The sequence below is a fragment of the Aquaspirillum sp. genome (assembly GCF_055136605.1).
Genome location: NZ_JBSQVP010000010.1, coordinates 1 through 48,404, shown reverse-complemented (window position 1 = coordinate 48,404; position 48,404 = coordinate 1). Strand labels below are relative to the sequence as shown.

Genomic DNA, 48,404 nt, shown 5'->3' with positions numbered 1-48,404 from the left:
AAGCTCGCATCATATTGACTACGTTTTGAATTCATTTCTTCTCCCTCGTTAAGATCTATCATGCCCTATCGAGGTGTCTACGGGTATTAGACCATTACAGATAAGTACGTAGCCAATTGCCATGAGTACATCCTAGGCTACTCAAAAGAGCCTCTACCCAAGGGCGCAACGAACATTCCCAAGGACGACAGTGAGATTGAGGGAAACTACAGGCTCATCGACGAGCGCGGACGATATAGGGAGCTGGAGCTACGTAACACCCATCGCGAATTTGGTAAGCACAACAGAAAGAACTTGTACTACCCATTTTTTGTAACCTCCGACGGCTGCGTCTCTCTGGAGCAAACGGATCATGCCGTAGCGGTGTATCCAGACTGGGATGATGGTTTCGAGGGTTGCTGGACGTGGGGCACCGATAAGGCTCGTCAGCAGATTTCAGAAGTTGTCGCCAAAAAGGTGAACGGGAAATGGAAGATTTATCGCAAGAACTACGCCGAAGACGAGGACGGTGAAGCGACAAAACAAGTGAAGTCCATTTGGACGGACAAAGAGTTTCATACAGAGAAGGGCCAAGCCACGTTCAACGAACTATTCGAGAGCAAGACCAAGCTTTTTCAATCGCCAAAGTCAGTGGACACGATTCGACAGCTATTGCTCATGGGTTCGAGGAAAGACTCCATCGTGATGGACTTTTTTGCCGGATCAGGAACTACGGCCCATGCAGTGCTGGCAATGAATGCTGAGGACGACGGCCAACGGAGGTTCGTGTTGGTTCAAGTTCCAGAAGTGTCAGCAGAGGACTCTGAGGCATTCAAGGCGGGTTATAGAACAATTGCGGAACTGAGCAAAGAGCGAATTCGCCGTGCGGGGACGAAAATAGCCGCTGGTCTTGCCAATGCAAAGCTGGATACAGGTTTTCGCGTGCTGAAGGTCGACACATCCAATATGTCCGACGTGTACTACGCGCCTGATGCGCTGGACAAGGAAAACCTCGACCTGTTCGTCGACAACATCAAGCCCGACCGCACCCCTGAAGACCTGCTGTTCCAGGTAATGCTAGATTGGGGTGTCGACTTGGCCCTGCCCATTACCAAACAGTCGATTCAAGGCAAGGACGTGTTCTTCGTCGATGGCAATGTGCTTGCCGCCTGCTTCGATGCGAGCGGCAGCATTGATGAAGCCTTTGTGAAGGAACTGGCCAAGCAGCAGCCGCTGCGCGTAGTGTTCCGCGATGCAGGCTTTAAGGACAGCGCCGTCAAAATCAACGTCGAGCAAATTTTCAAGCTCTTGTCGCCCAATACCGACATCAAATGCCTCTGAGGAACACGCCATGCAGCCCTATGTTCCTGATGCGTTACCGCTGACCGAGTTGGACTTTCGCCGCTTGCTGCCGCTGGTAGGCCAAGCCAATGCGGCATTGGCGCGTTACGATGGTCTGTTGCAAGGTATTCCTAACCCGGCAGTGATGCTATCGCCATTGACCACCCAAGAAGCGGTGCTCTCTTCCAAAATTGAAGGCACCCAAGCCACGGTGGACGAAGTGTTGGAACAAGAAGCCGGTTTGCTCAAAGAAGGTGAAAAATTTCAGGACATTCAGGAAATCTCCAACTACCGCCAAGCGCTGTTTGCTGCACGCGAGTACCTCAAGGACTACCCGATTCGCCTCGCTTTTGTTCGCGAGTTGCACCGCATCTTGATGAGCAGTGTGCGCGGCCAAGATAAAACACCAGGCGAGTTTCGCAAAGACCAAAACTGGATTGGCAGACACGGCTGCACGATGGAGCAGGCGAGTTTTGTGCCCCCCAACCCCATGCAGTTGCCAGACCACTTGCAGGCTTGGGAGCGCTACATGGACAGCGATGATGCTGATTTTTTGCTGCAAACCGCTGTAGTCCACGCTCAGTTTGAGTTGCTGCACCCATTCAAAGACGGCAATGGGCGCATTGGGCGCATTGGGCGCATTGGGCGCATCCTAATTCCCTTGTTTCTGTACCAGAAGCGAGCACTGTCGCAGCCTATGTTCTATTTGTCGGAATACCTGGAAAACCACCGGGAAGAGTACTACTTGCGACTCAAAGGCATTTCTGCAGAGGGAGACTGGAACAGCTGGATTGCGTTTTTTCTGCAGGCCATCGCCACCCAAGCGGCGCAGAACAGCACGCGAGTGACAGCTATTCAGGCGCTCTATGAAGAAATGAAGCTCGCCATTCATGACATTACCCACTCGCAGTACACGGTGCATGTACTGGATGCAATTTTCAGCCGACCGATTTTTCGCACATCGGACCTGACTTCTCAACTTCAAAAGGAATCAGGCGTGCATGAGAAAACCTCTTTGGGTTTGCTACGTCAGTTACGGCAAGCCGATGTGCTGCGGGAGCTTCAGGCAGGCAGTGGCAGTCGCCCGGCGACGCTGTGCTTTCCGCGTCTAATCAATCTGGCCGAAGGGAGATTGATGTTTTGAAACTTTTGTGGAGCGTGCATCAGCAACAAACGCATTTGTGGAGCGTATTTCGGCTATTGCACTCCACAAAAATATTTGTGGAGCACAGACACTCCACAAAGACAGAGGAAGAACAATGAAACTCAAGTTCAAGACGCAGGCCTACCAGTCTGCGGCGGTGCAAGCCGTGGTGGATTGCTTCAAGGGCCAACCACCCGCATCTGCAGAGGCCATCAGCTATCGCATCGACCCCGGCCAAGTCAAGAAGGGCACGGAAGACCTGTTTTCGGATTCTGGCTTCAAGAACGCAGACCTGGCACTGACTGACCTGGCTTTGCTGGACAACATCCAGCAGGTACAACGCGGCCAGAACCTGCCCATGTCTGAAACGCTGGTGAAGACCAAGGTCGCCCGTGTCAATCTCGACGTGGAGATGGAAACGGGCACGGGCAAGACCTATTGCTACATCAAGACGATCTTTGAGCTGAACCGCCGCTATGGCTGGAGCAAATTCATCATCGTGGTGCCCAGCATCGCCATTCGTGAGGGCGTGGCCAAGTCGCTGGAGATCACCGCCGAGCACTTCCTTGAGACCTACCAAAAGAAGGCGCGTTTCTTCATTTACAACTCCAAGCAGCTGCACCACCTGGAGAGCTTCTCGTCTGACGCGGGCATCAACGTGATGGTGATCAACGTCCAGGCCTTCAATGCGACAGGCAAAGACGCCCGCCGTATCTATGAAGATCTGGACGACTTCCAGTCGCGTAAACCGATTGATGTCATCAGCGCGAATCGCCCAATCCTCATCCTGGACGAACCCCAGAAGATGGAAGGTGGCAAAACGCTGGATTCGCTGGTCAATTTCAAGCCATTGATGGTGCTGCGCTACTCGGCTACCCACAAGACCACGCACAACAAGATTCACCGTCTCGATGCACTGGACGCCTACAACCAGAAGCTGGTGAAGAAGATCGCAGTGCGCGGTATCGCGGTGAAAGGGCTGGCAGGCACGGCGGGCTATCTGTACCTACAGTCCATCGAGATATCGAGTAAGAAGCCACCCGAGGCGCGTGTGGAGTTCGAGCAGAAGCTGGCAGGCGGGAACATCAAGCGGGTGGTGAGGAAGCTTTCTAAAGGCGACAACCTGTTCGATCTGTCGAACGGGCTCGATCAGTATCGGGATGGCTTTGTTGTGGCCGATATCAACGCCAACTCCGACACCCTGAGCTTCACTAATGGGGTCGAACTAACCGTTGGGGAGGCGACCGGTGACGTGACCGAGGCCGTACTACGCCGCATACAGATTCGCGAAGCAATCAAAGCCCACTTCGACAAGGAACAGGCGCTGTTCCAGCAGGACGTGAAGGTGCTCACGCTTTACTTCATCGATGAAGTGGTCAAGTACCGCGACTACTCGCAGCCCGACGAAAAAGGTGAGTACGCCCGCATCTTCGAGGAGGAGTACCAACTCTACCTCAACGAGGTGCTGGAGCTGGATGATGCACCATACGTTAAATACCTCAAAGGGATTTCTGCCGACAAGACTCACAGCGGCTATTTCTCCATTGACAAGAAGAGCAAACGGTTGGCTGACCCCACAGTCGCGGCGCGTGGTGAAAACGCGGGACTCTCCGACGACGTGGACGCTTACGACCTGATTCTGAAGGACAAGGAGCGGCTGCTGTCATTCACCGAGCCGGTGCGCTTTATCTTTTCCCACTCGGCGCTACGTGAAGGCTGGGACAACCCGAACGTTTTTGTGATTTGTGCCCTCAAGCACAGCGACAACACGATTTCACGCCGCCAGGAAGTGGGCCGTGGTCTGCGCTTGTCCGTCAACCAGCAAGGCGACCGCATGGACCATCCAGCCATCGTCCATGACGTGAACGTGCTCACCGTTGTGGCCAGCGAGAGCTACAAGGACTTCGTTGCGGCGCTGCAGAAGGACATCAGCGACTCGCTGTCTGCCCGTCCGAAGGTGGCCGATGCAGCCTTCTTCACTGGCAAAGTGTTGAAGACGGCCACCGGCGACGTGGAAGTCACACCGCAGCTGGCCAAGCAGATCTACAAGTACCTGCTCAAAAACGACTACACCGACGATGCCGACCGCATCACTGGCGCGTATCACGACGCGAAAAAGGCCGAGACATTGGCCGAGCTACCGCCTGAACTGAAGCCCTATGCGGCACAGGTCTACCAGCTGATCGACAGCGTGTTCAGTGCCAGCCAGTTGCCCGAGATCGGCGACGACCGCCGCCCCAAGAAGAACCCGCTCAACGCCAACTTCGACAAGCAAGAGTTCAAAGCCCTGTGGAGCCGTATCAACCGCAAGGCGGCTTACAGTGTCAGCTTTGAAGAGGCAGAACTGGTCCAAAAGGCTGTGGCCGTGCTGAACGACAAAGACGCGGGCCTTCGCGTCACCCCGTTGCAGTACACGATCCAGCGCGGTGAACAGGCCGAGGCCGTCACTTATGACGGCATCAAGTCCGGCGAAGCGTTCAAGCTCAAGGCCACGGAAACCGAAGTCAACCGCTTGTCGGTGCACTCGGCCGTCAAGTACGACCTGATCGGCAAGCTGGCCGAAGGCACGCAACTCACCCGCCGCACGATTGCTGAAATCCTGAAGGGCATGAATGCTGCGGTCTTCGCACAGTTCAAGACCAACCCCGAAAGCTTCATCGCCGAAGCCATCCGCTTGATTAACGAGCAGAAGGCCACAGTCATCATCGAGCACTTGGCCTATGACCCGGTGGAAGACAAGTTCGACCTCGACATCTTCACGGCGGGTCTGACCAAGCAAGACTTCAGCAAGGCCGGGGACAAGCTCCAGCGCCACATCTACGACTACGTGCTGACCGACTCCAATATCGAACGGCAGTTCGTGAAGGAGCTGGACACCAGCAATGAAGTGGTGGTCTACGCCAAGCTGCCACGCGGGTTCCTGATCCCCACGCCAGTAGGCGACTACAACCCCGACTGGGCCATCTCATTCAAGGAAGGTGCCGTCAAGCACGTCTACTTCGTAGCCGAGACCAAGGGGACCATGTCCTCCATGGAGCTGCGCGAAATCGAGAAAACCAAGATCAAGTGCGCCCGCAAGTTCTTCGACGACATCAATCAGAAGTTTGCCCCGGAAAATGTAAAGTACGATGTAGTAAATAATTTTGGTAAGTTGATGGAGTTAGTGAAGTAGTTTGCCAATCTGCCCTAATCCCGACATACGGGGTACAATGCGCGACCTTATCTGTTGGTCTGTCTTGTCCCCATGTCGGATTCTTCCCCTCCTCAAAGTCTGGCTTTATATCGCCGCCTGCTTGGTTATCTCAAAGACTACTGGAAAATTTTCCTGCTTTCGCTTGTTGCCATGTCAGTGGCGGCCAGCACCGAACCTTTATTTGCCCGTTTGATGAAACCACTGATTGACGGAGGGTTTGTCGAGCGTGACCCACAAGCCATGTTATGGACGCCGTTGGCGATTGTCGGATTGTTCTTATTGCGTGGTGTGGCGAGTTATATCAATGACACCACGACGACTTATCTGGCAGGGCATTTAGTGATGCGGCTGCGGGCGGAGATGTTTAGCAAATTGATGAGCCTGCCGGTCAGTTTCTACGATGACAACGCCTCAGGGCGGGTCATTTCGCGGGTGACCAATGATGTCAACCAAGTGACCGATGCCGGCTTTAACGTCATCACGGTGGTGGTCAAAGATGGCGTGACGATCTTTGGTTTGCTGATTTTACTGTTTTGGACCGATTGGCAACTAACCCTCATTTGTTTAGTGATGATTCCGGTGGTGGCGGTGAGTTTGCGCTTGGTCAGTAAACGCTTGCGGCAATTAACACGGCAAAACCAGCGGCAAATTGGTGAAATGACCCAAGTGCTGGGTGAGGTGGTCGACTGTCAGCGGGTGGTGAAAGTATATGGGGGACAGGCCCATGAAACCCAACGCTTTATGCGTGCGGCAGAAGGGTTGCGGCAAAACCAGATCAAGCAAACTTCGATTGGCTCGATGAACACGGGTATCACCCAGTTGGTGGTCTCAATCGCCTTGGCGGTGATTATCTACTTTGCCAGTGTGCGCGCCCAAAGCGGCAACTTTACCGCCGGCGACTTTATGAGTTTCTTGGCAGCCATGATTATGTTGTTCGCCCCCATTAAACGGATCACTGGGGTGAATCAGTCATTGCAACGCGGCTTGGCGGCGGCTGAAAGCGTCTTTCACTTCTTGGACATTGAGCCTGAACCAGATACAGGTCAGACACAACTTGAACGGGCACGGGGTGAAATTCAGTTTGCCGAGGTCAGCTTTGCCTATCCCAACAGCGAACGTAGCGCATTACAACAGATTGATTTAACCATCGCTGCCGGAGAAACGGTGGCGTTGGTTGGGAGTTCCGGCAGTGGTAAAACCACGTTGGTGAATCTGCTGCCGCGTTTTTATGCACCAAGCCAAGGGCACATTTTGTTAGATGGCCTTGCGTTGGATACCCTGACCTTAGCGAGTCTGCGCCAACAAATCGCCCTCGTTAGCCAAGACATTGCTTTGTTTAACGATACGGTGGCGGCGAATATCGCCTATGGCTGTGTGGTACCTCCGTCACCAGAACAATTGCGCGCTGCTGCGAAAGCTGCCAATGCCCTCGAATTTATTGAAGCCATGCCACAGGGGTTTGACACTTTAATTGGTGAAAAAGGCGTGCGCTTATCCGGTGGCCAGCGCCAGCGGTTGGCAATTGCCCGTGCCATCTTGAAAGATGCGCCAATCCTGTTGCTTGATGAAGCAACCAGTGCACTCGATACCCAGTCAGAACGTTTAGTGCAAGCGGCATTAGATAATCTGATGCAACAACGCACCACGCTGGTGGTGGCTCACCGTTTATCCACCATTGAAAACGCAGATCGGATTGTGGTGATGCACCAAGGGCGGATTGCGGAAATGGGAAGCCACGCCGAACTGTTAGCCCGTGGTGGGATGTATGCCACGCTACATCGCTTGCAATTTAAGGAGCCCGTCCATGACTAAAACAACATGGACCATTTTGCACACGGAATGGTCAGACGGTTGGGGCGGACAAGAACGGCGTATTGTGTCCGAGATGGCAGGGATGGCGGCGCGTGGCCATCGTATGATCTTGGCGACACGCGCACAGGCGCAGATTGTTGCCCATGCACAAGCCGTAGGGGTCGAGGTGGTGACGCTTCCCTTTCAAGGGAAATTTGAACTGGCTACTATTCGGCCTTTGATGGCCTTGATTCGGCAACAACAGGTTGATGTTGTGAATACCCACAGTGGTAAAGATAGCTGGTCGGGAGGCTTGGCGGCGTGGCGGGCTGGGTGTTGTTTGGTGCGTACTCGTCATCTCAACATTCCCTTGCGGCGGAGCTGGCACAATTTTATCCACCGCTTACCTGCTGCCATCGTGACTTGCGGCGATACCATGCGCCAACAGCTGATGAGCAATGGTTTTCCGCCGGCACAATTGGTCAATATTCCGACAGGGATTGACTTCACTGCTTTCCAACCACGCCGTGCCCGTGCTGACGTGCGGGCAGCTTTGGGGGTGAGTGACGCTGCGCCAGTTGTGTTGATGACGGGGGTGATCCGCGCAGTCAAGCGACACGAAATTGCCCTGCGTGCTTTTGCCCAAGTGCTGGCACGTTATCCTCAGGCCATGTTGTTATTAGCGGGCGACGGCCCGATGCGCCGTGATATGGAGGCGTTGGTACAACAACTTGGCTTGGGACAACAGGTGCGTTTCTTAGGCCATCGTGAAGATGTACCCGATTTGATGGCGGCGGCAGATTATGCGCTATTGACGTCGCGTTCCGAAGGGGTGCCGCAAGCCGTTACCCAAGGGTTGGGTCTTGCCCTGCCAACGGTCGCCACAGCGGTGGGTGGGGTGCCTGAACTGATCCAACATGAACGCACTGGTTTGTTGGCGACGCCGGAAGATGAAAATGCCGTGGCAGAACAGCTGTTGCGTTTGTTAGCTGACCCTGCTTGGGCGCGTGAGATTGGCCGTGCCGGCCAACAGCATGTGTTACAAGAATTTAGCCTAACGGCGATGTTAGATAAAACCGAAGCCTTATACGCGCGCTTATTGGCGCAGAGGAAATCACGATGAGTGCAAAAGCGCTACCCGTGTTGATGTATCACCATGTCAGCCCCGAGCCGGGGTTGGTCACGATTTCGCCGCAACATTTTCGGGCCCAAATGCACGCCGTGGCGCGTGCTGGTTATCGCACTGTCACCGCCCAACAGCTGCAACAATTTTTAGCCGGTGGCAAGCTACCAGCCAAGTCGGTGCTGATTACTTTCGATGATGGCTATTTAGATAATTGGGTTTATGCCCATCCGGTACTCAAAGAAACCGGCTTGTCTGCCACACTGTTCACGATTACGGGTTGGATTGGCGATGGCCCAATGCGCCCTTATGCTGGTCAGCAAGCCGATCTTCCTATCACACCTTCCCATAAGGTGTGTATGAATGCAGTGCGTGAACAACGTCATGATGATGTGATGATGCGCTGGAGCGAAATTGAAGCGGCACAACGAGCAGGAACGTTTGAGTTTCATAGCCATACCCACACGCACACTCGCTGGGATAAATTATTTCCGGTGGTGGCCGAGCGGCGGCAGCGTTTAGCCGAAGATTTGGCCTTATCGCGTGAAACACTGAATGCCCGTTTGGGGTATGTCTCACGTCATCTGTGTTGGCCACAGGGATATTTTGATACCGACTATATTGCCGAAGCACAAGCCGCTGGTTTTGATCATCTTTATACCACCCAACCCGGTACTGTATTGCCGCAGGGTGATTCACTGCGTTTACCCAGAATCGTGACCAAAGATAAACCGGCACGCTGGTTATTAAACCGTTTATGGCTTTATCGTTCGCCAACCTTGAGCCGTTTATATAGCCAACGTAAAAGGGTATCTGTCTAATGCGTTGGCGTGAGCAATGGCTCTATCACTGGTTACGGTGGCGAGCACGGCATGATGTTGCAACGCCTCCCATCGCAGAATTGGGAACAACCGCAGTGGGGCGTATCTTGGTGTTGTCAAACACAGCGATTGGCGACACCTTGATGTCTTTGCCAGCCCTGCACAGCCTACGCCAAGCGTATCCACAGGCGGAAATCTGCTTGTTGGTCAATCCGCCTTACCAAACCTTGTTCTCGGTGTTAGCGCCTTCGCTAGTCAATCAAGTGGCGGCGTATGACGGGCGCTGGCGCGATTTTCGTCGTCAAGTCCGACAATGGCAGGCATGGCGCCCCGATCTGGTGGCAATTTTGCACAGCAATGAACCGCAGGCCACACCCTTGGCGTATCTGTCTGGTGCCCGCTGGCGCTTTAAATTGCCGAATACCAGTCGTTTCCGTTTTTTACTGTCCAACCGCGAGCCGGTATTAGATTGGGATGCCTTTGATCATGGCATCCAACAGCGGTTGGCCGTGGCGCAGTTAGCCGGTGGGGTACCGGTGGCGGCGCGGATGGATTTACCGTTACATCCAGACAGTGCCGCTGCTGTTGATGCGCTATTACAACAATACAGGTTGCCTTCAACCGCAACGCTCATTGGTTTTCAGCCGGGCGCTTCGACAACCAGCCGCCGGTGGCCAATTTCACGGCATATTGCAGTGGCCAAAGCGTTGTTACAACAACGGCCAGAGGTGTGGATTGCGATTACTGGATCCCCTACAGAACGCGGCTTGGCCGAGGCGATTGTGGCTGGGGTAGCGGATGCGCGGGTGTTTTCTACCGCAGGTGCGTTGTCCCTGCAACATCTACCGACTTTGGTGCAGCGGATGAAGGTGCTGTTAACCCCCGACACCGGCATTATGCATCTTGCTGTTGCTGTTGGAACGCCGGTGGTGGCGCTGTTTGCTGTATCAGATTGGCGGCGCAGTGGGCCTTATCAAGATTTAGCAAAACATCAGGTCATTCAAAAATGGCGCACCTGTCAGCCCTGTTTATCCAAGCGTTGTCCTCATCCTGAGCCGATGTGTATGGATTTGATTGCAGAACAGGAGGTGTTGCAGGCCTTACACCAAGCGCTACAACCTTCGTTGGAGCGCGGTTGATGGCAGCAGCAACACATAAAATTCTTGTGCTCGACACAGGGAAGGAATGGGGGGGCGGTACCAACAGTCTGTTAGAACTGCTTAAACGTCTCGATCGCTCACGTTTTGCCCTGCAGGCCTTGTTCTATCACAACTATCGCCAAGGGCAGGGCGACACCATCCAACAGGTGTTACAACAATGGCAAGTGCCTTGCACCATTTTGCCGCCGCTTTCACAACCGCTGTGGGCGAAATTGGGCAAAGAAATCAGCCGTGGTTTGTTAACGCCCTTCAAAACGCAGCGGCAACACGCGGTGGCCGCGATTGAAAACCGCTGGCGTATCCAACCCCGCGCGCAACAGATTGCGACCCAACTCCGGCAAGGGGGCTTTGCTGCCCTTTATATGAACAATCAGCCAGAGTCTAATTTAGAAGGCTATTTTGCTGCTCGTCTGGCAGGTTGTGCCGTCATTCAACATTGTCGAACACGCCCGATGCTGTCTCCTGCCGCGATTCATGCGGCGAATCATGCTGATGCGATAATTGCAGTTTCGCCCAGTGTGGCAACCCATCTACAGCAATGCGGGGTGCAGGATGTCCCGATGCATGTGGTGATGAACGGGATTGATGTGCAACAGATTCCCCCCGCCTATCAAACAGCGCGCACAGCATTGGGTTTACCACGGGATTTGCCTCTCACGGTGACGGTGGCGTCGCTGCTGCCACGAAAAGGGGTGGCAGAGCTAATTCAGGCCTTAGCACTTGTCCCAGAGATGGTGCTGGCGGTGGTTGGCGATGGTCCACAGAAATCGGAGCTACAGCTGCTAGCAAAACGCAGCGGTGTTGCGGAGCGGGTGTTATGGGTCGGTTTTTCAGCAACCCCATTGCAGTGGATGGCGGCGGCTGACATCGTTGCCTTAGCCAGTGCCAGTGAAGGATTACCACGGGTGTTACTCGAAGCCATGTTATGTGCCCGTCCAGTCTTAGCATCGGCGGTCAGTGGTTCGCGTGATGTTGTTGTAGAAGGTGAAACGGGTTTGTTATTTCCTTATCAAGATACCACGGCACTGGCACACGCATGGCAACGCTTGGCAGAGGATTACCGCTTGCGTCAACAACTTGGCCAAGCTGGCGCGGTGCGCGTACGCCAACAATTTTCAATTGAACAATACGTGCAAGGGGTAGAGCAGGTGTTCGATTCGGTGTTGGGACAAACAACATGATGTATTTGCTTTTGGCTTGGTTGTGGTGGCCACTGTGTCAGTGGTGGACACGCCGCCGCTGCGCCGCCGCTCCACAAAAGATTTTGCTGCTGCAAACTGCCAAAATTGGCGATATGGTCTGTACTCTGCCGTTAATCGCTGCCTTGGCTGAAGCGGGAAAAAACATCACGGTTTGGCACGCCGCGATGAATACGCCGTTATTACAACATGATCCTCGTATTCAACAGCGACAAATACGAGCAACCGCTGATTGGCAAGGTTGGCGCGGTAAATGGAAAATGGTGCGCGCTTTGCGACAACAGCAGTTTGATGCGGTGATTTTAGTCAGCCCGAATTTACCGTGGTTGGTGATCAGTGTGTGGGCCATGATTCCTTGGCGGTTGGCGGTCACACCCGACCGGCCAAGTCGTTCTATGCGTTGGGCGAGTGGTTTGCTTACCCATCGTTTGACGCATCAGATTGGTGCCTTGATTTTAGATGAGTGGGCTCAGCTATTGCGTGTGATAGGGTGTCAGGTACAGCCACAACAGCGGTTGCTTTATCCCGCGCCAAATGCGCGGTCTCTTTTGCCTTCGGCGTTGCAGTTACCCCCCTATATCCCTCATATTGCCTTGGGTATCAGTGCGGCCAATAAATTAAAAGAACTCGGTGCGCCCTTTTTATTACAATTAATTCCTGCCTTACAGCAGCAATATCACGCCAATATCGTCTTAATTGGCAGCGCAGCAGATCAGCCATTGGCACAACAGTTATTACAACAACTGCCTTCACCCGCTGGTGTGATTGATAGCACGGGCGCGGTGGGTTTAGATGTGCTTCCCGCCTTGTTACAACAATGTCGTGTTTATATCGGGGTGGATTCGGGGATCACTTACTTAGCTGATGCGTTGGCAGTGCCGGTGGTGTCGATAGTGGGGCCAACTGATCCTCGTGAACAACGTCCATTAGGGGCTCAGGCATGTTTTGTCATTGAACGGCCACCTTGTTATCCCTGCGCTTTTGTCCATCATACCCCCCATCATTGTCATACTGGCGGCCTTGCCTGTATTCGCCAAGTCACAGTAGAAAAGGTGATTGCAACTGTTAGCGAGGCGTGGGCATGATCCGCAATAGATTGCCAAGTCTATTGGCATTTGGTCTGCTCGCTTTACTGTTGGTGTGGTTTCTTCCCCATACCAGTGGTCTACGTTACGGACTTGTTGTCTTGCTGTTAGCGGGGGCGATTGCTGTGCCGGGGGTGAAATATACCCTCCGTCGCCTGTGGTATTTTCCGCCAGTCTGGGGACTTGTGTTGCTATCTATGTGGTTATTGCTGCAGCTATTTTGGGCGTGGTATCCCCTTGAAACACTTGAAGAACTCAAAGGGCAATGGCTAAAAGGTGGGGTGATTTTATTGACTGGTGCGGCAGTTGCCGCCGCGTTGCAGCAGCGGGGGGCACAGGGCTTTCCTGCCCTACGCCGTCTCAGTGAGGCTTTGACACTGATCATGCTGCTACAACTTGCCGACTATGCGCGACTGTGGTGGACGCAAGGGATTTTACCGCGTGATGCTGTGGGGCTATTTGGCTTCAAAACCGAGTTATCGTATCTCGCCAACTTATTATTTGCCATGTGTTTGGCCGAGGGTTTTTCCCGATTATGTCAGCTGCGCTCGGTGTTGCCGGTGTCACGATTACAATTGGTGATTTCAACCTTGGCCGCCATCACTTTATTGGTAGTTGCCGGTGCCCGCAACGGCATGATTGGCATGGCGTTGTTGTTACTTTCAACCGCTATTTTGGCGTTGTTTGTCTTGCCCCCAGCGATTCGGCAACGGGTCAAGTTTTGGCCGTTGTTGGTGGTTTTGGCGGTGCCGTTGATTGGTTTCTTATCATGGAAACTGGACCCTCGTTGGCAGCGTTTGGCTGAAACACTGCCTTATGCTGTCAATTCTGCCGCACATCCCAGTTGGCTAGACAGTGAGCGTTATCCTTGGCCCCGCTTATCTGACGGCGATCTTGTCGAAATTTCTGCTTATGAACGGGTGGCTTTTCTGACCGAAGGCTTGCGCTTAAGCTGGCAATATCCGGAAGGGATTGGTTTCACCCGCAAAGCATTTTCTCATGCCGTTGAAGCCAAATTTGGCCTGCCATCACGCCATGCCCACAGTGGTATGGTGGAATGGTTGTTGGCGATGGGATGGCTTGGCTTTGCTTTATGGTGTGCTGTGCTGCTGTGGTTAATCCAGCGTGGTTTTCACTTGTTATTGCGCCGTGGCAGTGGTTTGGGATTGTTATTAGTCTGTGTGGTCAGTGGCTTTGCCAGCCGCATGTTGATTGAAAATATCACCCGTGATTTAACGTTTGAATGGTTTATGTTGCAGCTCGGTATTTTGTGGATTTGCGTGCTGCATGAAGAACAAAAGACCTCTTTTTAGTGATTTGGTGTTTAGGAATACAAAATAATGGTGACCATTCCGCGTAAAGTATCAGTGATCGGTTTAGGATATGTTGGCTTGCCTGTGGCAGTGGCTTTTGGTCGCCATGCTCCGGTGATTGGTTTTGATATCAATGTGTTGCGATTAGAAGAACTGACCGCTGGTTATGACCGGACGGGTGAAGTGACGGCAACCGACCTAGCCGCAGCTGATGTGACATATACCAATGATTATGAAGTATTAGCACAAGCCGATTTTCATATTGTGGCTGTTCCCACCCCAGTAGATGATGCTCACCAACCCGATTTGACGCCAGTTGAAAAAGCTTCTGAGTCAGTCGCACGCGCCTTAAAACGTGGTGATATTGTGGTCTATGAATCCACCGTTTATCCCGGTGTCACAGAAGAAATTTGTGTGCCGATTTTAGAGCGCTTATCTGGCTTACGCTGTGGGGAAGACTTTACCGTTGGCTATAGCCCAGAGCGGATTAACCCCGGTGATAAAGAACACACTTTTACCAAAATCCGTAAAGTTGTTTCGGGGCAAGATGCTGCAACCTTAGAGGTGGTTGCTGCGGTGTATGGTGCGGTGGTGGAAGCTGGCGTGTTCAAAGCCAGCAGTATTAAAGTGGCTGAGGCAGCGAAAGTCATTGAAAACACGCAGCGTGATTTGAATATCGCCTTGATGAATGAACTGGCCCTGCTGTTTGAAAAAATGGGGATTGATACCCTCGATGTGCTGCAAGCCGCTGGGACAAAATGGAATTTTCTGCCATTTAAGCCCGGTCTGGTTGGGGGGCATTGCATTGGTGTTGACCCTTACTATCTGACCTACAAAGCAGAACAACTCGGTTATAGCCCACAAGTGATTTTAGCTGGCCGCCGGATTAACGATGGCATGGGGCGTTTTATTGCCCAGCGTACGATTAAAGAGATGATTCACGCTGGCGTGAACATTTTGGGCAGTCAAGTCACGGTGTTAGGTTTGACCTTTAAAGAAAATTGTCCTGATTTGCGTAATTCACGAGTGATTGATGTGATTCAGGAGTTGCGTGAATTTGGGATTGAAGTGCAAGTCTGCGACCCACAAGCGGATGTGGCAGAGGCATTAGAAGAATACGGCATCTCGTTGGTACCGTTTGTTGAATTGAAACCAGCCGATGCGGTGATCGTCACCGTTGCACACCAACAATTCACCTCGCTGAGTATTGCGGATTATCAAAGCTTATTGCGTAGCTCACCGCCGGTGTTAATTGATGTAAAAGGCGTGGTAAATCGTGATGCCGCCCTGAGGGCAGGTATGCGTTTTTGGCGTTTATAAGCGTTTTGCCCTGCTCGTTACGCAGTGAATATGTCATCATTACCGATTCGCGCAACAGGGTGAATCGGTATGACTGCTTTCCAACAATTACAACAACAGCTACAACAACATCCTCGCCATTGGTTAGTGACCGGATGTGCGGGGTTTATTGGTAGCAATCTTTTAGAAGCCTTACTGCGGCTAGGGCAGCGTGTCACAGGGCTCGATAATTTCTCCACTGGCTATCAAACCAACCTCGATGAGGTGCGTACGCTAGTTGGCGAAGCCGCATGGACCAATTTTCATTTCATCGAAGGCGATATCCGCCATCCTGAAACCTGCCAACAAGCCGTCACAGGCGTGGACTACATCCTGCATCAAGCGGCATTAGGCAGTGTGCCGCGTTCATTGGCCGACCCTTGGAACAGCCACGACAGCAACGTCAATGGCTTTTTGCAGTTGTTAATTGCCGCCCGCGATGCGGGAGTCAAACGCTTTGTCTATGCTGCCTCCAGTTCAACGTATGGCGATCATCCCGCCTTACCAAAAATAGAAGACCGTATCGGTAAACCCTTATCGCCCTACGCCGTGACCAAATATATTGGTGAACTCTACGCCGATGTTTTTGCGCGCAGCTATGGTGTTTCCTGCGCTGGATTGCGTTATTTCAATGTTTTTGGCCCTCGCCAAAATCCACTCGGCGCGTATGCGGCAGTGATGCCACAGTGGTTTGGTGCCTTGTTAAAACATGAACCGGTCTATATCAACGGGGATGGGCACACCAGCCGCGATTTTTGTTTTATCGCGAATGCCATTCAGGCCAATCTCTTAGCGGCTACTGCCCCCTTAGCGCAAAACCATGAAGTGTTTAATGTTGCTGTGGGTGAACGCACCGATTTAAACCAACTTTATCGTTGGATTCGTGATGCTGTTGCTGTTGCCGATCCTTCTGTGCAGGAAATTGAACCGATCTATCGCGATTTCCGCGCGGGTGATGTGCAACATTCTCTGGCCGATATTTCAAAAGCCAATCAATTGTTAGGCTATCAACCGACCCACCGCGTCCCCGATGGCCTCGCTGTCGCCGCACCGTGGTACATCCAATATTGGCGCGATCAGCGTTAGGCAAAAGCAATGGAAAAAATACTGATTATCCGGCGCGATAATATCGGCGACTTAATTTTAACCACCCCTTTATTGACCGCCTTACGCCAACGCTGGCCACAAGCACGGCTGGATGCTTTAGTGAATAGCTATAACGCGCCTGTCTTGGCACGTCATCCTGCACTGAACCATGTCTATTGTTATACCAAAGGCAAACACCGCCTAGCTGGGCAATCGTTATGGGGTGCGTATTGGGGCAAGGTGCAATTATTGTGGCAGCTACGGCAAGTCGGTTACGATGCCGTTGTGTTGGCACAATCGGGCTATGCCGGCCGTGCCCTTGGATTGGCGCACTGGATTGCCCCCGGTAAAACCCTTGGTTTTGCCGGTGCACAACCTGATCGCCGGTTGAACACTGCCCTTCCCGTCCCGACCGAGCCTTGCCATCACGTCGAAGCGTTATGGCCTTTGGCGCAGGCGTTAGGCGTGACCACGCCGCCGGATAAAACCACCCTCTACCCCGATCCTGCTTTAGTCACGGCATATCAAAAAACCTTATTCACTGGTTATGACGCCCAACGGCCGGTTGTTGGGGTACACATCAGCGCCCGTAAGCCGAGCCAGCGTTGGCCGGTCAAGCATTTCATTGAGCTCATTACTTCATTGTGTGTTGAACATGAAGTTGCGGTTCATTTATTTTGGTCACCCGGCAGCAACCAAGATAAGCGGCATCCGGGGGACGATGATAAGGCACGGCAAATTTTAGATGCGGTGAGCGAACTACCCGTTCGGGCTTGCCCAACCCAACATCTGGAACAGTTATTTGCTGGCATGGCGTTATGTGACAGCGTAATTTGCAGCGATGGCGGGGCGATGCACGTGGCGGCGGCATTGGATAAACCGATTGTGTGTTTCTTTGGCCAAAGTGATGTGACCCACTGGCGGCCGTGGAAAGTGCCTCATCGGGTGTTACAGGCTTCGTCACATGAAGCACAGGATATTCCGGTAGCGATGTGTTTGTCGGCTTGGCGACAGTTGATGCCGTCTTTGGCTGAGACTGCGGCATAATGGCCGACTTTTTGTTGTGAGCGTGTTGCTGTGCGTCTAACCCATATCAAGCTGGCTGGTTTTAAATCTTTTGTTGACCCCACGACCATTCCGATACCGGGACAACTGGTTGCGGTAGTGGGGCCGAATGGCTGTGGCAAATCGAATGTGATTGATGCGGTGCGCTGGGTATTGGGCGAATCTTCGGCCAAACAACTGCGCGGCGAATCGATGCAGGATGTGATTTTCAATGGCTCAGGCCAACGCAAACCTGCCAGCCGCGCTTCAGTAGAATTGGTGTTTGATAACAGCGAAGGCCGCGCCGCAGGGGCATGGAGCCAGTATGGTGAAATCTCGATTAAACGGGTTTTAACGCGGCAAGGGGATTCCAGTTATTGGATTAACCAACAACAAGTGCGGCGGCGTGATATCGCCGATTTATTTTTAGGAACGGGAGTCGGGACGCGTGGTTATGCGGTGATCGAACAAGGCATGATCTCGCGCATTATCGAAGCCCGCCCAGAAGAATTACGTGCCTATTTAGAAGAGGCCGCTGGGGTTTCTAAATATAAAGAACGACGTCGCGAGACCGAACACCGTCTGGCCGATACCCGTGACAACCTCGCACGGGTGGAGGACATTCGCAGCGAATTGCAGCAACAAATTGATAAATTGCAGCAACAAGCGGCTGTAGCGAGTGAATATCAAACTCTCAGACAAACCCTCAGTGAAAAGCAAAACTTATTGGCCCTCTTACGCAAACGTGAGGCACAACAACAAGAAGCGCAGGCACGGGCCCAATTAGCACAACTCGAAACTGAACAAGAAAGCTGGCAAACCCAAATCACCACGTGTGAACAAGGGTTGGTTGAGGTGCGTGAGGCGCATTTTGCGGCGAACGATGAATTAGCACATCAACAGCAATTGCTCGCTGAACGCACTGCCGCCCAAGCACGGCTAGAAGAGCAGTTGCGCTATCAACGTGAGATGCAACAACGGTTACAGCATGATGCCACCCATCTGGCAAATGAGATTGCCGAGCTAGAACAGCAACAAGAGGCTTTGTTGCCACAGCTGGAAGAAGCGCAATGGCAATCGGATTTAGCACAAGAACAATTAGGGCAATGGCTGGAACAAGAGGGGGAAGACGATGACCACTTGCCACAAGCAGAGCAAGCCTTTCAACAACTCGATCAAGCATGGCAACAACAACAACGGCAATATCACGATGTATTGCGTCAGCGTGATTTAAGTCAACAACGACAACAGCACTTACAGCAGAGCCTGCAACAGCTACAGCAACGCCTACAACAGCTGACACACAGCCAAGACAACAGCGCACTACAAGAACAACAACAGGCTTGGCAACAAGCAGAAGAGACGCGGCAACAGTGTCAAATTGCACTGGAGACGCTGACAGAACAATTACAGTACGATGAAGCGCAGTATCAGCAGCAACAACAGCGCTTGCAACAACAGCAACAGCAGCTTAAAGCCCAACATGCGGCATGGGTGGCGGCTGAAGCCAAAGCAGAAGCACTAGCCGCTTTATTAACCCAGCCTTCATCACAAGAAGAAACAACATGGTTGGTTGATCAGGGATTGGCGCAGTCACCGCTGTTGCACCAATCTTTGCAATGTTCACCCACTTGGCAAGTGGCACTTGAAGCCATTTTACAATCTGCCATCAATGGCCGAATCAGCCCTATTCGTCCGACTTCAGCTCCACCGATGGCGTTACGCGTGTTACACCCTGCTGCCCCTGTGGTCGATACGACACCAACGTTGCCGCTGCCCTGTTTATTGGATCAGGTGCAACCTACACACACTGTGGTTTTACCTTGGTTGCACAGTGTGTTGGGCCAAGTATTTTGTGTGGAAAGCTTGGCTGAGGTGTATCAATGGCAGGAACAGCTGCGAGATGGCCAGCGGGTGATTTGTCGTGAAGGGCATTGGGCCGATGCCTATGGGGTGCAGTTTTATGCGGGCAGTGTCGATAGCAGTGTTTTATATCGACAACAACAATGGCAACAGGCGGAACAAGAAAAACAAGATCTACAACCGCAATGGCAACACAGCCAAGCCGAAGTCACCGCGAGTGAAACGGCCTTACAGACGTTAGCCGATCAACTCAGCCAGCTACGGCAGCAATATAAGCAACAACACACCGCGTTACACCAAGCTGAATTGGCGGTGCAAAAACAGCAGCACCTTTATGCTTCTCTACAGACTGAACAACGGCGAGCAGAAGAACAGCAATTCGCTCTACAAGAGCAATATGCTTCGGCACAAGAAGATTTGCACTATGCTGAGATGGAGTTAGAAGAACGAGCTACCCAGCTTGAAGAATTGGCTGATGTCAACGAAAGCTTGCGCATTCAACGGCTTGATGCAGAGACTGGCTTGCAACTTGCTCGGCAACGACAGCGAGAGCAAGAAAAGGCCATCCAACAGGCACGGTTTGTGCTGCAACAAGCCGAACAACGGACGGCAGAATTACAACGTCGCCAGCACGACTTACAACAACGCTTACAACAAGCACGCGACCGTCAACAACAGCGTATCAGCGAGTCGGCACGTTTTGATGAAGAAGCATTGTTATGGCAAGTAGAAGAAGCGGTGTTGGCGCGGGAAAACTGCTTACTTGCCGTACAACAGGTGCGGGATGCAGTGAATGGATGGCAAGAAAAACTGCGCCAATTAGAACAACAACGGCAACAGGCAGAACATCATTTAGGGCCAATCCGCGACAGCATCAGCCAAACATTGTTAAAAATCCAAGAAGCACAACTGGCTATGCTGCGTTTTAGCCAAGAATTATTTGATGCCGAGGCCGATGAAGAAGCGTTGTTAGCGCAATTGCCCGAAAAACAAAAAGCGTCGTCTTTGCAAACGGAAATCTCTCGGTTAGCTGCATCGATCCAGCAGCTAGGCGCGGTCAATTTGGCCGCACTGGAAGAATTGCAAGCCGCTCAACAACGGCAAACCTATTTGCAAACACAAGCCGATGATTTGCAACAGGCCATGGCGTTATTACACGATGCGATTGCCAAAATTGATGCGGAAACGCGTGAGCGTTTACAAGACACTTTCCAACAGGTGAATGCTTCGATGGCGGAGCTATTTCCACTGCTGTTTGGCGGTGGTCGGGCAGAATTGGTGTTGACCGAAGGCGATGTATTGCAAGCTGGGGTGCAAATTATTGCCCAGCCGCCCGGCAAGAAAAATGCCACCATTCATCTGTTATCGGGCGGAGAAAAGGCTTTAACGGCAATGAGCTTGGTCTTTTCATTGTTCCGCCTGAATCCAGCCCCATTTTGTTTATTGGATGAGGTTGATGCACCATTGGACGATGCCAATACAGGGCGTTTTTGTGATTTGGTTAAGATGATGGCAGAGCGAACACAGTTTTTATATATCAGTCATAATCGTTTGACAATGGAGATGGCGAGTCAACTCATTGGGGTTACGATGCAAGAACAAGGGGTTAGCCGTGTGGTGGCGGTGGATATTATTGAAGCCTTGCATTTACGTGAGCAGTGACTTTTATATTTTTTATTTTTTTTGCAAATTGTCAAAGCAGACTGCTGGCTAACAGTGGCAGTCTTACAAGTACCTTAAATAAGGTAACGCAGGGGATGCTGGTAAATCGACTTGAATCGGTTTGCCAGTTTTAGGTGACAGCGGTTGCGGAAAGGATTCCATGTTTGCTGCCTTATCAATTCGCACACGACTGGTGTTATTGGTCTTGGTGCCGTTATGTGCTGTGCTGGGCTATGCCTCGCATTTAGGGTGGCGTGATTGGCGTGAAGCAAGTGCTCTGTCAGAGTCGGCACAGTTAATCGTTTTTGCGGGGTTGGCGGGCGATTTAATGCATACCTTACAAGCCGAACGTGGTTTGTCGGTGGGGTTGCTGTCCGATCCTAAATCGCGCCAGCCGATTGAAGCGGCACGACCTATCGCTGAACAAAGCCGACAAGCTTTATTACAAGCCAGTCAACAACTGCAATTACCCCCCGTTCTCGCAGACCGCGTGCGCGAACTTGAACAACATTTAGCGGGATTACAAGGGCTGCGGCAACGCTTAGATCAAGGTCAAGCTGCTGAAAAAGAGTTAGTCGAAGGCTTCGCCCGTCCAATTGATGCCTCGTTTGCCATCATCAGCAGCTTAATTCAGATGCAAACCGATGCCGAGTTGGCGCGTGAAACAGCTTCCTTACAAGCGTTATTGTGTGAGAAAGAATTTGCAGGTCGGGAACGTGCCGAGGTCTATGCCGCTTTAAGTCGTGGCATGTTAAATGATGCGGTAAAACGCAATGTGATGGTGCGTGCGGGGCAACAATCAAGTTGCCTAGAAACTTTTGAGCGTTTAGCCACGCCGGTGATGGTTGAAGTCTATCGCGCCATTCGGGCTTCAGATGATTACGCCAATATCCCTACGTTGCGTGAAAAACTTTTGGAAAGCACCGAGCCGTTGGCCTTGGTATCAGCACCACGTTGGTTTGAGTTGGCCTCTTTCCGCATTGACGCGATGAAAGGGATGCAAGATACGCTGTTTTATGCGATGAAAGATGAGGCAGAACGGCGTGCGGCAGCGGCTGCACTGACCTTTAAAATTGCGCTTGGTGTGGCGGTGTTGGTGTTGGGGATGGTGTTGTTATTGTCCCGTTTTACTTCGAATAGTATTTTGAAACCTGTGCGTAAATTACACCGCACGATGGATCAGATGGGGCAAAGCCTCGATTTGACTGCCCGCACTGGGATTAAAGGGGAACATGAGGTCGCACAGATGGCACAGGCTTTCGACCGCTTAGTGGAAACCTTTGCCACTGTTTTGCGTGAGGTGAATACCAATGCGCATCAGCTAGGCGCTGCTGCATCGACATTAGCTCAAGGAACCGATACCGCTGCACAAGCGATTGTGGAGCAGACCCATGCCTCCTCAGAGATTGCAACGGCGACGCAACAAATGAGCCAAGCCATGCGACAAGTCAGCGACGATGCTAGCGCTTCCGAAGGTAATGCCCAGCGAGCTTGCCATTTAGCGGATGAAGGGGTTGATGCGATGCAGCAGACGGCGAATGAAATCAGCCTGACAGCAAAAAGCATCACCGTTTCTGCTGGGCGGATTGATAGCCTCAATGCGCGCTCGCAAGCCGTGGGGCATATTGTGGCCTCGGTGCAAGAGATTGCCGAACAGACCAATTTATTGGCTTTGAATGCTGCTATCGAGGCTGCTCGGGCGGGTGAGCAAGGCCGTGGTTTTGCGGTGGTGGCAGATGAGGTGCGTAAATTGGCGGAACGTACTGCCAGCGCCACCCAAGAAATCACTCAACTACTCGGTGCCATTCGTCAAGATACCAGCTCGGCTGCAACCGATATGCAAACCGCCAGTGAACAGATGGAACATGGTTTGCGTTTGTTAGCGAATACAGCTCAAACCTTGTCGCATATTCGGCAAGGTGCTGCCAGTACCTTAGAAAAAGCCAGCCGTATTCATCAAACTGTCGCTGAACAAGGGCAAGCTAGTCAGAATATTGCCCATCATGCCGAACACATTGCAAGCCGTGTGCGCGATAGCGCCAGTAATATCGAACAAACCGCAGAAGTCGCTACAGCGTTGCAATCTTCTGCGCGTGATTTAACTTCGCTGGTAGAGCGGTTTCGCGTCTAGGTGTGCCGTTTTTTGTCAACAGCGTTGCGGCGCGCAGGCATTGCAGTTTTGGTTATAATGGCAGCTTATTCTGAATAAAGCGGGAAGCCTTACGCATGAGCGAATTGCAGATTGCTGTGGCCGTAGTCGGCGTGCTGCTGATTGTGTTGGTGGTTGGTTACAATGTCTTCCAAGAATGGCGCTATCGCCGCAAAACACGTGATGTCTTTTCACAAGACCAAAAGACCGATGTGTTAGTGGATTCGCCATTGCCCGAAGTGCGGGATGGACGACCAGACCGACTAGAGCCGATTATTCTAGCGACGGAACCGCCATTAAAAACCGTTGCCCCCCTCACCGTGCCGCCGGCAAATGAGCCGCCTTCTAGCTTCAAACTCACCCCAGCCGTTGAGTTGGGCGAGCCATCTGAGACCATCACGCCGGTACGAGAACGCGCCGCTGAGTTGGTATTTTCTGCGGAAGATGCGCCCTCCCTTGCTGAAACTGATGCGCGACAGCCAGCTAAAGCGACTGATGAGCCTTCCCCACGGATTGAACCAAACTTAACCGCTGCCGCTCCGCCAGTTGACGACATCACCGCCGAGCCTGCATCACAGCAAGAACCCTTGTTCAGGGCACCCCCTGCTGAACTGGATGCAGATGACAACATCGAAGTGCATACGCCACCAGTGGCCGAAATTGACCTGTTGTCTGATCAGCAAGCGATTGTGCGCGCCATGCTTGATCCAAACCTCGACTTTATCGCCGAGGTACGTTTCTCTGAGATGACCGATCTCCCCACCTTGCCGCGTTTTATCGCGCCAAAACGGGTGCAGATTTTGGCCTGCACTGCGGCTGGACGCTGGCAAGTGTATGAACCCAACAGCGACGTTCGTTATCGTGCCCTTGATGTTGGCTTGCAAATGGTTGATCGCAATGGCGTGTTGGATGATCGCGAACTCGAAGCCTTTTGTGAGCAGCTAAGAAGCTTCGCCACCCAATTTGGTGCGGCGGTGCAGTTCCCCCAGCCTTCACAACAATTGGCTGCGGCGCGTGATTTAGATCGTTTCTGTGCCGAAATTGATGTGATGATTGGTCTAAACGTCTTTTTGCGGGCCCCCGTTTCTGCCAGCCAAATCATCGAATTTATCGAACGCTTTGGCCTAGAGCTGCATCCAGATGGCCGTTATCACTGCGTGTCTGACTCCGGCAACAGCTTATATAGCTTGGGCGCTTTTGATGAAGAGCCGCTAGAAGGCGAGAATGTCGAAGCCTTGACGCTTCTCTTTGATGTGCCTCGGGTAGCGGGGGGTACTGAAGTCTTTGAACGGGCAGTGCAATTTGCTCGTGAATTGGCCCGTACGTTCAATGGTCACTTGGTAGATGATAACCAGCGGACGCTCTCCGAAACCGGCATTGATACCATTTGCCGTCAACTCGACCAAATCTATACCCGTATGGATGATCGGGGCGTCGCCCCTGGCTCTGTCGCCGCCTTACGTTTGTTTGCATAATGTCTGATCTCTCGCCTCAACAGGAGCTGGCCACGTTGCGTGACCAGCTCCACCGCTATGCCTATCAATACTATGTGTTGGACAATCCAACCATTCCTGACAGTGAATACGACCGCTTATTTCAACGTCTGCTCACATTAGAAGCGGAACACCCCGAGTTAAAAACAGCCGATTCTCCCTCGATGCGGGTAGGCGGTGCGCCGCTGCCTGAGCTAAAAACGGTTGAACACACTGTTCCGATGTTGTCGTTGAACAATGTGTTTTCTCAAGCAGAATTAGACGCTTTTGATGTGCGGGTGAGTACACTTTTGCAAAAACAAGGCGTCGCTGTCTCGGCATTGACCTACTGTGTTGAACCTAAATTTGATGGATTGGCGGTCAGTTTGCTCTATCAAGACGGCGTACTGGTGCAAGGGGCAACGCGTGGTGATGGTCAACGCGGCGAAGATGTGACCGAGAACTTACGCACCATTCGTTCCTTGCCACTCCGGTTGCCTCCAACGGCACCGACATTATTGGAGGTGCGCGGTGAAGTGTTGATGTTGAAACACGATTTTGCGCGCCTGAATGTCGAACAACTGGCCCGTGGTCAAAAAACTTTTATCAATCCCCGTAACGCGGCAGCAGGGAGTTTGCGGCAGCTAGATTCAAAAATGACGGCACAACGCCGTCTGAGCTTTTTTGCCTATGGTATTGCCCGCTTAGAGGGTGGCACGATGCCAGAAACACATGATCAGGCGTTACAACAACTGCGCCAGTGGGGATTTCCCATTTGTGAGCATGTGCAATGTGTTCAAGGTGCCGCTGGTTTGTGGCAAGCCTATCAACAGATTGAACAACAACGCGATAGCCTCCCTTATGAGCTGGATGGGGTGGTGTATAAAGTCAATGATTTTGCCTTACAACACCAGCTGGGCTTTATTTCTCGTGCACCCCGTTTTGCGGTGGCACATAAATTCCCTGCACAAGAAGCCTTAACCGAAGTTGAAGCAATTGAGATTCAAGTTGGACGCACTGGGGCACTCACGCCAGTTGCACGACTCAAGCCCGTTTTTGTCGGTGGCGTGACGGTGACCAATGCCACCTTGCATAACGAAGATGAAGTGTTACGCAAAGATGTACGGGTGGGTGATACGGTCATTGTCCGGCGCGCGGGGGATGTCATTCCTGAAGTGGTGGCGGTGGTGCTCGAACGGCGGCCAGACTTCGCACAACAAGACAGCGCGCGTTTTCATCTGCCGACGGTTTGCCCTGTGTGTGGCAGTCATGTGGTGCGTGAAGCACAAGAAGCCATTGCCCGTTGTTCTGGCGGTTTGGTGTGTTCGGCCCAGCGTAAACAAGCCTTGCTGCATTTTGCTGCCCGTCGTGCCATGGATATCGAGGGGTTGGGCGATAAATTAGTGGATGTACTAGTCGAGAAAGATTGGGTGAGAACACCGGCAGATCTCTACCAATTGACCGAGGCACAACTGGCTACGCTACCGCGTATGGCAGAAAAATCGGCACAAAATCTATGTGCCGCGATTGCGAAAAGTAAACACACCACTTTGCCCCGCTTTTTATTTGCCTTGGGGATTCGCAATGTGGGGGAGGCGACAGCACGAGATTTGGCGCTGCATTTTACCTCGCTGACTGCGCTACACAATGCCACCACCGAGGCATTATTACAGGTCCCCGATGTCGGGCCGATTGTAGCGCAATCGGTGTGTGATTTCTTTGCCGAGCCCCATAACCAAGCCGTGATCGCACAATTGTTGGCGGCGGGGGTGCAATGGCCTGATTGTGCCGCACCTGAACCGTCGGCTGCTACTTCGATATTGGCTGCTAAAACAGTGGTATTAACTGGCACGTTGACGACATTAAGCCGCGATGAAGCAAAACAACGCTTGCTGGCGATGGGCGCAAAAGTGGCGGGTAGTGTGTCGAAAAAAACCGATTATGTGGTGGCTGGAGAGGCTGCTGGGAGTAAGTTAGATAAAGCCATGTCCTTGGGCATTCCCGTATTATCCGAGGCAGAGTTTTTAGCGTTGTTAGTCAACTAGTTGAATGTAAAACTGTTTTTCGTGAGTGAATATGCAAAAAAGAATTACTAAAGCAGTCTTTCCGGTGGCCGGTATGGGAACACGATTTTTGCCTGCAACCAAAGCCAGCCCAAAAGAAATGTTGCCGGTGGTGGATAAACCGCTGATTCAGTATGCGGTTGAAGAGGCGTTAGAAGCTGGGATTACCGAGTTAATTTTTATTACTGGCCGCAATAAACGCTCGATTGAAGACCATTTTGATAAAGCGTATGAGCTAGAAACTGAACTAGAACTGCGTAACAAGCAGAAGCTGTTAGACACGGTACAGGGGATTTTGCCGCGTTCGGCCAGTTGTATTTACATTCGTCAAACCGAGGCGTTGGGGTTAGGTCATGCGGTGTTATGTGCGCGTCCGGTGGTGGGGCGAGAACCGTTTGCGGTGATTTTGGCAGATGATTTGATCGATGGTGCGCCTGGTGCCATGCAACAGATGGTCGATGTCTTTGCCGAATCACAGTCCTCGATTCTTGGTGTTGAGCATGTCGCACCGCAAGAGACAGGCAGTTACGGCATTGTGCAAGTCACGCCTCATGCACAATGGCAACAAGTAACCTCTATCGTAGAAAAGCCAAAACCAGAAGACGCTCCTTCAACGTTGGCTGTCGTTGGACGGTATATTTTAACGGCCAATATTTTTGACAAACTACAGCATGTCCTACCCGGTGCTGGTGGTGAAATTCAATTGACCGATGGCATTGCGGCGCTGTTACGCGAAGAAACCGTTTTAGCACATCCTTTCCACGGCCAACGTTATGACTGTGGTTCAAAGTTGGGCTATCTCAAGGCCACGGTTGACTATGCTTTGAAACATCCTGAGGTAGCAGGGGATTTTGCGGCATGGCTTGCCAGCCAAGCACGCGGCACAAATTGACCCCACGATAGACAGGGCGTAAAATCCTAGTAAATCACTCAACTATTAGAGGTTTAGCCATGAGCCAAAATATCCATGATGTTATCCGTCAACAAGTGACTGAAAACCCGATTGTGCTGTATATGAAAGGGTCTGCTCAGTTTCCACAATGTGGGTTTTCTGCTCGCGCTGTGCAAATTTTGAAAGCCTGTGAAGCAAAAAGCGTGATGACGGTCGACGTGTTGCAAGACCCTGCGATTCGCCAAGGCATTAAAGAATTTTCCAATTGGCCAACCATCCCACAACTGTATATCAAGGGCGAGTTTATTGGTGGTTCGGACATCATGACCGAAATGTTCCAAAGCGGTGAACTGCAACCCTTGGTCGCTGCGGCGAGCTAATCTGTTATACTGCTTGGCGGTAGAGTTGGTCGGGCAGTCGCCGCCTGTGCAAACGGGGGGAGGAAAGTCCGGGCTTCATAGAGCAGAATGCTGGCTAACGGCCAGGCGTCGTAAGGCGACGGAAAGTGGAACAGAGAGCTGAACCGCCGATGGCTTCGCAAGAAGATCAGGTAAGGGTGAAAAGGTGTGGTAAGAGCACACCGCGTAACTGGTAACAGGCTACGGCAGGCTAAACCCCATTCGAAGCAAGACCAAGCAGGGCGCGCTAACGTGGCTCGCGTTGTGCCCGGGTAGGTTGCTGGAGCCTGTCAGTAATGGCAGGCCTAGAGGAATGACTGTCTGGGGCGTAAATCGCCCAACACAGAACCCGGCTTACAGACTGACTTTGCCTCAACATTAAAAAAACGGTGATTGGAAACGATCACCGTTTTTGTTTTTTTATTTTCCGCCGTGTTGCCGATCAAGGAAAGGCACCACTGGCTCCGGCGCTAAGGTTGTCGGTTGCAGTGCGCTGCTAGGGCGTTTGGTGCAATTCATCACCCCTCGAACATAGCGTTTGCCTTCAAAAAAGGTGTTGTATTGGCCGAGGGTAATGCGGTCGAGGCGGTAGCTGATGCAGTCTTGTTCTTGGGCATAACGCTTGGCATAGCGTTGCAACTCATCTTCAAGTTTCCATTCTCCACCACTCAAGGGTGCGGCCCAAACCGTCAGCTCAATATCCCGCTCATCAGGCGTGGGCTGGGCTTGGTATTGGTAGAGATAGCCTTGCCGTACCTGATGTTGTGGCGCGAACAGGCCGACCTGTGATGTGCAGGCGCTCAATAGGGCAAGTAAAAGCAAAGAAAGGGCAGGTTTCATGGTGAGAAGTATGCCAGAAAAATGCACAGTCACAATACCGGCTGTTGTAAAAACGATGAGCTGCTTAAAAAATAAGCAAAATTTTTGTCAGCTACCCTGTAAACAGCTTAAAATGCGCCGCTTTCCGCTTTTTGATACGACACCGTGGTGATGGCTTCCCCTTTTCAGATTGGCCCCTATGTATTGCCAAACCGCTTAGTTTTGGCACCGATGGCAGGGGTGACAGATCGCCCCTTCCGCATGTTATGTCGCCATTTTGGGGCAGGCTTGGCGGTGAGCGAGATGATCACTTCGAATACGGTCTTGGCTACCTCACGTAAAACGCTCAAGCGTGCCGACCATACCGGCGAACCGGGCCCGATCTCGGTCCAAATTGCCGGCTCCGATCCACAGCAGATGGCCGAGGCAGCACAGCGTAATGTTGAGGGTGGCGCCCAAATTATTGACATCAATATGGGATGCCCTGCCAAAAAGGTGTGCAATGTGGCGGCAGGATCGGCGTTGTTGAAAGATGAGCCGTTAGTGGCGCGGATTTTAGAGGCAGTGGTCAAGGCGGTTGATGTGCCGGTCACGCTAAAAACCCGAACCGGATGGTGTCGTACAGAAAAAAATGTCCTGCGTGTGGCAAAGATGGCGCAAGACTGTGGCATCCAAGCATTGGCCCTGCATGGCCGCACGCGTGAAGATAAGTATCTTGGTGAAGCTGAATACGACACCATTGCCGAGGTGAAAGCCGCCTTGTCGATTCCCGTGATTGCCAATGGTGATATCACCACGCCACAAAAAGCCAAGTTTGTTTTGGATTACACGGGGGCGGATGCCATTATGATTGGCCGTGCCGCACAAGGGCGGCCTTGGCTATTCCGCGAGATCTTGCACTATTTGCAAACCGGCCACTGTTTGCCCGAACCCGAGGTGGATGAAATCGCGCAATTGCTGATGGGCCATTTGCAAGCGCTGTATGCGTTTTATGGTGATTATGCTGGCTGTCGGATTGCTCGTAAGCATATCGCTTGGTATACCAAAGGTTTGCGCGGGAGCAATCCCTTCCGCCAATTTATGTATTCCCTTGACCATCCCGAACAGCAATATGCTGCGGTCGCTGAGTTTTTTGCCCAACAGCGGCAATATGGCGAACGTTTGCACTATCTTGCTGACGCAGAGGTTGAGGCCTGTTTGCCCCCTGCTTCCTGTTGAAAATATGCTATGACTGGTCACGATCCAATTTCTCATGCTATCCGCCAAGCAATGGAACAATATTTCCACGACTTGGATGGTGAAGCGACTGCTGGGCTATACGATATGGTGATGGCTCGGGTAGAAAAACCGCTGTTAGAGGTGGTGTTGCATCATGCGGGGGGAAACCAAACCCGCGCCGCCGACTTGCTTGGGGTGAATCGCAATACCTTGCGTAAAAAAATGAAGCAATACCAGCTATTGTAAAGTGCTGGTATTGGCTTTTGATAACCACTTGTTGAACTTGTTTTGGAATGATTGTTATGACACAGATTGAACGTGCGCTGATTAGCGTCTCGGATAAAACGGGTATTGTCGAGTTTGCTCGTGCTTTGGCCGAACAAGGGGTGGAAATTCTCTCCACCGGCGGCACAGCAAAGTTATTAGCTGAACAAGGCTTGCCGGTGATTGAAGTCGCTGACTATACCGGTTTTCCAGAGATGTTAGATGGCCGCGTAAAAACCTTACACCCAAAAATTCACGGCGGTATTTTGGGGCGGCGTGATTTGCCTGAGCATGTGGCAAAAATGGCGGAACACGGTATTGGCAATATCGATCTGGTCTGTGTCAACCTCTATCCATTCGAAGCGACCATTGCAAAAGCAGAATGTACCTTAGAAGACGCCATTGAAAACATCGACATTGGTGGGCCAACGATGGTGCGTTCGGCGGCAAAGAACTGGGCTCATGTGGCCATTGTGACTGATGCTGCCGACTACGCAGGTTTAATCGAAGAAATGAAACAAAACGGTTGCGCCCTGTCGCGGGTGACCCGTTTTAATCTGGCAAAGAAAGCCTTTACCCATACCGCTGCTTATGATGGCGCTATCTCTAACTACCTGACCAGTTTGGTTGAAGGGGTGACGCATGGTGTGCCAGAGCGCGTGGCATTCCCTAATCGTTTAAATGCACAGTTTGTTAAAGTGCAAGACATGCGCTATGGCGAAAACCCTCATCAAGCAGCGGCGTTCTATCGTGATCTCGATCCTGCTTTAGGCGCTTTGGCGCATTACACCCAGCTGCAAGGTAAAGAGCTGAGCTATAACAATATCGCAGACTCCGATGCCGCATGGGAAGCCGTAAAAACCTTTGACGAACCGGCGTGTGTGATTGTGAAACATGCCAATCCCTGTGGTGTTGCGGTTGCAGCAGACCCACTGACTGCCTATCGTCTGGCCTTCGCAACCGATACCACCAGCGCTTTTGGCGGCATTATCGCCTTTAACCGTGAAGTGGATGCCGCTACCGTCGAAGCGGTGAGCGCGCAATTCCTCGAAGTGTTGATTGCCCCAGCCTTTACGGCAGAAGCCCGTGAGTTGATTGCGAAAAAACCCAATGTGCGCGTGTTAGAAGTGCCGCTCGAGCCGGGGTTCAATCGTTTTGATCTCAAGCGTGTGGGTGGTGGGATTTTGGTGCAAACCCCCGATCTGAAAAATATCTCGGCCGATGAGTTGAAAGTGGTCACCAAGGCACAACCCACAGCGGCACAGTTGGCCGATTTGTTGTTTGCATGGCGTGTCGCGAAATTTGTGAAGTCCAATGCAATTGTGTTTGCGGCTAAGGGTCAAACCGCCGGTATTGGTGCGGGGCAGATGAGCCGCGTGGATTCCACCCGTATTGCAGCACGTAAGGCGCAAGATGCTGGATTGAGTTTGACACAAGCGGTGGCGGCTTCGGATGCGTTCTTCCCCTTCCGTGATGGGGTGGATGTGATTGCCGAGCAAGGGATTGCTGCGATTATTCAACCCGGTGGTTCGATGCGTGATGCTGAAGTGATTGCTGCGGCAGATGAACACGGTATTGCGATGGTGTTCACTGGCTGCCGCCATTTCCGCCACTAATCTGCACTGTTAAGACAGGGAATATCCATACTATGAAAATCATGGTGATCGGTTCTGGTGGCCGTGAACATGCCTTGGCATGGCGTTTGGCGCAATCGCCACGCAGCACCAAGGTATTTGTTGCACCAGGCAACGCAGGTACCACCCTCGATTCTGATTTGCACTCGGTACCGCTGACAACCATTTCCGAATGGATTGCGTTTGCCAAGAGTGAAAAAATCGACCTGACTGTTGTGGGGCCTGAAGCGCCGTTATCGGTTGGTGTGGTGGATGCGTTCCGTGCTGAAGGGCTGAAAATTTTTGGCCCAACACAGTACGCCGCCCAGTTAGAAAGCTCGAAAGATTTTGCCAAGGCCTTTATGAAGCGCCACGGCATTCCAACGGCCAACTATGAAACCTTTACTGATGCGGACGCGGCACATGCGTACGTGGCAGAAAAAGGGGCGCCAATTGTCATTAAAGCCGATGGTCTTGCCGCAGGTAAGGGCGTGATTGTCGCGATGACCTTAGACGAAGCTCATGCTGCTATCGACGATATGTTGGTGGGTAACAAAATGGGCCAAGCCGGCAGCCGCGTGGTGATTGAGGATTTCTTGGTCGGCGAAGAGGCCAGCTTTATCGTGATGGTCGATGGTGAGAATGTGTTGGCGATGGCGACGAGCCAAGACCACAAACGCCTAAAAGACAATGACGAAGGCCCGAATACCGGTGGGATGGGGGCGTATTCCCCTGCGCCTGTGGTAACGCCACAAGTTCATGCCCGTGTGATGCGGGAAATTATCTTGCCAACAGTGCAGGGCATGAAACGTGATGGTCATTCTTATACGGGTTTCTTGTACGCGGGTTTGATGATTGATGGCGAAGGCAACCCTTATACCATCGAATTTAACTGCCGTTTTGGGGATCCTGAAACACAGCCCATCATGGCACGTTTGAAATCCGACTTTGTGACCTTGGTAGAAGCAGGGATCAATGGTCAGTTGGATAAGGTTGAAGCCGAGTGGGATCGCCGCGTGGCATTAGGCGTGGTGTTGGCTGCCGAAGGTTATCCAGAATCACCCCGAAAAGGTGATCTGATTGAAGGCATTCCCGCGCAAGCCGAGGATTGCTTGGTGTTTCATGCCGGTACGACTTTGGACGCTGACAACCGCTTGGTGACTAACGGTGGCCGTGTGTTGTGTGTGGTCGGGTTGGGCGATAGTGTGCGGATGGCGCAAAACCGCGCTTATGAAACCGCAGACCGCATTCGCTTTGCTGGCCGTCAAATGCGGCGTGATATTGGCGCTCGTGCTTTAAGTCGGCGTGGTAGCTAAAAAGCCTTGCAATTCGCTGTAGATGATTGAAAAAGCCCCCGAATGCAGGGGGCTTTTTTATATCTGATTCTTGGTATTGACCTTTACATGGCGCAACGAGGCAGAAGCTCTAGCCACGTTTAAAGTACAGCAAAGTGCCAAGGGGCAAGATTGGAATGTTAAACAGATGTATCGATAATGAGGACAAGAAAGCCAGTGCCAGAGTTATGGCTGCCAAAGGTACAACCATTCGAGCGATTGCTGAAGAACTAGGATAAGTAAATCGACAGTTGCTTTGAGTAGTATGTTTTTATACGCATAGCTTATAAATATAAGTTAGATACAGCGCCTTTCAGGGCATTTTTTTCATCTTATTTCAAAAAATGAGCTTTTTATTAATGACAATTGGTAGTTTTGTTGGCTTAGGATGGTCTTGCAAATTATGTTTTTTTATAGTATAATTACATGCGACTTACAAAGTCTTGTGATCCTAAAATTTAAGATCAATGTTAGTTAATCTATGTTTTAGGCTCTTGCTATGTATAGTTTTTGTATTTATTTTGATTCAAAATTCTAGGAAAGCCTCCCAGAATATTTAAAAGCTTCATGCATGAAAATTTGAAGTTTTTTTGAATCAATCTTCAGGGTTTCAATTAACTTAAGTTAATTTTCAGAAAATATTTCATTGGGTGAAAAATCATGAGCAAAAGTCACAATCTTAATCTTGTAAAAGATTTAATGAGGAATTCAAATCTAGCGCAAAATTATGACTTTTGTAGCGATATTACTTCTAGTGATAAGAAGCAAGTTTTCAAACTTTCTGGTTCTAAAATGATCGAGAAAGTAAAGAACCCTGATAGTACGCGAAAAAACTATACCTTTGCACTTTAAGGTGTTTGTTTCCTTTCTCAAAAAGAGAAAAGGCACAGAGTATCCTGTGCCTTTTGTGTTTATCGGTAAGATGATGACAAATAGTTTAACGCCCATTGCGGTAGCAAAGTACTCTTCTGATTTCATTATTAATGTGATCAGACATATAACTAGATGGTCTTCAAGAAGTGAAGTTAGTGAAAAATCGCATATTATATATCTTACGAATTACCTTAATCACATTGGTGTCAAAACCGTCATCTTAGAAAGCGACTATGTAGACAAGCATTATTTGGAGGATTACTCCGAGTATTATGCTCGCTGCTTCCAGTCCCTGCCAAAGACATGTGCTCGGTTGCATTTCTTTCGAGAGTCGTTTGAGGAGGCAGAGTTTTCCAATGCACTGAACGTGCTAGATCTCAATTTTATCAATGATAAAATCAAGTCCGAAAATTCCTATGCTGGATTTGCTGTAATTAGACCATTGCCCGTGACCTGTATCGCTCGAATGTGTTTGATACCGTACAACTTCAATGATTCGTCTTTTGTCCTGAAGGATAAGATCAATGTTTCTCTGTTTGGCATTGATCTTACCATCGAAACCGCTGCTTTTATTGAACAAGATAAGGTGGTATCTGCTTGTGCAACAAGCGCGATTTGGACATTGCTCAACGTCAATCGAACCTACAGACGGGAACTACTTCCCTCTCCAAGTGCCATTACTAAGTCAGCTTTAGTTGCGGATCGTAATGGAGCACGGACTTTCCCAGCAGCCGGTGGATTGCAAATTGAGCATGTTTGTAGAAGCCTTAAAACTTATGGGTTAGAACCAACAGTTATAGATAAACAAGATTATCAAGAAGAATATTTTCATAAAATAATTAAAAATGTCCTTATCGCTTATTTGTCCTCCAATATTCCTGTCCTAATTGGAGGGAGAGTCAGCCAGATAAAGGAGAATAATGAGGAATTTTTAGGTGATCATTTGGTTTGTGCTCTTGGGTATCGTATAAATGTACCTACCAAATATCCCTTACCAAAAAATATCGATCGGATTTACGTACATGACGACCGATACGGTCCTTATGTCTCGTTGGCAAAAGACCCAGAAAACGAAAGTACGTTCACTTTTGAATTAAATCAAGATGGTAAATGCATTCGAAAAGAAAAATTTGAGCCTCAGGTATTGATCATTGGCTTGAACCATAAGGTCCGGATCGACTTTGATTACGCTTTCAATGTCGCGGCCGTAATTTCCGAGATTATTGGTCAATTTACTCAGATCAAAGATTCCAAAGAGCATACAGAGTTCATAGAGTTCATAGAGTTCATAAAATCTACCGACATTGAATTTCAAGTAAGTCTCTGCCACAGCAAGACACTCAAAACAGAGGTTATCAACGAAAAATACGAATTTTTTTCATATAACGGTACGAGTGAATTCTCAAACTTTCTTAGTGCCAATATGCCTAAGTACATCTGGCGTTGCCGTTTCCTACATCAAAAAAAAGAAATCTTCGCTGATGTCTTGCTCGACGCGACAGGGGTTCCTCAAGGAGATCTAGTTCTCGGCTGCCTTGCCTACATGAAATATGCTGATCTCTTCTGGCGAATACTGGGTAAGTTTGTGAGAAGTGAGCCCTACAAGGATGCGACCTCGGCTCTCGATTCAAATGTGATTGGTTGCATCACCCGTTTTTTCCTAAACTTCGAAGATAATTATCTCGACACTGATTATGGTCTTCTTCGTATTCCTGCACGTGAATATCGAAAGTCTGAGGTCAATGATTATGGTGATCAAATTACTCGAAGTGATCTCATTAAAATTGTGCGCGGTAATGATGCTATCCAGCATTTTTTAAAACTGGACACTAACCAAACCTACGTTTGGGTAATTGACCGGTACGGTGACTTTATTTTGGGTAAAGAGCCAGTGGATGACCCAGATAGACAGGGGCATCCAGCACTTACCGGTGGACAACCTGCTCGTTTGGGCGGCGAAATGAAGTACGATACAACCAGTAAATTCTGGGTGTTGAATACTAAGTCGCGTACATATTCAGCACATCTTCATAGCGATTCTGAGCGTGCTAAGTTATATTTGGAGTCTGTAATCTCAAAAAACCTTCGTGACTGTCCTGTACGACATGAATATAAATGAAGTTACTGACTATGTAAATATACTACCGCCTGTAGGCTTTCTGAAACTGTAGCGGCCAAGTTTTTTGAGACACCAAGATCGGTTTTTGTGCTGCCATGTCTCGCTCATAAACTGTCAGCGATAGATTGCCTCGAGCCGAGTGCATGATGAGGCCAACGGGTAGTTGGCGCGCAGTGTGCATTTCAGTCAGCAACTGCCAACTACCGAAGGTCTGCTGGTTCTTTGCAAAGGCCGCCTTCAAATAGATACTCGCCACACCAATTTTCTGCCGACAGAAATCCCCGCTCTTTAAGGGCGGGGAGGATGTCAAAACAGTTTGTCATACAGCTGAATCAGCGCGTCGGCGGTGGATTCTAAGGTATAAGGTTCGGCACAGTGGCGGGCGGCGGCGGACCACGCCGGCCATTGCGGTCGGGCGGCTAACCACAAGCCCACTGCCGCTTGCCAACCTGCCTCATCCAACGCATCACGCACCATGCCGTTTTCTCCCTCAACAATCCACTCCGCTGCACCACATTGGGTGGTGGTTAATACCGGTAGGCCGCTGGCAAACGCTTCGACACACACATTCGGAAACGGATCGTATAAAGTCGGCAAAATCAGCCCATCCGCCGCACCATAAAAAGGACGGACTTCTTTTTGTACGCCAGCAAAATGTACCCGTGTGCTTAAACCGAGGGTATGGGCCTGTTGCTGATAACGTGCCGCATGTTTATCACCGCCCACCACTAACACATGCACCTCGGGATGCGGTAACACTGCAGACAGAATGCGCCCAACCCCTTTGCGCTCAAATCCCGAACCGACATACAACAACAACGGCGCATGATCTGGAATCGCAAACTGTTGTCGGACACTGCTGCGGTGTTGACGTAAATCGGGATGAAAACGTTGCGTATCGACCCCGTTATAAATCAACGGTAACTGATCTGTAGTTAAGCCAAAACGCTGTTGAATATCGTGTTGCACCATTTTGGCATTGCAAATCACCGCTTTGAGTTGCGGATGACGAAACATCTTAGCTTCAACGGCACAAGTGTAGTGATGATAGGGATTGAGCTGCAAAGCCAGCTTGCCGAGGGTGCCGAGGGTGCGGCGACGTTGGGCCAGCCAAGTGGCATGAACGCCATCCCCTGCCCGAAAAATATCACAGCCGACAATACGCTCATGGCTTTGCACTAAATCGAACTGTTGCTGTTGCACTGCCTGTTGTACCGCACGGGCAAATCCCCAATCGCGCCACACATTGCCGAGGTAGAACGGGTCGATGGTTAGACGATCTCCGCCGCCTTCTCCCTGCCAACGGCGTGCCAAGAGCGTAACGGCAACACGGCCATCGCTAGCAAGCGCGTCGAGGGCGCGACTGACAAAACGTTCTGCACCGCCAGCCGGATTAAAACGCTGGCGCACAATTGCAATACGACGAATAGACATTAAGGATTCCGAACGGTTGCGGTGAGTTGCTCGATGGCAGTCAAGACCTGCTCGACCGAGATAGCGTTGAGACAGTCGCTGATTTTGCTGCCGCCGCAGCCATCACGACCACAGGGCCGACAGCGATAGTGCTCGGCAATCAATACCCGATGCGGGACTTGCCACGGGCCCCACTCGATATCACCCGAAGGGCCAAACAGCGCAATAGTCGGAGTTTGGGTGGCGGCGGCAATGTGCATCGGGACGGAATCCATGCCAATAAATAACTCTGCCCCAGCAATCACCGCCCCTAATTCTTTTAAACTGAGCTGACCTGCTAATGAAGGCGCGGGTGTGGTCAATTGCGCTTGAATCGCGGCGATACAGGCCATTTCTGCGGCATCGGGCGCCGCCGTGAGCAGCACCGTTCGCCCTTGTTGTTGCAGCGCCTGTATTAGCTGTGCCATTTGTTCTGTTGGCCATGTTTTGAACATCCAACGTGAAGTCGGATGGATGACCGTATAAGGGCTGTTAATTCCTTGGGCAAGTCGTTTTTGCTCGGCTTGTGTGTGCACAAGCGCCGGAATGGCCAGCGATAAAGCGCGGTGATAGTGTTGCACCGGCACACCCAAACGCCGCAGGGCATCTAAGTGAATGTCGACCGTATGCCGCCGATTGCCGCCGATCACTGGGTAGCGATGGCTAAAGGGTTTGCGAAACCATTTGCCATTTAAGTTGCTGGGAGAAATGGCCCAGCGAGGGCGTAAAAGCCGTGCCAACCACGAACCACGCTTATGTTCTGTTAGATGAATGATGCCATCGTATTGTCGAGCGCGCAGTGCTTGTAACACACGCCATTCTGCTTGGGCTTGTGGCAAGGGGCCGAGTTTTTTCCATTGACGATCTAAACAATGCAGTTGGCTGAGCGCCGGATGGTCGGCCAACATCGGTGCCGTATCGGCATAGACCAGCGCATCAATCTCGAGATGGGGCGCATGTTGTTTTAACACACTCAACACGGGGGAAGTTAAGAGCACGTCACCGTGATGACGTAGCTTGATCACCAACACCCGACGGGTGTTGGTGAAGTCGATAGCATCTACAAGCATAGAAAATTAGGCTGCACGCGGGGTATTGAGCTGGGTGAGAAGATCGGCGATTTTTTCAGGATCGCTGGCGCGCAAAATCTTGGCGGTTTGTGCCACCGTGGGGTCGAGATGGGTATCGAGCACAATTTGTTTAACAGAGAGCAAATTGGCTGGGTGCATCGAAAAACGCCGCAACCCCATACCAAGCAATAAGCGGGTCATTTTGCTATCCCCGGCCATCTCGCCACACACGGACACCGGTAAACCAAATTTTGCGGCAGTTTTCAGGGTGTGGGTCAGTAAATACAAGACAGCAGGGTGAGTGGGGTCGTAGAGATGACTCACCGCATCATCATTGCGGTCGATGGCGAGGGTGTATTGAATCAGGTCGTTGGTACCAATCGACAAGAAATTAACATGCTTGGCCAGCATATTCACTGTGAGTGCTGCTGAAGGCACTTCAATCATCGCCCCCACCGCAATTTTCTCATCAAAACTGACCTCTTCTTCGCGCAACTCTTGTTTGGCAGCGTCGAGTTGAGCCAGAGCTTGTTTGAGATCGGTGATGCCATTGATCATCGGGAACAGAATGCGGACTTGGCCATGTGCCGAGGCACGCAAAATAGCGCGTAACTGGGTACGGAATAGCTGCGGTTCGGCAAGGCACAAGCGAATGCCGCACAAACCCAAAGCAGGGTTATCACCCGTGCCATGAATCGACCATTTCGGGTTTTTATCTGCGCCTAAGTCCATGGTGCGAATGGTGACCGGACGGCCATTGAGCTGTTCTGCCACATGACGGTAAGCATCGTATTGCTCTTGCTCATCGGGCAGGGTATCACGTCCCAAAAACAGAAACTCACTGCGGAATAAACCAACCCCCATCGCCCCCGATTCCACCACATCGGCCACATCTTTTGGTAGTTCGATATTGGCTAATAACTCAATTGGCGTGCCATCTTGGGTTTGTGCATTGGTTTTTTTCAGACTGGCGAGTTTGTTGCGTGCTGCGCGCCATGCCCGTTGCCGGCGGCGGTATTCTGCCAACACGGTTTCGTCTGGATTGACGATTACCACCCCTTGCTGGCCATCGACAATCATCAACTCATCTTCATGAATCAGATGGCGGGCGCTGTGGGTGGCAATCACCGAGGGCAAATCAAGGCTGCGCGCTAAAATCGCAGTATGGCTGGTGGCTCCCCCCACATCGGTGACAAAAGCGGCATAACTGGCATCTTTGAAATACACCATGTCAGCCGGGCTTAAATCATGGGCGACTAAAATCGCATCATCAATCAAGCTAGAGGGCAAAGGCGGTGCACTGCTTTGGCCGGCGAGATTTTTGAAAATCCGTTCCACCACTTGCATCACATCATGTTTGCGCTCACGCAGATAGGCTTCTTCGATTTCTTCAAATTGGGCAATCAGCTGATCGGCTTGCTGTTTTAATGCCCATTCTGCGTTGCAGCGTTCGGCTTGGATGATTTTGCGTGGCTCACGCGACAGCGCAGCATCATTGAGCAACATGATATGCAAACTCAGAAAGGCGCCTAGCTCGGCTGGAGCATTCTCTGGAATACTGCCCCACAACATTTCTAGCTCTTTGCGTGTGGTGCGAATCGCATCGTCAAAGCGTTGCAACTCGGCAGGAATATCTGCGCTTTCCAGAAAATAATGGCTGACATCAGCAGTGGTATGAGAAACCAAATGCGCACGTCCGATCGCAATGCCACCACCAATACCGATACCGTAAAGTGCTATGCTCATGGGTGCCCTTTCCGTTGTTGTGACCAGATCTGAGTTACTCGGCTTCGTCGAAGCGATTGTTAATCAGATCGACCAAAGCGGTCATGGCGGCTTGTTCATCGCTGCCATTGGTTTCAATCACGACTTTGCTGCCTTTTGCTGCTGCGAGCATCATCACACCCATAATGCTTTTGCCATTCACTCGCCGGCTGGCACGAGAAATCCACACCTCGCTTTGAAAACGGCCTGCGGTTTGGGTGAATTTGCTCGAAGCACGGGCATGGAGACCCAATTTATTGATGATTTCTATTTCTTGTTGCAGCATAGTAGGCCTGTCATCCTCAAATTATGATTGTTTTACTGACCGTTTCTTCAGGGTATTACGCGGTGGGTGGCAAGGGTTCTAGCGGTACAACACCTTCCAAACCACCCGTAACCGCTTTGCTGATGACTGTTGCTAAGGGCAGCGCGCTATAGGATACCGCCCGCACTAACATCGGCAAACTGACACCGGCAATTGCTTCAATCCGTCCGGGTTCAATCAGACGCGTGGCGATATTGGATGGCGTGCCGCCGCAAATATCAGACAACAATAACACGCCTTCACCGCTATCTAGCCTTTGAATCAGCTGTCGTGCTTCTTGTAGTTTTTTTTCGGGGTCATCGGATTTATCCACCGCCATACACGCTAAGTTTTCTGGTTCGCGTTGTAGGATATGGCGGGTACACGCGATGAGACTTTGACCCAAGTCACCGTGAGTTACGATCAGAATGCCAATCATGATGCCCTTGCAGTGCGAAACGCGCACTGTCCAAGATTAAAGAAAAAGAAGAAGACCGTATTTTAACAAGCCCCACCTGCTGCCGGCACCCATTCTATTAGTAATTCTGCATTTTTTTGCTGTAATTCGGCATATTCTGCAGGAAGTGAGTAACCCTCGACCAACATCACTATTTTTTGGCCTTGCTGTGCTTGCTCTATTGCCAAACCGAGGGCTGAATTCTGTTCAGTATAGGGTTGATAGAGGGCGTCGCGCCGGCTCAATGTGAGCCAATGATCGGCTAATTGATGTGGATAGAATAAAACATCGGCGGCTTGTAAGCGTTGTAGGCCGCGCAGTGTCAGTAAATCGGGATCGGCACTGCCCAAGGCCAACAGATGGAGACTGCCGGTTATCGGTTGGCTGTGTTGTAGCGCCTGTTGTAATCCTTCATCTGCCGTGGCACGTTGCCCCTGATGAAGTAAATTGACCAACGGCCCACGCAACACTGTCTCCCAAAAACGTCGTCGGGCGGCGGTATCTGGCAAGGCTTGTTTGACACGATCGCGCCAATCGCTGGCAAATTGCGCCACCTCGCGAAAACGCAACGGGACAGACGCTTCAATTTGTTCGCGCACCAATCGTGCCAATACCGGACTACGACCCCCAGTAGAAATAGCCACCACTAACGGTGAGCGGTCAACAATCGCTGGCACAATAAAATTGCATAGCGCTGGCGCATCGACCACATTGACCAACAGCCCTGCTGCCTGCGCTGTTGCTGAAATCTCAGCATTGACCTCTGGCTGATCGGTGGCGGCAATCACCACGGTGGGACGCGGCGACAGCAGCATATCCGCCGCTGTGAAAGGGCGTAGATGGCAGTGCCAACTGCGTTCGGTAATGAGCCGTTGCAGTTCCTCATCAATCGTTGGGGCAATCACGGTGACTCTTGCACCAGCGGCATCTAACAACCGCGCTTTGCGTAGCGCCACTTCACCACCGCCAATCAATAAGCCATGACGATCTTTTAAATCAACAAAGATTGGAAAATATTGCATATTCGCTTTCGTGGATTGTCCTCTGTAGGCTATCCGGATGACCACGATTGTATTAAAGTGGGGATTATTACCGGATCAATTATAAAACTGCTGTTTTCAGCATTTTTTCGCCATTGTTTGGGCCTACTCATGTCTGATGCTACTTTTTCGCCCTTTCACCATGCGCTAAGTGGGATATGTCACGGTTTGCGTTTGACGCCTTTACACGCGGCTGCCAGTGCCAGACCTGTCCTCAGTTTTGCATGGTTGATTGGTCTTGTCTGTGGCGTGCTGACATGGTCATTTCAGCTAGAGGGCATCGGCTACAGCTTATTTCTACCTCATTATATTGTCTTGGCGTGTTTGCTGGCGGGGTATGGCTGGCGCGCATGGTTGAGTGCCTTAGTGGGGATGGCGCTATGGCTGCCGTGGAGTGTGCCGCATGGCTATGAAAGCGTGCTGTTATATGCAGCACAAGCGGTATGCTCGGTCGGTGTTGCCGGTATGCTACGCCATACTTTGCACCAAACTTGGCCTGGCTTACCACTGCCGGCTTTATTGTCGGCATGGTTGGCAACGATGTTGCCTGCGCTATTACTGATCCCCGCCGGTTTAGCGGGGTTGGCTGTGCTGTTATATGGCGCGGAGAGTGGTCAATGGTTGACATTCACATTAGCGTATGGCTTGCCGGTATTGCTATTAGGCAATTTGTGGCTGAGCTATGTGTTGCTGTTGCGCTACCAACTACCGTTATGGCCAGCGGTATCGTGGTTGGTATGGGGAGCGGTGGTGTTGTGTGCAGTGATTGCCCTCGGTGGTCTGTGGTGGCCGAGTGCTTATTTTCTGCTGTTGCCCGCGCTAGCGGCGTTGTCATTGTTGGCCCCGCCTTTATTAGCCGCCTTGGTCGCGGCCACCGTGTTATTGGCAATGTTGGCTGGCTTGTTGTATGTCCATGTTCCGATTAGTGTTTTACTTTCTACTCCTGCTTTAGAACAAGCCCAGATTTTTCTATTTGTCCTTGGACTGACGCTGCATCTGACACTGTTGGCGGTATCCCTGCGGCGCGAGCGTGAACGTCACCGCCAAGCCTCGGTCTATCGCGATCCAGCCACTGGCATGTTAAATCACGCTGGATTGGCAAAAGAATTTCGCCGTTGGCATCAAGTGCAACGGCCATTTGCCTTAGCGGCGCTGAACATCAATTTATTCGAGTCGATCTTAATCGTTTTTGGCAGTGACACTGGTGCCCGCATTCTGGGGTTGATGGCGCGCAAGCTAGAACAAGAGCTGCCAGCAGGCTGGCCAACGGGACGCTTGTTGGGTGGCATGTATATTTTGATGGTGCCGCTAGATGAAGCCTTAACACTGGTTGAATTGGAGCGCATTGCTGAAGCAGTGGCCGAAGTGCGCGTGCCGTGGGAAAGTCATTTTTTAGATATTCGCTGCAATATGGTGTTCTTACGCCAGCCCAGTGAGGATTACGAGGCCAGCCTGCATCGTGCCACTGCCGCTGTGCAAGAAGCCGGTGCGCGCCGCCTCCCGGGTTTGATGCCGGCGGAACAAGTCTATGGTGAAGAAATCCATGCTGGTTTGCATTGGATTAGCCGCTTGCAACAGGCGCTGCAAGAAGGCCGTTTTACCTTATTTGCCCAGAAAATTTTGCCGTTGTCTCCACAAACTGAAACCGGTTTACATTTTGAAATCCTGCTGCGCTTGCGTGATGAAGCAGGAAAGTTAGTGTCTCCGGGGGAGTTTATTCCAGCGGCTGAACATTTCCGTATGATGCCGATGTTAGATCATTGGGTGATCGCCAGCACCATCGAGTGGCTCGCCAACCATCCGCACTATCGGCAACAAGTGGCAAAGTGTGCGTTAAATTTATCAGGGCAAACCATTGTTGATGCCAGCGTGGTGGATTTTGTGCATCAAAGTTTAATGCGGCACCCGATTGAAACCGACAAGCTATGTTTTGAAATCACAGAAACCAGTGCCTTGGGCGATTTAGGACGCGCCCGCGCTCTGGTGCAGGGGCTGCGCGGTTTGGGATGTAAAATTGCCCTTGATGATTTTGGTAAAGGATTTTCTTCGTTTGACTACCTCAAACGCTTGCCTGCTGACTTTTTGAAAATCGATGGCAGTTTTGTGCGTAATCTGGCACCCCATTCGGTCGATGAATCCATTGTGAAAGCCATGGTCGATGTGGCGCAGGCCACCGGTTTGCAGACCATTGCTGAATATGTCGAAACCCCTGCCTTACAAGCGCATCTACAACAGTTAGGGGTCGATTTCGCGCAGGGGTATGGTGTGGCAAGACCGATGCCGTTAGAACAATTCTTCCAGCAGGAACTCGGAGAGTTGGCTGATCGCGTTAGCGAGAAGAACTGATCTTAGTTGGCATCACAAAAGGAATGATACGTGAGCTTTTCACCGGCTCGGATGGGAGCTCAACGGGTTCAATCGTTGGCAGCGGTGGCGGGCTATCACAGAATAATTGTTGTCCCAACTCGTCCAATAATTCGCGGCCGGCCTGTGCTTGCACAAACTCCGCACCAATGCGCCAAGCATCGCTGTGACGCGCTACATGGCGAATTCGCAACGGCCAAGTGGTATCTAAGCCATCGATGGTCAAATGATAAACCGCCCGCCCGGCCAGAATTTTTTCTGAAAAATGGAATAACAACGCCCCAGCATTGACTTCCAATAGCCAGCCATGCCCAAAACGGGCGCCATCGCTTTCACGGGCTAATTGCACATGGGTACGTTTTAACCACGCTTTACGCAACTGTTGTTGATCCGCATGGGGGATGCGGTGGGTCATCTCAGCGGTGATCGCCGTGGTATGGCCGGTTAAGCCCAGTTGTCGTGCAAACAGTGGGGGACAGTGGATCAGATGAAACGCGCCATGGGGTAGGCTCTCGATAGCCTTTAATAACAACTGACAAGCGCCTGTACCAATGGCACTGACCTCGGATAAATCGAGATAGACCGGCAAGCGCAGGCTCTGTGCCTGTGCAATCGCCTGTTCCAATTTGGTGCGCAAACCGGTGCCAAATTCTCCTACCGGCACCCAGCGCACCTGATCGCAGGCAATATGAATAGCGAAAGTGCGATCAAGCATGGCAATCATTTATTTGGTATGAAAAAAGAAAGCCCATAATAAAACGGGCTTTGTAAATACGCAATAGAAAATTGTTGCTTATCCGTTGCTTTTTAATAAACGACTCTCCAAAGCGTTACATAACGTACGCAAAATTTTCAATCTTGCATACAATTTGTTATTGGCTTCCACTAAAGTCCACGGTGCAGATTGCGTGCTTGTTCTGTCGATCATATCGCATACGGCATCCTTATATTGGTCCCATTTTTCACGATTGCGCCAATCTTCCTCAGTGATTTTAAAGCGCTTAAAGCCTGTTTCTTCTCGTTCTTTAAAGCGTTTTAATTGTTCTTCACTCGAAATAGCCAACCAGAATTTCACCACAATGATATTGCCAGCCACTAATTGCTGTTCAAAATTGTTAATTTCATTATAAGCGCGCATCCATTCATGCTCAGAACAGAAGTTTTCTACCCGTTCGACTAAAACACGGCCATACCAAGAACGGTCGAAAATCGTAATGCCGCCTTTTTTCGGTGTTTCACGCCAAAAACGCCATAGCCAAGGTTTGGCTCGCTCATCTTGACTGGGGGCCGCAATCGGGACGATGCGATAACGTCTGGCATCTAAGGCCGCCGTCACCCGCCGAATTGCGCCGCCTTTCCCTGCTGCATCGTTGCCTTCAAACACCACTACTAGAGCCTGTTTTTTGAAGTTAGGATGGCGGGTTAATTCATGTAATCGACCTTGTAAAACGGCCAGTTCCGTTTTGTATTCTTCCTTATCCACCGTACGATCTAAAACCAGCGTATCGAGCAATTGCAAGCCATCGACAGGTGGCAACAGCGGGGCAACCTCGGCGGCGGCATGATGGCGGCGTTCTCCGCCACGGTTGAGGCGGCTGCGCAATGCTTGATAAATCACCCGTGCCACAGTGAGATCACGGTAACGCGCATCTTCCCCTTCCACCAATACCCACGGCGCCTCACCTGTGCTGGTCATGCGTAGCAATTGTTCAGCTTGGTGATAAATACGGTCATACAGTTTGTGATGATTCCAATCGGTTTCTGTTACCCGCCATGCACTTTTTTTATCGGCTTCTAAAGATTTGAGACGTTTTTTCTGTTTTTCTTTTGAGAGATGAAACCAGAATTTCAGAATCAGCGCACCTTCGGCACACAGTTTTTTTTCAAAGGCTAAAATCTGCCCAATTTGCAACATGGCCTGTTTTTCATCGGTCTTATCATACACCCGACCAAATAAAACATCTGAATACCACGAGCCAAAAAATACCCCTGTTCTACCTTTTGGGGGTAAAGCGTTCCAATAACGCCACATCCAAGGCCGTTGTGCTGATTCTTCGGATGAAGAAAATAAAGCTGTCTCAGCACTGACCTGAATTAAACGTGGGTCCATCCATTCATTTAGCTGGTGTAATGTTTCGCCTCGTCCCGCCCCATCAAATCCGTTAATTAAGATAATCAGTGGAAAATCGCCTTTTTCGCGTAATTCATACTGAGCATCCAGTAATGCTTGTCGCAATTCTGGCATTTCTTCCTGATAACGGGCCTTGTCGATCTTATGCCCGAGTTCAGCAGATTCAAACATACGTTTTTTCCTTTCCTTGCTTGACGTGTTTTTTGTTGTTTGTTGCACAAGATACGCCAGCTAACGCATTTTGTGCACGGTCTTTGCATTACTTGTGGTGGTGAGCTGCTATCCCTTAAACTCGAGAAGCATTTGTTAAAAACAATAAAATACAGAAAATTACAATAAAACATTGGGTTGAAGCATACAACTACTCTTAAATAGTGCGGGAGTCACTTATCATGTCTTTAAATCTTAGCTTTCGCAGTAAAATATTGCTCAGCATCAGTGGTCTTGCCGTGTTGGGTTTTACTGCCTCCATCGGTTACGCGACGTGGGCGAATCAAAATTATGTATTAAAAGAAGGCGGTGAGGCAGCGGTGATTCATGCCAAATTGCTCACCCGTAATATCAGCAGCACCTTATTTGGTGGGCGTGATTTAGCCAGCTCGATGGCTGAATTGTTGGCCACTTTGTCACAAGCCGGCGTTAAAGATCGCGACCTCATCAACAAGATTCTTAAAGACCAATTACAAGCTAGACCTAATACGTTAGCCCTTTGGACCGCATGGGAACCCAATGCGCTTGATGGCCGTGATGCTGAGTTTGTCAACCGCAAGCCTGACCATGATGCCACCGGTCGCTATATCCCATATTGGGTACGTTCTGGTGACAAAATCATTGTCGAACCGTTAGTCGATTACGATAAACCCGGTGCCGGTGATTACTACTTATTGACCAAGAAAAATAACGCGCTGACTTTCCTCGAACCATATCTTTATCCGGTGGATGGCAAAACTGTACTGTTGACGTCAATTGTGCAACCGATTCCAAACAAAACTGGTTCGCAGTTTCTTGGTGTTGCTGGGATTGATGTATCGCTAGATGCGTTTAGCGAAGCGCTGAGCAAGGAAAAACCCTATGGCACCGGTGTGTTGTCACTGGTGTCGAATCAAGGCAACTGGTTGGTGCATCCAGAAAAAGACAAAGTGACAAAATCGGCTAATGACCTGCCAGCAGAGGCTTTAGCGGCAATTAAGGCTGGGCAAAGTTATCAATTTACGGATCAAGATGATGTGATGCACTTTTTCGAACCGATCTCGATTGATAAAACGATGGAGCCGTGGTCGTTACGGGTCTCGATTCCAAAATCCAGCCTGTTAGCGGAAGCCAACTCAGTGCGCAATACCACGCTGTTGATTAGTGTATTGGCGGTGGGGGTGATGTTGTTATTGATTGCGGCGATTTTGCGTAGCTTGTCGCAACCCTTGGTGCGCTTGTCGAACACCATGCAAACGTTGAGTCAAGGCGAAGGA

Annotated in this window: 35 protein-coding genes and 1 other RNA gene; 27 read left to right on the top strand and 9 right to left on the bottom strand. The window is 50.9% G+C overall.

The genetic code is table 11. The features are described 5' to 3' along the window. The first annotated feature begins 93 nt into the window (after positions 1 to 93). From ACTBZS_RS03220 to rnpB, 20 genes are all read left to right on the top strand, one after another. Positions 94 to 1,320 (top strand): DNA methyltransferase, encoded by a 1,227-nt coding sequence (locus ACTBZS_RS03220; protein WP_463043256.1) that lies wholly within the window; start codon positions 94 to 96, stop codon positions 1,318 to 1,320. Positions 1,321 to 1,330: 10 nt separating this feature from the next. Beyond that, complete coding sequence (locus ACTBZS_RS03215) at positions 1,331 to 2,464, top strand: Fic family protein (RefSeq protein WP_463043255.1); 1,134 nt, start codon at positions 1,331 to 1,333, stop codon at positions 2,462 to 2,464. Between the two features lie 115 nt (positions 2,465 to 2,579). After that, positions 2,580 to 5,636 (top strand): type III restriction-modification system endonuclease, encoded by a 3,057-nt coding sequence (locus ACTBZS_RS03210; protein ID WP_463043254.1) that lies wholly within the window; start codon positions 2,580 to 2,582, stop codon positions 5,634 to 5,636. Between the two features lie 72 nt (positions 5,637 to 5,708). Next, complete coding sequence (gene msbA / locus ACTBZS_RS03205; RefSeq protein ID WP_463043253.1) at positions 5,709 to 7,469, top strand: lipid A export permease/ATP-binding protein MsbA; 1,761 nt, start codon at positions 5,709 to 5,711, stop codon at positions 7,467 to 7,469. Further along, entirely contained in the window at positions 7,462 to 8,571 is a 1,110-nt protein-coding gene (locus ACTBZS_RS03200; RefSeq protein ID WP_463043252.1) for a glycosyltransferase family 4 protein, read from the top strand. The genes msbA and ACTBZS_RS03200 overlap by 8 nt, the downstream gene beginning before the upstream one ends. After that, entirely contained in the window at positions 8,568 to 9,392 is an 825-nt protein-coding gene (locus tag ACTBZS_RS03195) for a polysaccharide deacetylase family protein (RefSeq protein ID WP_463043251.1), read from the top strand. Before ACTBZS_RS03200 ends, ACTBZS_RS03195 begins: the two co-directional genes overlap by 4 nt. Then, the gene (locus ACTBZS_RS03190) at positions 9,392 to 10,531 is read left to right on the top strand and encodes a glycosyltransferase family 9 protein (protein WP_463043250.1); all 1,140 of its coding nucleotides are present in this window, start codon (positions 9,392 to 9,394) and stop codon (positions 10,529 to 10,531) included. Before ACTBZS_RS03195 ends, ACTBZS_RS03190 begins: the two co-directional genes overlap by 1 nt. After that, positions 10,531 to 11,733, top strand: coding sequence for a glycosyltransferase family 4 protein (locus tag ACTBZS_RS03185; protein WP_463043249.1), 1,203 nt, complete (start codon positions 10,531 to 10,533; stop codon positions 11,731 to 11,733). The genes ACTBZS_RS03190 and ACTBZS_RS03185 overlap by 1 nt, the downstream gene beginning before the upstream one ends. After that, positions 11,730 to 12,836: a glycosyltransferase family 9 protein gene (locus tag ACTBZS_RS03180; RefSeq protein WP_463043248.1), complete on the top strand. Its 1,107-nt coding sequence runs from the start codon at positions 11,730 to 11,732 to the stop codon at positions 12,834 to 12,836. Before ACTBZS_RS03185 ends, ACTBZS_RS03180 begins: the two co-directional genes overlap by 4 nt. Continuing rightward, positions 12,833 to 14,149 carry an O-antigen ligase family protein gene (locus tag ACTBZS_RS03175; RefSeq protein WP_463043247.1) on the top strand — a complete coding sequence of 439 codons (1,317 nt, stop codon included), beginning with the start codon at positions 12,833 to 12,835 and terminating at the stop codon, positions 14,147 to 14,149. The genes ACTBZS_RS03180 and ACTBZS_RS03175 overlap by 4 nt, the downstream gene beginning before the upstream one ends. A gap of 27 nt (positions 14,150 to 14,176) precedes the next feature. After that, on the top strand, positions 14,177 to 15,469 hold the full coding sequence (locus ACTBZS_RS03170; protein ID WP_463043246.1) for a nucleotide sugar dehydrogenase: 1,293 nt from the start codon (positions 14,177 to 14,179) through the stop codon (positions 15,467 to 15,469). Between the two features lie 69 nt (positions 15,470 to 15,538). Beyond that, positions 15,539 to 16,573, top strand: a complete 1,035-nt coding sequence (locus tag ACTBZS_RS03165) for an SDR family oxidoreductase (RefSeq protein ID WP_463043245.1) — start codon at positions 15,539 to 15,541, stop codon at positions 16,571 to 16,573. A 9-nt stretch (positions 16,574 to 16,582) separates the two neighbouring features. Then, a complete protein-coding gene (locus ACTBZS_RS03160; RefSeq protein WP_463043244.1) occupies positions 16,583 to 17,620 on the top strand; it encodes a glycosyltransferase family 9 protein in 1,038 nt (345 codons plus the stop codon). A 30-nt stretch (positions 17,621 to 17,650) separates the two neighbouring features. Beyond that, positions 17,651 to 21,142, top strand: coding sequence for a chromosome segregation protein SMC (gene smc / locus ACTBZS_RS03155; RefSeq protein WP_463043243.1), 3,492 nt, complete (start codon positions 17,651 to 17,653; stop codon positions 21,140 to 21,142). A gap of 160 nt (positions 21,143 to 21,302) precedes the next feature. Beyond that, positions 21,303 to 23,273, top strand: coding sequence for a methyl-accepting chemotaxis protein (locus ACTBZS_RS03150; RefSeq protein ID WP_460430229.1), 1,971 nt, complete (start codon positions 21,303 to 21,305; stop codon positions 23,271 to 23,273). A gap of 95 nt (positions 23,274 to 23,368) precedes the next feature. After that, entirely contained in the window at positions 23,369 to 24,766 is a 1,398-nt protein-coding gene (locus ACTBZS_RS03145; protein ID WP_463043242.1) for a cell division protein ZipA C-terminal FtsZ-binding domain-containing protein, read from the top strand. Next, positions 24,766 to 26,808, top strand: coding sequence for an NAD-dependent DNA ligase LigA (ligA, locus tag ACTBZS_RS03140; protein WP_463043241.1), 2,043 nt, complete (start codon positions 24,766 to 24,768; stop codon positions 26,806 to 26,808). The genes ACTBZS_RS03145 and ligA overlap by 1 nt, the downstream gene beginning before the upstream one ends. A 31-nt stretch (positions 26,809 to 26,839) precedes the next feature. Continuing rightward, on the top strand, positions 26,840 to 27,718 hold the full coding sequence (gene galU, locus ACTBZS_RS03135) for a UTP--glucose-1-phosphate uridylyltransferase GalU (protein WP_460430232.1): 879 nt from the start codon (positions 26,840 to 26,842) through the stop codon (positions 27,716 to 27,718). 59 nt (positions 27,719 to 27,777) lie between these two features. Further along, positions 27,778 to 28,098, top strand: coding sequence for a Grx4 family monothiol glutaredoxin (gene grxD, locus ACTBZS_RS03130; RefSeq protein WP_022652441.1), 321 nt, complete (start codon positions 27,778 to 27,780; stop codon positions 28,096 to 28,098). 21 nt (positions 28,099 to 28,119) lie between these two features. Beyond that, positions 28,120 to 28,489, top strand: an RNA gene (gene rnpB / locus ACTBZS_RS03125) — RNase P RNA component class A. A 47-nt stretch (positions 28,490 to 28,536) separates the two neighbouring features. Here the strand turns inward: rnpB and ACTBZS_RS03120 are convergent. Further along, complete coding sequence (locus tag ACTBZS_RS03120) at positions 28,537 to 28,956, bottom strand: hypothetical protein (RefSeq protein ID WP_463043240.1); 420 nt, start codon at positions 28,954 to 28,956, stop codon at positions 28,537 to 28,539. 150 nt (positions 28,957 to 29,106) lie between these two features. On the opposite strand from ACTBZS_RS03120, the gene dusB reads away from it, so the two are divergent. The 5 genes from dusB to ACTBZS_RS03095 all read left to right on the top strand — a co-directional run bounded on the left by dusB (position 29,107) and on the right by ACTBZS_RS03095 (position 36,356). Then, on the top strand, positions 29,107 to 30,153 hold the full coding sequence (gene dusB, locus ACTBZS_RS03115) for a tRNA dihydrouridine synthase DusB (RefSeq protein ID WP_460430234.1): 1,047 nt from the start codon (positions 29,107 to 29,109) through the stop codon (positions 30,151 to 30,153). Between the two features lie 9 nt (positions 30,154 to 30,162). Continuing rightward, entirely contained in the window at positions 30,163 to 30,399 is a 237-nt protein-coding gene (locus ACTBZS_RS03110; protein WP_460430235.1) for a helix-turn-helix domain-containing protein, read from the top strand. A 56-nt stretch (positions 30,400 to 30,455) separates the two neighbouring features. Then, the gene (gene purH, locus ACTBZS_RS03105; protein ID WP_022652438.1) at positions 30,456 to 32,033 is read left to right on the top strand and encodes a bifunctional phosphoribosylaminoimidazolecarboxamide formyltransferase/IMP cyclohydrolase; all 1,578 of its coding nucleotides are present in this window, start codon (positions 30,456 to 30,458) and stop codon (positions 32,031 to 32,033) included. A gap of 32 nt (positions 32,034 to 32,065) precedes the next feature. Continuing rightward, positions 32,066 to 33,346, top strand: a complete 1,281-nt coding sequence (gene purD, locus ACTBZS_RS03100) for a phosphoribosylamine--glycine ligase (protein WP_463043239.1) — start codon at positions 32,066 to 32,068, stop codon at positions 33,344 to 33,346. A gap of 871 nt (positions 33,347 to 34,217) precedes the next feature. Beyond that, positions 34,218 to 36,356, top strand: coding sequence for a hypothetical protein (locus ACTBZS_RS03095; protein ID WP_463043238.1), 2,139 nt, complete (start codon positions 34,218 to 34,220; stop codon positions 36,354 to 36,356). A 306-nt stretch (positions 36,357 to 36,662) separates the two neighbouring features. Here the strand turns inward: ACTBZS_RS03095 and ACTBZS_RS03090 are convergent, their stop codons facing one another. From ACTBZS_RS03090 to ACTBZS_RS03065, 6 genes are all read right to left on the bottom strand, one after another. Further along, on the bottom strand, positions 36,663 to 37,790 hold the full coding sequence (locus ACTBZS_RS03090; protein WP_463043237.1) for a glycosyltransferase family 4 protein: 1,128 nt from the start codon (positions 37,788 to 37,790) through the stop codon (positions 36,663 to 36,665). Then, positions 37,790 to 38,878: a putative lipopolysaccharide heptosyltransferase III gene (rfaQ, locus tag ACTBZS_RS03085; protein WP_463043236.1), complete on the bottom strand. Its 1,089-nt coding sequence runs from the start codon at positions 38,876 to 38,878 to the stop codon at positions 37,790 to 37,792. Before rfaQ ends, ACTBZS_RS03090 begins: the two co-directional genes overlap by 1 nt. A gap of 6 nt (positions 38,879 to 38,884) precedes the next feature. Continuing rightward, on the bottom strand, positions 38,885 to 40,624 hold the full coding sequence (gene ptsP / locus ACTBZS_RS03080) for a phosphoenolpyruvate--protein phosphotransferase (protein WP_463043235.1): 1,740 nt from the start codon (positions 40,622 to 40,624) through the stop codon (positions 38,885 to 38,887). A gap of 34 nt (positions 40,625 to 40,658) precedes the next feature. Beyond that, positions 40,659 to 40,928 carry an HPr family phosphocarrier protein gene (locus ACTBZS_RS03075; RefSeq protein ID WP_022652432.1) on the bottom strand — a complete coding sequence of 90 codons (270 nt, stop codon included), beginning with the start codon at positions 40,926 to 40,928 and terminating at the stop codon, positions 40,659 to 40,661. Positions 40,929 to 40,983: 55 nt separating this feature from the next. After that, positions 40,984 to 41,385, bottom strand: coding sequence for a PTS sugar transporter subunit IIA (locus tag ACTBZS_RS03070; RefSeq protein ID WP_022652431.1), 402 nt, complete (start codon positions 41,383 to 41,385; stop codon positions 40,984 to 40,986). A 62-nt stretch (positions 41,386 to 41,447) separates the two neighbouring features. Then, entirely contained in the window at positions 41,448 to 42,425 is a 978-nt protein-coding gene (locus tag ACTBZS_RS03065) for a precorrin-2 dehydrogenase/sirohydrochlorin ferrochelatase family protein (RefSeq protein WP_463043234.1), read from the bottom strand. A 129-nt stretch (positions 42,426 to 42,554) separates the two neighbouring features. Between ACTBZS_RS03065 and ACTBZS_RS03060 the strand changes: the two genes are divergently transcribed. Beyond that, on the top strand, positions 42,555 to 44,789 hold the full coding sequence (locus tag ACTBZS_RS03060; protein WP_460430246.1) for an EAL domain-containing protein: 2,235 nt from the start codon (positions 42,555 to 42,557) through the stop codon (positions 44,787 to 44,789). On the opposite strand, the gene ACTBZS_RS03055 is transcribed toward ACTBZS_RS03060, so the two are convergent. Continuing rightward, positions 44,773 to 45,531, bottom strand: coding sequence for a hypothetical protein (locus tag ACTBZS_RS03055; protein WP_463043233.1), 759 nt, complete (start codon positions 45,529 to 45,531; stop codon positions 44,773 to 44,775). The two genes, ACTBZS_RS03060 and ACTBZS_RS03055, sit on opposite strands and share 17 nt — an antisense overlap. A 69-nt stretch (positions 45,532 to 45,600) precedes the next feature. Beyond that, positions 45,601 to 47,109 (bottom strand): polyphosphate:AMP phosphotransferase, encoded by a 1,509-nt coding sequence (gene pap, locus ACTBZS_RS03050; RefSeq protein ID WP_460430248.1) that lies wholly within the window; start codon positions 47,107 to 47,109, stop codon positions 45,601 to 45,603. 221 nt (positions 47,110 to 47,330) lie between these two features. On the opposite strand from pap, the gene ACTBZS_RS03045 reads away from it, so the two are divergent. Further along, a partial coding sequence (locus ACTBZS_RS03045) for a PDC sensor domain-containing protein (RefSeq protein ID WP_463043232.1) occupies positions 47,331 to 48,404 on the top strand: 1,074 nt, incomplete at its 3' end.

What these genes read in the sequence shown, in the direction of transcription:
- grxD (WP_022652441.1), top strand. Translation starts at nt 27,778, where the DNA reads ATGAGCCAAAATATCCATGATGTTATCCGTCAACAAGTGACTGAAAAC.
- ACTBZS_RS03200 (WP_463043252.1), top strand. Translation starts at nt 7,462, where the DNA reads ATGACTAAAACAACATGGACCATTTTGCACACGGAATGGTCAGACGGT.
- ACTBZS_RS03165 (WP_463043245.1), top strand. Translation starts at nt 15,539, where the DNA reads ATGACTGCTTTCCAACAATTACAACAACAGCTACAACAACATCCTCGC.
- ACTBZS_RS03145 (WP_463043242.1), top strand. Translation starts at nt 23,369, where the DNA reads ATGAGCGAATTGCAGATTGCTGTGGCCGTAGTCGGCGTGCTGCTGATT.
- ACTBZS_RS03160 (WP_463043244.1), top strand. Translation starts at nt 16,583, where the DNA reads ATGGAAAAAATACTGATTATCCGGCGCGATAATATCGGCGACTTAATT.
- purH (WP_022652438.1), top strand. Translation starts at nt 30,456, where the DNA reads ATGACACAGATTGAACGTGCGCTGATTAGCGTCTCGGATAAAACGGGT.
- ACTBZS_RS03090 (WP_463043237.1), bottom strand. Translation starts at nt 37,790, where the DNA reads ATGTCTATTCGTCGTATTGCAATTGTGCGCCAGCGTTTTAATCCGGCT.
- ACTBZS_RS03060 (WP_460430246.1), top strand. Translation starts at nt 42,555, where the DNA reads ATGTCTGATGCTACTTTTTCGCCCTTTCACCATGCGCTAAGTGGGATA.
- ACTBZS_RS03110 (WP_460430235.1), top strand. Translation starts at nt 30,163, where the DNA reads ATGACTGGTCACGATCCAATTTCTCATGCTATCCGCCAAGCAATGGAA.
- ACTBZS_RS03150 (WP_460430229.1), top strand. Translation starts at nt 21,303, where the DNA reads ATGTTTGCTGCCTTATCAATTCGCACACGACTGGTGTTATTGGTCTTG.
- ACTBZS_RS03180 (WP_463043248.1), top strand. Translation starts at nt 11,730, where the DNA reads ATGATGTATTTGCTTTTGGCTTGGTTGTGGTGGCCACTGTGTCAGTGG.
- pap (WP_460430248.1), bottom strand. Translation starts at nt 47,109, where the DNA reads ATGTTTGAATCTGCTGAACTCGGGCATAAGATCGACAAGGCCCGTTAT.
- rfaQ (WP_463043236.1), bottom strand. Translation starts at nt 38,878, where the DNA reads ATGCTTGTAGATGCTATCGACTTCACCAACACCCGTCGGGTGTTGGTG.
- dusB (WP_460430234.1), top strand. Translation starts at nt 29,107, where the DNA reads ATGGCTTCCCCTTTTCAGATTGGCCCCTATGTATTGCCAAACCGCTTA.
- ACTBZS_RS03075 (WP_022652432.1), bottom strand. Translation starts at nt 40,928, where the DNA reads ATGCTGCAACAAGAAATAGAAATCATCAATAAATTGGGTCTCCATGCC.
- msbA (WP_463043253.1), top strand. Translation starts at nt 5,709, where the DNA reads ATGTCGGATTCTTCCCCTCCTCAAAGTCTGGCTTTATATCGCCGCCTG.
- ligA (WP_463043241.1), top strand. Translation starts at nt 24,766, where the DNA reads ATGTCTGATCTCTCGCCTCAACAGGAGCTGGCCACGTTGCGTGACCAG.
- ACTBZS_RS03185 (WP_463043249.1), top strand. Translation starts at nt 10,531, where the DNA reads ATGGCAGCAGCAACACATAAAATTCTTGTGCTCGACACAGGGAAGGAA.
- ACTBZS_RS03170 (WP_463043246.1), top strand. Translation starts at nt 14,177, where the DNA reads ATGGTGACCATTCCGCGTAAAGTATCAGTGATCGGTTTAGGATATGTT.
- ACTBZS_RS03210 (WP_463043254.1), top strand. Translation starts at nt 2,580, where the DNA reads ATGAAACTCAAGTTCAAGACGCAGGCCTACCAGTCTGCGGCGGTGCAA.
- ACTBZS_RS03065 (WP_463043234.1), bottom strand. Translation starts at nt 42,425, where the DNA reads ATGCAATATTTTCCAATCTTTGTTGATTTAAAAGATCGTCATGGCTTA.
- ptsP (WP_463043235.1), bottom strand. Translation starts at nt 40,624, where the DNA reads ATGAGCATAGCACTTTACGGTATCGGTATTGGTGGTGGCATTGCGATC.
- galU (WP_460430232.1), top strand. Translation starts at nt 26,840, where the DNA reads ATGCAAAAAAGAATTACTAAAGCAGTCTTTCCGGTGGCCGGTATGGGA.
- ACTBZS_RS03195 (WP_463043251.1), top strand. Translation starts at nt 8,568, where the DNA reads ATGAGTGCAAAAGCGCTACCCGTGTTGATGTATCACCATGTCAGCCCC.
- ACTBZS_RS03190 (WP_463043250.1), top strand. Translation starts at nt 9,392, where the DNA reads ATGCGTTGGCGTGAGCAATGGCTCTATCACTGGTTACGGTGGCGAGCA.
- ACTBZS_RS03120 (WP_463043240.1), bottom strand. Translation starts at nt 28,956, where the DNA reads ATGAAACCTGCCCTTTCTTTGCTTTTACTTGCCCTATTGAGCGCCTGC.
- ACTBZS_RS03215 (WP_463043255.1), top strand. Translation starts at nt 1,331, where the DNA reads ATGCAGCCCTATGTTCCTGATGCGTTACCGCTGACCGAGTTGGACTTT.
- ACTBZS_RS03175 (WP_463043247.1), top strand. Translation starts at nt 12,833, where the DNA reads ATGATCCGCAATAGATTGCCAAGTCTATTGGCATTTGGTCTGCTCGCT.
- ACTBZS_RS03055 (WP_463043233.1), bottom strand. Translation starts at nt 45,531, where the DNA reads ATGATTGCCATGCTTGATCGCACTTTCGCTATTCATATTGCCTGCGAT.
- ACTBZS_RS03070 (WP_022652431.1), bottom strand. Translation starts at nt 41,385, where the DNA reads ATGATTGGCATTCTGATCGTAACTCACGGTGACTTGGGTCAAAGTCTC.
- purD (WP_463043239.1), top strand. Translation starts at nt 32,066, where the DNA reads ATGAAAATCATGGTGATCGGTTCTGGTGGCCGTGAACATGCCTTGGCA.